This is a genomic window from Bacillus sp. T17B1 (assembly GCF_026796395.1).
Classification (GTDB): domain Bacteria; phylum Bacillota; class Bacilli; order Bacillales; family Bacillaceae; genus Bacillus; species Bacillus spizizenii_A.
In genome coordinates, this window is record NZ_JALAYA010000031.1 from 1 (window position 1) to 57,079 (window position 57,079).

General features: G+C 42.4%; 65 protein-coding genes, 1 pseudogene and 2 riboswitches (1 of these 68 cut by a window edge). Of the genes and pseudogenes, 60 read left to right on the top strand and 6 right to left on the bottom strand.

The features are described from left to right. Window positions 1-137 precede the first annotated feature (137 nt). Window positions 138-1,010, bottom strand: coding sequence for a DUF1002 domain-containing protein (locus MOF34_RS14590; protein ID WP_268400633.1), 873 nt, complete (start codon window positions 1,008-1,010; stop codon window positions 138-140). Window positions 1,011-1,266: 256 nt separating this feature from the next. On the opposite strand from MOF34_RS14590, the gene MOF34_RS14595 reads away from it, so the two are divergent. Next, window positions 1,267-1,698: a peptidylprolyl isomerase gene (locus MOF34_RS14595; protein WP_003223931.1), complete on the top strand. Its 432-nt coding sequence runs from the start codon at window positions 1,267-1,269 to the stop codon at window positions 1,696-1,698. Window positions 1,699-1,875: 177 nt separating this feature from the next. Here the strand turns inward: MOF34_RS14595 and MOF34_RS21040 are convergent. Continuing rightward, window positions 1,876-1,948 (bottom strand): annotated as a pseudogene (locus MOF34_RS21040) (spore germination protein); the annotation flags it as partial. Window positions 1,949-2,247: 299 nt separating this feature from the next. On the opposite strand from MOF34_RS21040, the gene MOF34_RS14600 reads away from it, so the two are divergent. From MOF34_RS14600 to ribT, 8 genes are all read left to right on the top strand, one after another. Then, window positions 2,248-2,454, top strand: a complete 207-nt coding sequence (locus MOF34_RS14600; RefSeq protein WP_268400634.1) for a zinc ribbon domain-containing protein — start codon at window positions 2,248-2,250, stop codon at window positions 2,452-2,454. Between the two features lie 395 nt (window positions 2,455-2,849). Further along, window positions 2,850-3,404, top strand: a complete 555-nt coding sequence (sipS, locus tag MOF34_RS14605) for a signal peptidase I sipS (protein WP_268400635.1) — start codon at window positions 2,850-2,852, stop codon at window positions 3,402-3,404. Between the two features lie 236 nt (window positions 3,405-3,640). Further along, window positions 3,641-3,985, top strand: coding sequence for a hypothetical protein (locus MOF34_RS14610; RefSeq protein WP_019714830.1), 345 nt, complete (start codon window positions 3,641-3,643; stop codon window positions 3,983-3,985). Between the two features lie 120 nt (window positions 3,986-4,105). Then, window positions 4,106-4,250: riboswitch (FMN riboswitch) on the top strand. A 129-nt stretch (window positions 4,251-4,379) separates the two neighbouring features. Further along, window positions 4,380-5,465: a bifunctional diaminohydroxyphosphoribosylaminopyrimidine deaminase/5-amino-6-(5-phosphoribosylamino)uracil reductase RibD gene (gene ribD, locus MOF34_RS14615; protein ID WP_268400636.1), complete on the top strand. Its 1,086-nt coding sequence runs from the start codon at window positions 4,380-4,382 to the stop codon at window positions 5,463-5,465. 10 nt (window positions 5,466-5,475) lie between these two features. Then, window positions 5,476-6,123, top strand: coding sequence for a riboflavin synthase subunit alpha (gene ribE, locus MOF34_RS14620; protein ID WP_019714828.1), 648 nt, complete (start codon window positions 5,476-5,478; stop codon window positions 6,121-6,123). Window positions 6,124-6,137: 14 nt separating this feature from the next. Further along, the gene (locus tag MOF34_RS14625) at window positions 6,138-7,334 is read left to right on the top strand and encodes a bifunctional 3,4-dihydroxy-2-butanone-4-phosphate synthase/GTP cyclohydrolase II (protein ID WP_268400637.1); all 1,197 of its coding nucleotides are present in this window, start codon (window positions 6,138-6,140) and stop codon (window positions 7,332-7,334) included. 32 nt (window positions 7,335-7,366) lie between these two features. Beyond that, a complete protein-coding gene (gene ribH / locus MOF34_RS14630) occupies window positions 7,367-7,831 on the top strand; it encodes a 6,7-dimethyl-8-ribityllumazine synthase (protein ID WP_019714826.1) in 465 nt (154 codons plus the stop codon). 112 nt (window positions 7,832-7,943) lie between these two features. Then, the gene (gene ribT / locus MOF34_RS14635; protein WP_019714825.1) at window positions 7,944-8,318 is read left to right on the top strand and encodes a GNAT family N-acetyltransferase RibT; all 375 of its coding nucleotides are present in this window, start codon (window positions 7,944-7,946) and stop codon (window positions 8,316-8,318) included. A 13-nt stretch (window positions 8,319-8,331) separates the two neighbouring features. Here ribT and MOF34_RS14640 read toward each other — a convergent pair whose 3' ends face one another. Beyond that, window positions 8,332-8,856 carry a DUF309 domain-containing protein gene (locus MOF34_RS14640; protein WP_268400638.1) on the bottom strand — a complete coding sequence of 175 codons (525 nt, stop codon included), beginning with the start codon at window positions 8,854-8,856 and terminating at the stop codon, window positions 8,332-8,334. Window positions 8,857-9,134: 278 nt separating this feature from the next. Between MOF34_RS14640 and scpA the strand changes: the two genes are divergently transcribed. The 15 genes from scpA to aroD all read left to right on the top strand — a co-directional run bounded on the left by scpA (window position 9,135) and on the right by aroD (window position 23,015). After that, window positions 9,135-9,890, top strand: coding sequence for a segregation/condensation protein A (gene scpA / locus MOF34_RS14645; protein WP_268400639.1), 756 nt, complete (start codon window positions 9,135-9,137; stop codon window positions 9,888-9,890). Continuing rightward, window positions 9,880-10,473, top strand: coding sequence for an SMC-Scp complex subunit ScpB (gene scpB / locus MOF34_RS14650; protein ID WP_019714822.1), 594 nt, complete (start codon window positions 9,880-9,882; stop codon window positions 10,471-10,473). Before scpA ends, scpB begins: the two co-directional genes overlap by 11 nt. A gap of 54 nt (window positions 10,474-10,527) precedes the next feature. Continuing rightward, window positions 10,528-11,067 carry a YpuI family protein gene (locus MOF34_RS14655; RefSeq protein WP_019714821.1) on the top strand — a complete coding sequence of 180 codons (540 nt, stop codon included), beginning with the start codon at window positions 10,528-10,530 and terminating at the stop codon, window positions 11,065-11,067. Window positions 11,068-11,191: 124 nt separating this feature from the next. Beyond that, on the top strand, window positions 11,192-12,340 hold the full coding sequence (dacB, locus tag MOF34_RS14660; protein WP_268400640.1) for a D-alanyl-D-alanine carboxypeptidase DacB: 1,149 nt from the start codon (window positions 11,192-11,194) through the stop codon (window positions 12,338-12,340). Next, entirely contained in the window at window positions 12,328-12,918 is a 591-nt protein-coding gene (gene spmA, locus MOF34_RS14665; RefSeq protein WP_014114249.1) for a spore maturation protein SpmA, read from the top strand. Before dacB ends, spmA begins: the two co-directional genes overlap by 13 nt. A 4-nt stretch (window positions 12,919-12,922) precedes the next feature. Then, window positions 12,923-13,459 (top strand): spore maturation protein SpmB, encoded by a 537-nt coding sequence (gene spmB / locus MOF34_RS14670; RefSeq protein ID WP_003223896.1) that lies wholly within the window; start codon window positions 12,923-12,925, stop codon window positions 13,457-13,459. A 91-nt stretch (window positions 13,460-13,550) separates the two neighbouring features. Further along, the gene (rluB, locus tag MOF34_RS14675; protein ID WP_019714819.1) at window positions 13,551-14,285 is read left to right on the top strand and encodes a 23S rRNA pseudouridine(2605) synthase RluB; all 735 of its coding nucleotides are present in this window, start codon (window positions 13,551-13,553) and stop codon (window positions 14,283-14,285) included. Window positions 14,286-14,378: 93 nt separating this feature from the next. After that, window positions 14,379-14,918 (top strand): thiol-disulfide oxidoreductase ResA, encoded by a 540-nt coding sequence (gene resA / locus MOF34_RS14680; protein ID WP_268400641.1) that lies wholly within the window; start codon window positions 14,379-14,381, stop codon window positions 14,916-14,918. Further along, complete coding sequence (resB, locus tag MOF34_RS14685) at window positions 14,915-16,543, top strand: cytochrome c biogenesis protein ResB (protein ID WP_268400642.1); 1,629 nt, start codon at window positions 14,915-14,917, stop codon at window positions 16,541-16,543. The genes resA and resB overlap by 4 nt, the downstream gene beginning before the upstream one ends. 19 nt (window positions 16,544-16,562) lie before the next feature. Next, complete coding sequence (gene resC, locus MOF34_RS14690) at window positions 16,563-17,738, top strand: cytochrome c biogenesis protein ResC (protein ID WP_019714816.1); 1,176 nt, start codon at window positions 16,563-16,565, stop codon at window positions 17,736-17,738. 81 nt (window positions 17,739-17,819) lie between these two features. Next, complete coding sequence (gene resD, locus MOF34_RS14695; protein WP_019714815.1) at window positions 17,820-18,542, top strand: DNA-binding response regulator ResD; 723 nt, start codon at window positions 17,820-17,822, stop codon at window positions 18,540-18,542. Then, window positions 18,539-20,308, top strand: coding sequence for a sensor histidine kinase ResE (gene resE / locus MOF34_RS14700; protein WP_019714814.1), 1,770 nt, complete (start codon window positions 18,539-18,541; stop codon window positions 20,306-20,308). The genes resD and resE overlap by 4 nt, the downstream gene beginning before the upstream one ends. 203 nt (window positions 20,309-20,511) lie before the next feature. Continuing rightward, window positions 20,512-21,096 (top strand): RNA polymerase sigma factor SigX, encoded by a 585-nt coding sequence (gene sigX / locus MOF34_RS14705; RefSeq protein WP_019714813.1) that lies wholly within the window; start codon window positions 20,512-20,514, stop codon window positions 21,094-21,096. After that, the gene (locus MOF34_RS14710; RefSeq protein ID WP_268400643.1) at window positions 21,032-22,135 is read left to right on the top strand and encodes a sigma-X negative effector; all 1,104 of its coding nucleotides are present in this window, start codon (window positions 21,032-21,034) and stop codon (window positions 22,133-22,135) included. The genes sigX and MOF34_RS14710 overlap by 65 nt, the downstream gene beginning before the upstream one ends. Before the next feature lie 112 nt (window positions 22,136-22,247). Continuing rightward, window positions 22,248-23,015 carry a type I 3-dehydroquinate dehydratase gene (aroD, locus tag MOF34_RS14715; RefSeq protein ID WP_019714811.1) on the top strand — a complete coding sequence of 256 codons (768 nt, stop codon included), beginning with the start codon at window positions 22,248-22,250 and terminating at the stop codon, window positions 23,013-23,015. Window positions 23,016-23,057: 42 nt separating this feature from the next. Here aroD and serA read toward each other — a convergent pair whose 3' ends face one another. After that, on the bottom strand, window positions 23,058-24,635 hold the full coding sequence (gene serA / locus MOF34_RS14720) for a phosphoglycerate dehydrogenase (protein ID WP_019714810.1): 1,578 nt from the start codon (window positions 24,633-24,635) through the stop codon (window positions 23,058-23,060). A 206-nt stretch (window positions 24,636-24,841) separates the two neighbouring features. Further along, window positions 24,842-24,976: riboswitch (FMN riboswitch) on the top strand. Window positions 24,977-25,128: 152 nt separating this feature from the next. Between serA and fmnP the strand changes: the two genes are divergently transcribed. Further along, a complete protein-coding gene (gene fmnP, locus MOF34_RS14725; protein ID WP_019714808.1) occupies window positions 25,129-25,698 on the top strand; it encodes a riboflavin transporter FmnP in 570 nt (189 codons plus the stop codon). A gap of 38 nt (window positions 25,699-25,736) precedes the next feature. Here the strand turns inward: fmnP and MOF34_RS14730 are convergent, their stop codons facing one another. Beyond that, window positions 25,737-25,985, bottom strand: a complete 249-nt coding sequence (locus MOF34_RS14730) for a ferredoxin (protein ID WP_003225461.1) — start codon at window positions 25,983-25,985, stop codon at window positions 25,737-25,739. A 265-nt stretch (window positions 25,986-26,250) separates the two neighbouring features. On the opposite strand from MOF34_RS14730, the gene MOF34_RS14735 reads away from it, so the two are divergent. The 17 genes from MOF34_RS14735 to fni all read left to right on the top strand — a co-directional run bounded on the left by MOF34_RS14735 (window position 26,251) and on the right by fni (window position 42,157). Then, window positions 26,251-27,309: a helix-turn-helix domain-containing protein gene (locus tag MOF34_RS14735; RefSeq protein ID WP_268400806.1), complete on the top strand. Its 1,059-nt coding sequence runs from the start codon at window positions 26,251-26,253 to the stop codon at window positions 27,307-27,309. After that, entirely contained in the window at window positions 27,302-28,792 is a 1,491-nt protein-coding gene (locus MOF34_RS14740) for a RecQ family ATP-dependent DNA helicase (RefSeq protein WP_019714806.1), read from the top strand. The genes MOF34_RS14735 and MOF34_RS14740 overlap by 8 nt, the downstream gene beginning before the upstream one ends. A gap of 41 nt (window positions 28,793-28,833) precedes the next feature. After that, window positions 28,834-29,421, top strand: a complete 588-nt coding sequence (locus tag MOF34_RS14745; RefSeq protein ID WP_284440075.1) for a CPBP family intramembrane metalloprotease — start codon at window positions 28,834-28,836, stop codon at window positions 29,419-29,421. After that, window positions 29,372-30,124 carry a LysM peptidoglycan-binding domain-containing protein gene (locus tag MOF34_RS14750; protein WP_268400644.1) on the top strand — a complete coding sequence of 251 codons (753 nt, stop codon included), beginning with the start codon at window positions 29,372-29,374 and terminating at the stop codon, window positions 30,122-30,124. The genes MOF34_RS14745 and MOF34_RS14750 overlap by 50 nt, the downstream gene beginning before the upstream one ends. 62 nt (window positions 30,125-30,186) lie before the next feature. Beyond that, window positions 30,187-30,639: a YpbF family protein gene (locus MOF34_RS14755; protein ID WP_268400645.1), complete on the top strand. Its 453-nt coding sequence runs from the start codon at window positions 30,187-30,189 to the stop codon at window positions 30,637-30,639. Between the two features lie 83 nt (window positions 30,640-30,722). Next, window positions 30,723-31,502, top strand: a complete 780-nt coding sequence (locus MOF34_RS14760; RefSeq protein WP_268400646.1) for a metallophosphoesterase — start codon at window positions 30,723-30,725, stop codon at window positions 31,500-31,502. A 159-nt stretch (window positions 31,503-31,661) separates the two neighbouring features. Continuing rightward, window positions 31,662-32,246 carry a genetic competence negative regulator gene (locus MOF34_RS14765; protein ID WP_268400647.1) on the top strand — a complete coding sequence of 195 codons (585 nt, stop codon included), beginning with the start codon at window positions 31,662-31,664 and terminating at the stop codon, window positions 32,244-32,246. A 156-nt stretch (window positions 32,247-32,402) separates the two neighbouring features. After that, window positions 32,403-33,677 (top strand): NAD-specific glutamate dehydrogenase, encoded by a 1,275-nt coding sequence (gene gudB, locus MOF34_RS14770; RefSeq protein ID WP_019714801.1) that lies wholly within the window; start codon window positions 32,403-32,405, stop codon window positions 33,675-33,677. 110 nt (window positions 33,678-33,787) lie between these two features. Further along, window positions 33,788-34,762 (top strand): YpdA family putative bacillithiol disulfide reductase, encoded by a 975-nt coding sequence (locus MOF34_RS14775; RefSeq protein ID WP_268400648.1) that lies wholly within the window; start codon window positions 33,788-33,790, stop codon window positions 34,760-34,762. A 118-nt stretch (window positions 34,763-34,880) separates the two neighbouring features. Further along, window positions 34,881-35,537 carry a glutamic-type intramembrane protease PrsW gene (gene prsW / locus MOF34_RS14780; RefSeq protein WP_019714799.1) on the top strand — a complete coding sequence of 219 codons (657 nt, stop codon included), beginning with the start codon at window positions 34,881-34,883 and terminating at the stop codon, window positions 35,535-35,537. A gap of 152 nt (window positions 35,538-35,689) precedes the next feature. Continuing rightward, window positions 35,690-36,601 carry a spore cortex-lytic enzyme gene (gene sleB / locus MOF34_RS14785; RefSeq protein WP_019714798.1) on the top strand — a complete coding sequence of 304 codons (912 nt, stop codon included), beginning with the start codon at window positions 35,690-35,692 and terminating at the stop codon, window positions 36,599-36,601. 34 nt (window positions 36,602-36,635) lie between these two features. Next, window positions 36,636-37,988, top strand: coding sequence for a germination protein YpeB (gene ypeB, locus MOF34_RS14790; RefSeq protein ID WP_268400649.1), 1,353 nt, complete (start codon window positions 36,636-36,638; stop codon window positions 37,986-37,988). Window positions 37,989-38,080: 92 nt separating this feature from the next. Beyond that, window positions 38,081-38,737, top strand: coding sequence for a flagellar brake domain-containing protein (locus tag MOF34_RS14795; RefSeq protein ID WP_268400650.1), 657 nt, complete (start codon window positions 38,081-38,083; stop codon window positions 38,735-38,737). 45 nt (window positions 38,738-38,782) lie between these two features. Continuing rightward, on the top strand, window positions 38,783-38,959 hold the full coding sequence (locus tag MOF34_RS14800) for a YpfB family protein (RefSeq protein WP_003225491.1): 177 nt from the start codon (window positions 38,783-38,785) through the stop codon (window positions 38,957-38,959). A 78-nt stretch (window positions 38,960-39,037) separates the two neighbouring features. Next, the gene (gene cmk / locus MOF34_RS14805; RefSeq protein ID WP_268400651.1) at window positions 39,038-39,712 is read left to right on the top strand and encodes a (d)CMP kinase; all 675 of its coding nucleotides are present in this window, start codon (window positions 39,038-39,040) and stop codon (window positions 39,710-39,712) included. 234 nt (window positions 39,713-39,946) lie between these two features. Next, window positions 39,947-41,095 (top strand): 30S ribosomal protein S1, encoded by a 1,149-nt coding sequence (gene rpsA, locus MOF34_RS14810; protein WP_268400652.1) that lies wholly within the window; start codon window positions 39,947-39,949, stop codon window positions 41,093-41,095. 12 nt (window positions 41,096-41,107) lie between these two features. Next, window positions 41,108-42,157 carry a type 2 isopentenyl-diphosphate Delta-isomerase gene (gene fni, locus MOF34_RS14815; protein WP_268400653.1) on the top strand — a complete coding sequence of 350 codons (1,050 nt, stop codon included), beginning with the start codon at window positions 41,108-41,110 and terminating at the stop codon, window positions 42,155-42,157. A gap of 42 nt (window positions 42,158-42,199) precedes the next feature. Here fni and MOF34_RS14820 read toward each other — a convergent pair whose 3' ends face one another. After that, window positions 42,200-42,331 (bottom strand): YpzI family protein, encoded by a 132-nt coding sequence (locus MOF34_RS14820; protein WP_268400654.1) that lies wholly within the window; start codon window positions 42,329-42,331, stop codon window positions 42,200-42,202. 77 nt (window positions 42,332-42,408) lie between these two features. Between MOF34_RS14820 and MOF34_RS14825 the strand changes: the two genes are divergently transcribed. The 18 genes from MOF34_RS14825 to aroB form a co-directional block, all read left to right on the top strand. Next, on the top strand, window positions 42,409-43,008 hold the full coding sequence (locus MOF34_RS14825; protein WP_268400655.1) for a hypothetical protein: 600 nt from the start codon (window positions 42,409-42,411) through the stop codon (window positions 43,006-43,008). Beyond that, window positions 43,005-43,898: a YIEGIA family protein gene (locus MOF34_RS14830; RefSeq protein WP_268400656.1), complete on the top strand. Its 894-nt coding sequence runs from the start codon at window positions 43,005-43,007 to the stop codon at window positions 43,896-43,898. Before MOF34_RS14825 ends, MOF34_RS14830 begins: the two co-directional genes overlap by 4 nt. After that, complete coding sequence (locus MOF34_RS14835; protein ID WP_004398137.1) at window positions 43,895-44,089, top strand: capping complex subunit for YIEGIA; 195 nt, start codon at window positions 43,895-43,897, stop codon at window positions 44,087-44,089. The genes MOF34_RS14830 and MOF34_RS14835 overlap by 4 nt, the downstream gene beginning before the upstream one ends. A 153-nt stretch (window positions 44,090-44,242) precedes the next feature. After that, on the top strand, window positions 44,243-45,553 hold the full coding sequence (gene der, locus MOF34_RS14840; protein WP_003225506.1) for a ribosome biogenesis GTPase Der: 1,311 nt from the start codon (window positions 44,243-44,245) through the stop codon (window positions 45,551-45,553). A gap of 17 nt (window positions 45,554-45,570) precedes the next feature. Further along, on the top strand, window positions 45,571-46,608 hold the full coding sequence (locus MOF34_RS14845) for an NAD(P)H-dependent glycerol-3-phosphate dehydrogenase (protein ID WP_019714789.1): 1,038 nt from the start codon (window positions 45,571-45,573) through the stop codon (window positions 46,606-46,608). Window positions 46,609-46,947: 339 nt separating this feature from the next. Beyond that, a complete protein-coding gene (locus MOF34_RS14850; RefSeq protein WP_003225508.1) occupies window positions 46,948-47,151 on the top strand; it encodes a DUF2768 domain-containing protein in 204 nt (67 codons plus the stop codon). Between the two features lie 21 nt (window positions 47,152-47,172). Further along, on the top strand, window positions 47,173-47,901 hold the full coding sequence (locus MOF34_RS14855) for a hypothetical protein (protein WP_268400657.1): 729 nt from the start codon (window positions 47,173-47,175) through the stop codon (window positions 47,899-47,901). A 188-nt stretch (window positions 47,902-48,089) separates the two neighbouring features. Continuing rightward, window positions 48,090-49,568 carry a stage IV sporulation protein A gene (gene spoIVA, locus MOF34_RS14860; RefSeq protein ID WP_019714787.1) on the top strand — a complete coding sequence of 493 codons (1,479 nt, stop codon included), beginning with the start codon at window positions 48,090-48,092 and terminating at the stop codon, window positions 49,566-49,568. Window positions 49,569-49,940: 372 nt separating this feature from the next. Next, a complete protein-coding gene (gene hbs, locus MOF34_RS14865; RefSeq protein WP_003153447.1) occupies window positions 49,941-50,219 on the top strand; it encodes a non-specific DNA-binding protein Hbs in 279 nt (92 codons plus the stop codon). Window positions 50,220-50,406: 187 nt separating this feature from the next. Then, window positions 50,407-50,979 (top strand): GTP cyclohydrolase I FolE, encoded by a 573-nt coding sequence (gene folE / locus MOF34_RS14870; RefSeq protein ID WP_019714786.1) that lies wholly within the window; start codon window positions 50,407-50,409, stop codon window positions 50,977-50,979. 21 nt (window positions 50,980-51,000) lie between these two features. After that, the gene (gene mtrB, locus MOF34_RS14875; RefSeq protein WP_003225517.1) at window positions 51,001-51,228 is read left to right on the top strand and encodes a trp RNA-binding attenuation protein MtrB; all 228 of its coding nucleotides are present in this window, start codon (window positions 51,001-51,003) and stop codon (window positions 51,226-51,228) included. Window positions 51,229-51,390: 162 nt separating this feature from the next. Beyond that, window positions 51,391-52,146 carry a heptaprenyl diphosphate synthase component 1 gene (gene hepS / locus MOF34_RS14880; RefSeq protein ID WP_268400658.1) on the top strand — a complete coding sequence of 252 codons (756 nt, stop codon included), beginning with the start codon at window positions 51,391-51,393 and terminating at the stop codon, window positions 52,144-52,146. Window positions 52,147-52,152: 6 nt separating this feature from the next. Further along, the gene (menG, locus tag MOF34_RS14885; RefSeq protein ID WP_268400659.1) at window positions 52,153-52,854 is read left to right on the top strand and encodes a demethylmenaquinone methyltransferase; all 702 of its coding nucleotides are present in this window, start codon (window positions 52,153-52,155) and stop codon (window positions 52,852-52,854) included. 25 nt (window positions 52,855-52,879) lie between these two features. Then, the gene (gene hepT, locus MOF34_RS14890; RefSeq protein WP_268400809.1) at window positions 52,880-53,842 is read left to right on the top strand and encodes a heptaprenyl diphosphate synthase component II; all 963 of its coding nucleotides are present in this window, start codon (window positions 52,880-52,882) and stop codon (window positions 53,840-53,842) included. 115 nt (window positions 53,843-53,957) lie between these two features. Then, window positions 53,958-54,407, top strand: a complete 450-nt coding sequence (ndk, locus tag MOF34_RS14895; protein ID WP_079287909.1) for a nucleoside-diphosphate kinase — start codon at window positions 53,958-53,960, stop codon at window positions 54,405-54,407. A 236-nt stretch (window positions 54,408-54,643) separates the two neighbouring features. Continuing rightward, window positions 54,644-55,414 carry a protein-glutamate O-methyltransferase CheR gene (gene cheR, locus MOF34_RS14900; RefSeq protein WP_029317061.1) on the top strand — a complete coding sequence of 257 codons (771 nt, stop codon included), beginning with the start codon at window positions 54,644-54,646 and terminating at the stop codon, window positions 55,412-55,414. A 74-nt stretch (window positions 55,415-55,488) separates the two neighbouring features. After that, a complete protein-coding gene (aroC, locus tag MOF34_RS14905) occupies window positions 55,489-56,661 on the top strand; it encodes a chorismate synthase (protein ID WP_019714781.1) in 1,173 nt (390 codons plus the stop codon). Then, window positions 56,661-57,079, top strand: the 5' end (the start) of a protein-coding gene (gene aroB / locus MOF34_RS14910; RefSeq protein WP_268400660.1) for a 3-dehydroquinate synthase. 670 nt of this gene lie beyond the right edge of the window; the window shows 419 of its 1,089 coding nt (coding positions 1-419); the start codon lies at window positions 56,661-56,663; its stop codon lies beyond the right edge, outside the window. Before aroC ends, aroB begins: the two co-directional genes overlap by 1 nt.

The window sequence follows — 57,079 nt, forward strand, 5'->3', positions numbered from 1 at the left end:
ACTCTCGTTGCCTTTTATATAGCGTAAGACCGCGTTGATTTTTTCTTCGTTTTTAAATTTAGCCAAAAGAAAAAGCACCTCCAAATTTTAGACTGTGTCTAAAATTTGGGGTGCACTTCATTTCTCGGCGCTTTTTATTATTTGAATATAGAAACAATCGCATTCCAGATAGATACGAAGAAATCAATGACTTTCCGGATGAAGTTTTTGCCCTCATCTGATTCTATGAATTTCGTAATCTTATCTTTCGCTTTATCAAGCTGGTCACCGACCTGTCCCCAGTCGATGTCAACATTTTTCATTTTATTGAATAGGGAGACAAGCTGATCCTTTTGGCTTTCTGTAAGTGTAACATTTAAATCAGAAGCTGCATTATCCACTTGTTTCTCAATGTCAGCTTTATTGTCAGGCACACCATTTTTAGCAAACTCTTCTTTGATTTTTGCAATGAGCGCAGCCGCATTTTCGTTACCGATTTTGTCTCCAAGCTCTGATGTCGTAACAAGCTCTTGGTTGGCTACTTGCTTAACATCCTCCGAAATCGCTTCATCAGAGGAAACTTCATACGCCTTAATCAATCCAGTTAAAGCCGCAGTCCCTGATACTTCAAACGGTGCTGTAACATACACCTTCGCATCTTTCACACCGGCTGTCATCAGGGCATTTAAATACATTTCATCTGTAATGCCGCTGATATTATGTGTTTCAACATTCAGACCAGAGCCTTTTTTGGCAATGGTTATCGATGATGAAGAAATCGCTCTTGATCCGATTTGAGCGCTTGATATATATTTACCTAAATATTCATGTTCTTCCTTATTGGTCACAGTTACCGTTGTGGCATTATCAGGGACATTCATTTCATCAAGCACTTTTTGTTTGTCTGATTCTGACAAATCAGCACCAAGTGTTACAATGACATCTCCAACTGCGGCATCCGCGAGACTGACCTTCGGAACCATCAGCAGCAAAACGGCCGCTGCCAGCATTCCAATCCATATTTTTTTCAAAGCAGTTTGACCTCCTTCAATTTCACAAGCAGCTGAATAGAGCTGCTTTGCGAGGACCTGAATCATGATGAAAATACAGTTCCGTTAGGTTAGACGGAGATAAAGAGATATAGGTTTCATTTTTATTTTTTGTAAAGCCGAGAGATTCGTTTTCCCCCGAAAGGTGTGGTATAATAGCCGCGACAAGGAGAGACAGGCTATAACCTATCATACATAATCTCCTTTGAAAATTAAAATAAAGAAAGTAGGCATACAATTGAAAACAGGTTACTTTTTATTAGAAGATGGTAACAAAATTGAATTTGAACTTTATCCTGAAGCAGCACCGGGTACTGTCGCAAACTTTGAAAAGCTTGCGAACGAGGGCTTTTATGACGGGCTTACATTCCACCGAGTGATTCCAGGCTTCGTGAGCCAAGGCGGCTGCCCTCACGGAACTGGCACAGGCGGTCCGGGATACACAATCAAATGTGAAACAGAAGGAAATCCGCATACACATGAAGCGGGCGCACTTTCTATGGCACACGCCGGAAAAGACACTGGAGGCAGCCAATTTTTCATCGTTCATGAGCCGCAGCCTCATTTGAACGGTGTTCACACTGTATTCGGAAAAGTAACAAGCGGACTAGAATTCGCGAAAAACATGTCTAACGGCGACGTCATGAAAGAAGTTCGTGTAGAAGGCTAATAGGCAGACGAAAAGCTTCCTCGTATCGGGGGAGCTTTTTTATTTTAAAAAATATACCCATAAAAACCCCCCTAGTGCTGAAGGCGGTTAATAAACAGGCATGTATTAGATTAAAGTGAGACTTTGTGGCGGGTGTTTCCTCGTCTTTTCGCTTGATGATAAAATGAGATGAAGATGTCCCGTATTCAAGCCGCCGGAACCAAACCACAGACACAGTTAATGGCCTGATCATAAAACTGCCCCCTGCACTGTGCTGTTATAGGATAATCAATCACACCATGCATATTATTCTATTTTTTTATATATAGTGTCAGAGTCGATAAGCACGCAAACTGATTTGTAAAAACATTTATCTTTGATTCTTTAAGCTTTGCATTTTTTAGCCAGTCATGGGGTATTCGTTCAAATTCAAACTGGAAAAATCAGCTTATTATGTCGATTTCATATGTAAAATTAAGAAAACTTTAAAGTTAAATGGTTCATTGAAAATGGGATTTTGTAGTAAAATAATCAAAACAAATGTGATGTTATGAAAAGGAGCTCGGCGTTATGAACAATAAAGGCTGTATAAAATGCGGAAGTACTGAAGCGGGACAAAAAGAAATCGCCACAACCGGCACGGGATTATCGAAATTGTTTGACGTGCAGCATAATCGTTTTCTCGTGGTGTACTGTAAGAATTGCGGATATTCAGAGTTGTATAACAAAGAATCCTCAACAGCCGGCAACATATTGGATTTGTTTTTTGGAGGCTAATGGCTTCAATGATTTTAAAAATATGATGGAGGAAAACGGGATGCCAGATTTGCACATTGGAATTGGCTGCCGCCAACATTCCAGTAACTTCAGCAGGCTGCCCGTAAACCTCATGATAGATATATGATCTAAAGATTTAGCATACGAATACTCTCTTTCTTCTAAACCTATCGCTTCTGAATTATGCAATACTTTTCGGACTCCCCTGTGTACCAATTTCCCTAGCGGCATTTGATGCAGGACTGGTTGTGGTTGACAAGAAAAAGATAGGCATGCTTTGGGTAGAAGATGAAGATTAATAGAGAGTGTAAAAATCATGTCAATGATCCTGATGGGATTTCTTTTTGATTCGTGATAACATAAATGGAAGATCGTTGATTATTGGAGGAAATCAGTTGAAATCAGAAAATGTTTCAAAGAAAAAAACAATATTAGAATGGGCAAAAGCAATTGTAATTGCTGTCGTTCTCGCTTTGCTCATTCGCCATTTTATTTTTGCGCCGTATGTCGTTGATGGAGACTCTATGTATCCTACACTTCATGACCGTGAAAGGGTTTTTGTCAATATGACAGTCAAATACATCGGCGAGTTTGATAGAGGAGACATCGTTGTATTAAACGGGGAGGATGTCCACTATGTCAAACGGATTATCGGCCTGCCTGGAGATAGGGTTGAAATGAAGAACGACCAGCTTTATATTAACGGGAAAAAGGTGGCCGAGCCTTATTTGGCACCCAATAAAAAGAGGGCGAAGCAGGACGGTTATGACCATTTGACCGATGATTTCGGCCCGGTTAAAGTGCCTGATGACAAGTATTTTGTGATGGGTGACAACCGGCGGAACTCAATGGACAGCCGAAACGGGCTAGGCCTCTTCACGAAAAAACAAATTGCGGGCAAGTCTAAGTTTGTTTTCTACCCGTTTAATGAAATGCGCAAAACAAATTAGGATCTAGCAGTTTCCTGAACAGGAGGCTGCTTTTTTTATTCCTTTTTTCGTTCATCCCCCAAAACCAGAACATAAATTCGTATAACTATAGAAAAGAATTTTTTGCAGAAATGTGAAACATATTCCCGTTATGCATCGTTATATTGATAATTTACGAGAATTTACGGTTTTTTATTCATGAAAAAAAGGAATAACTCATATGAATGAATAGATTCATATTGGCTGGAGGTTTAAAAATGGGAAGAATAAAAACCAAGATTACCATTCTGTTAGTGCTTTTGCTTTTACTTGCAGGCGGTTATATGTACATAAAAGATGTTGAACTGAAGGATGTTCCGACAGCAATTGGACAAACCTTGTCCTCGGAAGAAGAGGAATACACCATCCAGGAATATAAAGTGACGGAAATTGACGGCTCAGAGTATCATGGAGAAGCAGAAAACGGCACAAAAATCATCTTCAACGGAAAAAAATTAAATCAGGATTTGTCTGATATAAAAGAAGGCGACAAGATAAAGGCATACTTCAGCAAATCAAAGCGGATCGATGGTTTAATCAAGGTTGCCAAAGTAAATGATTAACAAAACATCACCTTTCGGATTGAAGGGTGACGTTTTGTTTTTCTGAAATTGTAAGTTTATTTCATTGCGTACTTTAAGAAGGATCGCTATAATAGCCAATAAGGACAAATGAATAAAGATTGTATCCTTCGGGGCAGGGTGGAAATCCCGACCGGCGGTAGTAAAGCGAATTCGCTTTAGAGCCCGTGACCCGTGTGCATAAGCGTGCGGTGGATTCAGTTTAAGCTGAAGCCGACAGTGAAAGTCTGGATGGGAGAAGGATGATGTGCCGCTATGCAATTGTATCAAAAATGCATAGTGTTATTTCCTATTGCGTAAAATACCTAAAGCCCCGGATTTTTAAAAATTCGGGGCCTTTTTTGACGGTAAATAACAAAAGAGGGGAGGGAAACAAATGGAAGAGTATTATATGAAGCTGGCATTAGATTTTGCGCAGCAGGGCGAAGGACAGACCGAATCTAATCCGCTCGTCGGCGCTGTTGTGGTTAAAGACGGACAAATTGTCGGAATGGGCGCCCATTTAAAATATGGCGAAGCACATGCAGAAGTTCATGCCATTCATATGGCCGGATCCCATGCAAAAGGTGCGGATATTTACGTTACACTCGAACCGTGCAGCCATTACGGAAAAACACCGCCATGTGCAGAACTGATTATCAACTCTGGCATCAAAAGAGTGTTCGTGGCGATGAGAGATCCTAACCCGCTTGTGGCTGGAAGAGGGATCAGCATGATTGAAAAAGCCGGTATTGAAGTAAAGGTAGGTATCCTAGCTGACCAGGCGGAGAAGCTGAATGAAAAATTTCTGCACTTCATGAGGACAGGCCTCCCTTACGTCACACTAAAGGCTGCCGCGAGCCTTGACGGAAAGACAGCTACCAGCACGGGCGACAGCAAATGGATCACGTCAGAGGCTGCCAGACAGGATGCTCAGCAATACAGGAAAACACACCAAAGCATTTTAGTCGGAGTTGGCACTGTAATAGCTGACAATCCGAGTTTAACTTGCAGGCTGCCGGGTGTGACAAAACAGCCGGTTCGGGTGATACTTGATACCGCACTCTCGATTCCTGAGGACACTCAAGTGATTTGCGATCAAGCAGCGCCGACATGGATTTTTACAACAGCGCGTGCAGACGAAGAAAAGAAAAAACGGCTTTCAGCTCTCGGTGTGAACATATTTACACTTGAAACTGAGCGCATTCAAGTTTCCGATGTTTTGAAAATCCTTGCGGAAGAAGGCATTATGTCGGTGTACGTGGAAGGCGGTTCAGCTGTTCACGGAAGCTTTGTCAAAGAAGGCTGTTTTCAAGAAATCATCTTCTATTTTGCCCCTAAACTAATCGGAGGAACGCATTCTCCCAGCTTAATCTCCGGTGAAGGTTTTCAATCTATGAAAGATGTCCCCTTATTACAATTCACTGATATAACCCAAATTGGCCGTGATATCAAACTAACGGCAAAACCGATAAACGAGTAGGATGGTGACCATGTTTACAGGAATTATTGAAGAAACAGGCACAATCGAATCCATGAAAAAAGCAGGGCATTCAATGGCCTTAACAATCAAATGCTCAAAGATTTTAGAGGATGTTCATCTGGGAGATAGCATTGCAGTGAACGGCATTTGTCTGACTGTCACTGATTTTACAAACAATCAATTCACAGTGGATGTTATGCCCGAAACAGTCAAAGCTACGTCACTAAATGAATTATCAAAAGGGAGCAAAGTAAATCTGGAAAGAGCGATGGCGGCAAACGGCCGTTTCGGAGGCCATTTCGTCTCAGGCCATGTCGACGGAACTGCTGAAATCACCCGAATTGAAGAGAAAAGCAACGCTGTTTACTATGATGTAAAGATGGACCCGTCTTTAACAAAAACACTGGTCTTAAAGGGATCAATTACCGTGGACGGCGTGAGCTTAACCATATTCGGGCTGACAGAAGACACAGTGACAATTTCTTTAATACCGCATACGATCAGCGAAACGACTTTTTCAGAAAAAACGATTGGCTCTAAAGTGAATATCGAATGCGATATGATCGGAAAATATATGTATCGATTTTTGCATAAAGCCAATGAAAATAAGACCCAACAATCCATAACAAAAGCCTTCTTAAGTGAAAACGGCTTTTAGAGAGGAAGATATGCATGTTTCATCCGATAGAAGAAGCACTAGACGCTTTAAAAAAAGGCGAAGTCATCATAGTTGTAGATGATGAAGACAGAGAAAATGAAGGAGACTTCGTGGCTCTTGCCGAGCATGCAACTCCAGAAGTGATTAACTTTATGGCGACACACGGAAGAGGGCTGATCTGCACGCCGCTCAGTGAGGAAATCGCAGACAAGCTTGATCTTCACCCTATGGTTGAGCATAATACAGATTCTCACCATACTGCATTTACGGTAAGCATTGACCACCGTAAAACGAAAACAGGCATCAGCGCTCAAGAAAGATCCTTTACCGTTCAAGCATTGCTGGACAGCAAATCTGTGCCGTCTGATTTTCAGCGTCCCGGACACATTTTTCCGCTGATTGCGAAAAAAGGAGGTGTCCTGAAAAGAGCGGGTCATACAGAAGCTGCTGTTGATCTTGCCGAAGCCTGTGGATCTCAAGGAGCGGGCGTCATTTGTGAAATTATGAATGAAGACGGAACGATGGCAAGAGTGCCTGAGCTCATTGAAATTGCGAAAAAGCATCAATTAAAAATGATCACCATTAAAGATTTGATTCAATACCGTTACAATCTAACAACACTTGTCGAGCGTGAAGTCGACATTACGCTGCCTACTGATTTTGGCACATTCAAGGTTTACGGATATACAAATGAGGTAGACGGAAAAGAGCATGTCGCATTTGTGATGGGAGATGTGCCGTTCGGTGAAGAACCGGTGTTGGTCCGGGTGCATTCAGAATGTCTCACAGGTGACGTGTTTGGATCTCATCGCTGTGACTGCGGCCCGCAGCTGCACGCCGCGCTGACGCAAATTGCCGAAGAAGGCCGGGGAGTGCTCTTGTATTTGCGCCAAGAAGGCCGAGGCATCGGTTTAATCAATAAATTAAAAGCTTATAAGCTTCAGGAACAAGGCTATGACACCGTAGAAGCCAATGAGGAGCTTGGATTCTTGCCTGACCTTCGCAACTATGGCATCGGTGCACAAATGTTACGCGACCTCGGTGTGCAGAATATGAAGCTTTTGACGAATAACCCTCGAAAAATTGCCGGCCTTGAAGGTTATGGCCTCAGCATTTCAGAAAGAGTGCCTCTTCAAATGGAGGCAAAAGAGCACAATAAAAAATATTTGCAAACCAAAATGAACAAGCTGGGTCATTTACTTCATTTCTAATCACAAATATCACAAAAAAGGATGGGAATCATATGAATATCATACAAGGAAATTTAGTTGGTACAGGTCTTAAAATTGGAATCGTAGTAGGAAGATTTAATGATTTTATTACAAGCAAGCTGCTGAGCGGTGCGGAAGATGCGTTGCTCAGACACGGCGTAGACACAAATGATATCGATGTGGCTTGGGTGCCAGGCGCATTTGAAATACCGTTTGCAGCGAAAAAAATGGCGGAATCAAAAAAATATGACGCTATTATCACACTGGGTACTGTCATCAGAGGCGCGACGACACATTACGATTATGTCTGCAATGAAGCTGCAAAGGGCATCGCGCAAGCAGCAAACACTACGGGTGTACCTGTCATCTTTGGAATTGTGACAACTGAAAACATCGAACAGGCGATCGAGCGTGCCGGCACAAAAGCGGGCAATAAAGGTGTAGATTGTGCTGTTTCTGCCATAGAAATGGCAAATTTAAACCGTTCATTTGAATAATTTGCTGAAAACAGTTTAAAAATATGGCGAAAATGATATAATGTGAGAAAACGGATCACCTATTCGTATCCGTTAATAGCAGACTGGACATTTTGGATATAGAGGGGTTTTTATGTTAATTCGTTATAAAAAATCGTTTGAAAAGATTGCGATGGGACTTCTTTCGTTCATGCCGAATGAAAAAGATCTTAAGCAGCTTCAGCAGACAATTAAGGACTACGAAACGGATACAGACCGCCAGCTCTTTCTTTGGAAAGAGGACGAGGATATTGTCGGAGCAATCGGAGTTGAAAAAAAGGATTCTAAGGTAGAGATCCGGCATATCAGTGTGAATCCTTCTCATCGCCATCAAGGAATCGGAAAACAGATGATGGATGCTTTAAAGCATTTATTTAAAACGCAGGTACTGGTTCCAAATGAATTAACGCAGAGCTTTTTCGAACGTTGTCAAGGTCAGCAGGATCAAGACATTTCATACAATAATTAAGCAGAGGCTGAAATCAGCCTCTGCTTTTTTTTCTCCGTTCTATTTCTTTTTCACGTTCAAGGATGACGTCAGTCCGATCCCGCAAACGGTGCTTGTCGATAAGAAACGTATCGGTGAGTGTGCTGGGCTGCCCCCATGTGTACTCTTTTTTCTTGCATTCAGTTCGGCATGCTTCCTCCAGCTTCTCATCTTTGATCGGCAGCATAATGCTTTTATAGGAAGCGCCTGTTTCGATTTGTTCGTAAACCGACTGCATAAGTTCGAGTAAGCGGCTATGATCAAGCCCCAAGCCTTCGACCGCTTGTTTTTCCGCTCGAAGAATCCGGATGCTGTTCGCCATCAGTCTTTTTGCCCCGGCTGTATTCTGCCTTCTGTGATGATACAAAGCAACCGCGAGCTGTATAAAACCGACCCAATAAACTTTTCGATTATTTGGCGGATCTTCCTTCCAATATTCTTCTAATATTTCATGGCATTCAAAGTAATCCCGTGTCGCGTGAAATTCAACGAGATAATCGATATAAGCTTTTGGATACAAGATGCTTCCTCCTTTAATCTGCCTTTAGTGTAACACAGGAAGGAGCAAAGGAAAAAAGAACGCTTAGTCCGGTTTTGAAAGGGGAACTGCCGCTAAGACTTTTTTCTCCCGCCTCCTTTGTTATAGTCAGAGCGAACTCTTTTTTTATTTTGAATATTCTGTACAAATGCTTTAAAACAGGAAATGAAATAGTATTGGACGAGAGCTTTTTGGTGGCTTATACTAAAGGGTAGCCAGTTTATCCGGCAATGAGAGTGATACTTGAAAATGGTGAGATGATGGAAGAATATCAAGTAAAAATTGATACGTTTGAGGGCCCATTGGACCTGCTGCTTCATTTAATCAATCGTCTTGAAATTGACATATATGATATACCTGTGGCGAAGATCACTGAACAATATTTATTATATGTACATACGATGCGTGTGCTTGAGCTCGATATTGCTAGCGAGTATTTGGTCATGGCTGCCACGCTGCTCAGCATTAAAAGCAGAATGCTGCTCCCGAAGCAAGAGGAGGAGCTTTTTGAAGATGAATTACTTGAAGAAGAAGATCCACGGGAAGAATTGATTGAAAAGCTGATCGAGTATAGAAAATATAAAGATGCGGCGAAGGATTTAAAAGAACGGGAAGAAGAAAGACAAAAATCGTTCACAAAACCGCCGAGTGATTTGAGCGAATATGCAAAAGAAGTAAAACAGTCTGAGCAAAAGCTCTCTGTCACGGTCTATGATATGATCGGGGCTTTTCAAAAAGTGCTGAAGCGCCAAAAAATAACTAGGCCGATAGCAACAACAATTACCAGACAAGAAATACCAATTGAAGACAGAATGAACGAAATCGTGCACAGCCTGAAATCAAGAGGAACGAGAATTAACTTTATGGACCTGTTTCCGTATGAGCAAAAAGACCATTTAGTTGTGACTTTTCTAGCTGTTCTCGAGCTGATGAAAAATCAGCTGGTGCTCATTGAACAGGAGCATAATTTTTCAGATATTTACATTATGGGGAGTGAATCCATTCATGGGGCTTGATATCGTGAATTGGAAAGCTATAGTGGAGGCCCTTCTTTATGCGGCTGGCGATGAAGGGCTCACAAAAAAGCAGCTGTTAACAGTGCTTGAAATCGAAGAGCCAGAACTGAATACCATCATGGCGGATGTAGCGGACGAATACCGCGGGGATACAAGAGGCATTGAACTTATTGAATATGCAGATACGTACATGCTCTCTACCAAAAAAGATTTTGCGCCATACTTGAAAAAACTGATTGAAGTGCCATCAAAGGGCCTGTCTCAAGCATCTTTGGAAGTGTTGGCTATTGTTTCATATAAACAGCCGATTACGAGAGCAGAAATTGAAGAAATCAGAGGTGTAAAATCAGAGCGTATTTTACACAGCCTTGTCGCGAAGGCGCTATTGTGTGAGGTCGGACGGGCTGACGGCCCGGGACGGGCTATTTTATACGGCACAACGCCGACTTTTCTTGAACAATTTGGTCTGAAAACGCTGGACGAGCTTCCGCCGCTGCCTGAAAATGCGGAAGAAGACGTTCCTCAAGAAGAAGCAGATTTATTTTTTGAAAACTTTAACCAAACCTTCGAAGATATAAAATAGAAGTTTAATGAATCGCGCTTTTTCATCATCATAAGATATAAGGAAGAAGCTATCATGAAAGAAGCAAAATGTGAGAGACAAAGACATGAGGGGAAGATACCAAACGAAATGGGACATTCGATTGTGCGAGCGCAGACTCAAAAAACAGGCGAATTCTTATCAATGGTTGTCAATACCGTTAACGATTACCTAAATCAAACGACGCTGGAGTCCTTACAGGCTGAATTGCCTACTGAGAAAGGGTATTGCTGTGATGTGCTGAGCACTCTGAGAAGAATGACAGTATTTTGTGAAGGAGGCGCAGAAGCGTGCCGCCGTCTCCTGACGCAGGAGCCTTTTCAGGAAGCCAGGGCGGAAAAAACACTTTATAATGTATATCACCAATGCATTGAAGAGTTCTTTATGCCGAAAAAAGACACGTGGTGTGAAAATAGCCGGGCATCTTATACCGGGGTCAGCGCAATTGAGTTTTACCATGCTGTTCCTGCATCCCTTGAGCAATTATTATTGCCGCTGAGCGCAGCCTTTCTGAAGATGAGGGAAGAGCTGGCTCATTACGAGGCGTCCGGATCAAGCATGGCGCCAATCAGATAATTTTTACTCTCCCTTTTTCAGGGAGAGTTTTTTTATGTTTGCCTGCAGATCCATATTTGTTATTCATAACTGGTGGACATGCGCATAAACTTGTACAAACCACCACAAGGACGTGAGAGCAAACATGCGCATTTTCAAAAAAACAGTATTTATGGTCATGATTTTATTTCTGATTGCAAATGTAAATGTGAACACAGCACATGCTGCTATAGATGTCAGTGCAAAAAGCGCGATCGTTATTGACGGAGCGTCAGGCAGAGTGTTATTTGCCAAAGATGAGCATCAGAAAAGGCGGATTGCAAGCATCACAAAAATCATGACGGCCGTTCTCGCCATCGAATCCGGCAAAATGGATGAAACGGTGACGGTTTCGTCAAATGCTGTCAGAACAGAAGGCTCTGCCATTTATTTAACAGAAGGTCAAAAAGTGAAATTAAAAGATCTTGTGTATGGCCTCATGCTGAGATCAGGAAACGACGCCGCTGTCGCAATTGCTGAACATGTCGGTGGAAGCCTCGATGGATTTGTTTATATGATGAATCAAAAAGCCGAGCAGCTTGGCATGGAGAATACCCGTTTTCAAAATCCGCATGGATTGGACGACCATGAAAATCATTACTCAACAGCTTATGACATGGCCATATTAACCAAATACGCTATGAAGCTGAAAGACTATCAAAAGATTTCCGGCACGAAAATATACAAAGCAGAATCGATGGAAAGCGTCTGGAAAAACAAAAATAAACTGCTGACTATGCTTTATCGATACAGTACAGGAGGAAAAACAGGCTATACAAAACTTGCAAAACGGACACTGGTCTCAACGGCTTCAAAGGACGGCATAGATCTGATAGCCGTCACCATAAATGACCCTAACGATTGGGATGATCATATGAAGATGTTTAACTATGTATTTGATCATTATCAAACCTATTTAATTGCGAAAAAAGGGGACATTCCAAAGCTGAAAGGCACATTTTATGAATCGAAGGCATTTATCAAACGTGACATCACCTATTTGCTAACCGAAGAGGAAAAAGAAGATGTTAACATTCAAACCACGCTCCTTAAGCCGAAGAAAACATGGGAAAAAGACGCCTCAAAAATTCCCGACATCGTAGGGCATATGAAGATCATGTTCAACGATGAAACCATCGCAAAAGTGCCGATCTATTATGAAAATGACCGACATCAAAAACCGAAGAAACGATTTTTTGAAACGTTTAAATCAATCTTTTTGAATGCGGCTGGCGGGGCAAAATGGTCAATATAATTTGGGTCAGCTTAACTGTGATCGGACTTGTTTTTGCGATGTGCAACGGAACTCTGCAAGATGTAAATGAAGCCGTATTTAAGGGTGCAAAGGAAGCCGTTACAATTTCATTCGGACTGATGAGCGTACTTGTTTTCTGGCTTGGTTTAATGAAAATAGCCGAGCAATCAGGGCTTTTGGATATTTTCAGCCGGATGTGCAGGCCCTTTATATCTAAACTGTTCCCTGATATACCGCCGGATCACCCGGCAATGGGCTACATTTTATCTAATCTCATGGCGAACTTCTTCGGTCTCGGGAATGCAGCAACTCCGCTTGGCATTAAAGCAATGGAGCAAATGAAAAAGCTAAATGGGAACCGAACGGAAGCAAGCCGGTCGATGATTACTTTTTTAGCGGTGAATACGTCCTGCATCACCCTCATTCCGACAACCGTAATCGCTGTTCGAATGGCTTATTCCTCCAAAACGCCGACGGATATCGTCGGACCTAGTATTTTAGCGACACTTATTTCCGGAATCGGCGCCATTATCATTGACCGGTATTTTTATTACCGCCGCAAAAAGAAGGGAAGGTGAGCGGATGGAAATCATCAACTGGCTGTCTTTAGCCATGATTCCGATCATAATTGCCGGAATTCTTCTTTATGGAACTATTAAAAAGGTTCCCACATATGAATCGTTCGTCGAAGGCGGAAAAGAAGGGATAGAAATCGCTTTTTCCATTATCCCCTACTTAGTCGGAATGCTTGTCGCCATAACTGTTTTCAGATCATCAGGCGCGCTTGATTTTATAATGGACCTTTTAAAACCAGTTTTCTCTGCTATCGGCATCCCCGCTGAGGTAGTGCCGCTTGCGCTGATCCGTCCGATCTCCGGTACGGCTGCACTTGGCATGACGACAGACTTAATTGCAGTATACGGACCTGATTCCTTTATCGGCAGGCTGGCTTCGGTCATGCAGGGATCAACAGATACAACGCTTTACGTACTGACTGTGTATTTCGGAGCGGTCGGCATTAAAAAAATGGGTGATGCATTAAAGGTGGGACTTCTTGCAGATTTAATCGGCGTAGTTGCATCTATCATCATCGTTACGTTATTATTTGGGAGCGCCTGAAAACGGCGTTTTTTTTAGATTTGGCATAGGAATTTGAAAAAGCTTGTTTGTTAGGGTTGAAAAAAGTAAGATAATACTTGAGGTGAAAGACATGGAAAGACTGCAAAAAGTGATTGCTCATGCCGGAGTTGCATCGCGCAGAAAGGCAGAAGAGCTGATTAAAGAAGGAAAAGTAAAGGTGAATGGCAAAGTAGTAACAGAGCTTGGTGTAAAAGTTACCGGTTCTGATCAGATTGAGGTAAACGGGTTAAAGGTTGAACGTGAAGAGCCGGTTTACTTTCTCTTATATAAACCAAGAGGCGTTATTTCTGCAGCCCAAGATGACAAAGGGCGCAAAGTCGTGACGGACTTTTTTAAAGAAGTCCCGCAGCGCATTTACCCGATTGGGCGTCTGGATTATGATACGAGCGGTCTTTTGCTTTTAACCAATGACGGCGAGTTTGCCAATAAGCTGATGCACCCTAAGTATGAAATCAACAAAACATACGTGGCGAAGGTGAAAGGGATCCCGCCTAAAGAGCTGCTCAGAAAGCTGGAGCGCGGCATCAGGCTTGAAGAAGGCAAAACGGCGCCTGCGAAAGCGAAGCTGCTGTCTTTGGATAAGAAGAAGCAAACAAGCATTATTCAGCTGACGATTCATGAAGGACGCAACAGACAGGTGCGCCGGATGTTCGAAGCGATCGGGCATGAGGTAATCAAGCTGAAGCGTGAAGAATACGCGTTTTTAAACCTGCGAGGCTTGCACACGGGAGATGCCAGAGAGCTAACACCGCATGAAGTCAAAAGGCTCAGAGCGCTGGCGGATCATGGTAAAAACGCTTTCTAAATTTCACATAACCTTCAAAAAGTAAGAAATGTGAAATGAACGTGCAATGATATAATTGAATGGATCTGCAATAGGGGAAGGGGGCAGTGGACAATGAAGAAAAAAAGGCGTTTATTCATTCGGACCGGCATCCTTCTCGTTTTAATCTGTGCACTTGGCTATACCATTTACAACGCTGTATTTGCCGGTAAAGAGAGTATATCCGAAGGGTCCGATGCACCTATTTTTGTCCTTGAAGATACGAATGGGGAACGTATCAAGCTGAGTGACTTAAAAGGAAAAGGTGTTTTTTTGAACTTCTGGGGTACATGGTGTGAACCGTGCAAAAAAGAATTCCCTTATATGGCGAACCAATATAAGCATTTTAAAGACCAAGGTGTCGAAATTGTCGCGGTAAATGTTGGGGAGTCAAAGATAGCAGTACATAATTTTATGAAATCCTACGGAGTCAATTTCCCGGTTGTTCTGGATACAGATCGCCAAGTGCTTGATGCCTATGACGTATCTCCGCTTCCGACAACCTTTTTAATCAATCCGGAAGGAAAAGTTGTCAAGGTGGTGACCGGCACTATGACAGAAAGCATGATACATGACTATATGAATCTAATAAAACCCGGAGAGACTTCGGGATGAAACAAGTCAAATGTGAATGCGGACATGTAAACCCGGTCGGAACCGTTCTATGTGAATCGTGCGGCAGAGCTCTCCAAGAAACTCAGCCTCCGCTTGCTGATATGAGATATGACGGAAGTGCAAGACGTTCACAAACCTATAACAAAACGATCATCGATAAAATTTGGAATTTCTTTTCTTCGGTTAAGGTGGGAATTTGGCTTATCGTCATAACCCTTGCCGCATCAGCGTTCGGCACCATTTTTCCCCAAGAAGATTATTTGCCTCCGGGCGCACAGGCTGATACTTATTACAAAGAGCAGTACGGTACGTTCGGCCAGCTTTATTATTTGCTCGGGTTTCACCATTTATATGGATCTTGGTGGTATTTGCTGCTCATTGCATCGATCGGCATTTCACTTGTGATTTGCAGCCTCGACCGGGTCATTCCATTGTATAGAGCGTTAAAAAACCAAGGTGTCAGAAGGAGTCCTGCTTTTTTAAGAAGGCAGCGCTTGTTCAGTGAAACGGATACTGTACTGGACGGGGAAGCAAAAGAAAAGATTGCTGCTCTCTTAAAGAAAAAGCATTATAGGATCAGAGAAAAAGAGGGCAGTCTTCTTGCCGAAAAAGGGCGTTTTTCACGCTGGGGCCCGTATGTCAACCACATTGGATTGATTATCTTTCTGATAGGTGCGATGCTGAGATTTGTTCCTGGCATGTACGTCGATGAAACGCTTTGGGTCAGAGAAGGCGAAACTGCAGCAATTCCGGGAACAGAAGGAAAATATTATTTGAAAAACAATCAATTCAGCGTAGAGACCTATAACAGCAAAACAGAAAAAAAGGTATTCGCAGATGCCATTGACAGAGTCGGGGACGGCAGAGTTGCAAAGAACTTCCAAACAGATGCCGTACTCTACAAGAGAGAAGGAAAAATTGTTTATGGCGAGAAACCAAAGCTGAAAAAAGTAACAGAAAAGGACATTCGTGTCAATCAGCCACTGCGTTTTGATTCCTTTTCCGTTTACCAGGTGGATTATAAAGAGAATCAGCTTGATCAGATGGTGTTCCAACTAATAGATAAAAAAACCAAAAAATCCTTTGGGAGCTTGAAGATCAACCTTCTGGATCCAGATTCGGTTTATGATCTTGGTAACGGTTACAAAGTTGAAGTTGCCAGCTATCTGCCAGATTTCTATTTTAATCAGGATGGAGAGCCGAGTACAAAAACAAAAATCCCTAACAACCCGGCTTTTGTTTTTAATATCATAACGCCGGACAAACCGAAGGGTGAAAAAAGCTTTGTTGCCATCCAAGAAACAATCGAAGGCTCAGGCAGCAATAAATACAAGCTGAAATTTGACCATGTCGAGACGAAAAACATTACTGGACTCACAGTCAGAAAGGATTTGACGCTCTGGGTGCTTGCCGTCGGCGGAGCCATTTTTATGATCGGTGTCATTCAAGGTATGTACTGGCAGCACCGAAGAATCTGGCTGCACTCGCAGGATGGCACAGTCATGGTGGCGGGGCATACGAATAAAAACTGGTATGGCCTGAAGAAGGATTTAGCCTTTGTATTGGCTGATTCCGGATTGACTGAACCGGAGGACCAAAAAGAATTAATCAAAACACAGAAATAGGCGAAAAGGGAGTGATGTCATGGCAGAGCTGAGCGGAAATTTTCTTTATGCGGCCTTTCTTGTGTATTTAATCGCTGTCCCGATTTTCGGCGGGGCCATACGCGGAAATAAAGATAAAAAGGGCAAGCCAAACCGATGGGCCAACATAGGAATGACCCTTTCTATTATTGGTTTTCTCTGCCACTTGGGATATTTCATCACAAGGTGGGCTGCCAGCGGCCATGCGCCTGTCAGCAATATGTTTGAATTCACCACTGCCTTTGGCATGATGCTTGTTTTGGCGTTTATTATTTTATATTTTATCTATAGATTGCCTTCGTTGGGCCTGTTTACGCTGTCAATCGCTTTATTGCTGATCGCTTATGCAAGCATGTTTCCGACGGATATCTCACCCTTAATTCCGTCACTGCAGAGCAATTGGCTGTATATTCACGTAACAACAGCCGCGCTTGGGCAAGCTATACTTGCCATCAGCTTCGTCGCAGGTGTCATCTTTCTATTGAAGCACGTAGACCAGACAAAACCAAGCAAAAAAACGTTCTGGCTTGAAGCGATTATGTTTATCCTGGTCACAACTGTCGCCTTTATTGCGATCACATCAGCTTTTCGTATCGCAGGCTATGAAGCGGAGTTTAACTGGGTGGATAAAAATAAAGAAAAAAGCGTGATGGTGTACGAAATGCCTGCGCTTGTCGGCCCGCATCAGGGGGAGCTTTTGACCGAGGGGAGAATGGAGCCGCTTGCTGAGCTTCCTGCCCTTTTCTCAGGGAGAAAGGTGAACACAGTGATTTGGTCATTTGGAGCAGGGCTTGTTTTGTATGGCGCGCTTCGTCTGATCATCAGAAAAAGAATTAGCGCTCTGTTACATCCGCTTGTAAAAAACGTCAATCTTGATCTGGTGGATGAGGTTGGGTACAGGGCCGTTTCCATCGGGTTTCCAATCTTTACGCTCGGCGCGCTGATCTTTGCGATGATTTGGGCTCAGCTCGCGTGGACCAGATTTTGGGGCTGGGACCCGAAGGAAGTATGGGCGCTGATCACGTTTTTGTTCTATGCCGCTTACTTGCACTTAAGACTGTCAAGAGGCTGGCACGGTGAGAAGTCAGCATGGCTGGCCGTAATCGGTTTTGCTATTATTATGTTTAATTTAATATTCGTAAATCTAGTGCTTGCCGGACTTCATTCTTATGCATAGTCCTTAGAAAGCGACACAGTTCTCAAACTTTCTCATGATTTGATAAAATGAAAGTAACAGAAGGAAAGCAGGGGGAAAACGATGGACCAAACGAACGAAACCAAAATATTAGTAGTTGATGACGAAGCCAGAATTCGCCGCCTTTTAAGAATGTACCTTGAACGTGAAAATTATGTCATAGACGAAGCGGAAAATGGTGATGAAGCCATTGCCAAAGGGCTTGAAGCCAATTATGACTTAATTTTGCTTGATCTGATGATGCCGGGGACTGACGGAATTGAAGTGTGCCGGCAAGTTCGGGAGAAAAAAGCGACACCAATCATCATGCTGACTGCAAAAGGAGAAGAAGCAAACCGGGTGCAGGGATTTGAAGCGGGAACAGATGATTATATTGTCAAGCCGTTCAGCCCGAGAGAAGTCGTGCTGCGGGTAAAAGCCCTTTTGAGAAGAGCATCCCAAACCTCTTATTTGAATGCCAATACACCGACGAAAAATGTACTCGTGTTTTCACATCTGTCCATTGACCATGATGCCCATCGCGTAATGGCTGATGGAACAGAAGTAAGCCTGACGCCGAAAGAGTATGAACTTTTATACTTCTTAGCGAAAACACCTGACAAAGTGTATGATCGGGAAAAGCTTCTGAAAGAAGTGTGGCAATATGAGTTTTTTGGTGATCTGCGGACAGTAGACACTCACGTCAAACGCCTGAGAGAGAAGCTGAACAAGGTATCTCCGGAAGCTGCGAAAAAAATTGTCACCGTATGGGGTGTAGGCTATAAATTTGAGGTAGGCGCTGAATGAAATTTTGGAAAAGCGTAGTAGGCAAGCTGTGGTTTACGATCCTTTCGCTTGTGTTGATCGTATTGTTCATTTTAACGGTTCTTTTGCTGGAATTTATTGAGAATTATCATGTGGAAGAAGCCGAGAATGATTTAACACAGCTTGCGAATAAAGTTGCTGTCATCCTAGAAAATCACGAGGACCAGGCACTGGCAAGATCAATCACTTGGGAGCTCGCTGATAACTTAACAAGCATTGCCATTATTCAGGATGAGAAAAAGCACTGGTATTCCCCGAACGATAAAAATCGGCTGTCGTCCATTACGGTTGAGCAAATACAGCATGACAAAGACTTGAATAAAGCTCTCCAAGACCATAAAAAAGTAAGCAAACGAACGGGGCTGAGCAATACAGACACGGATAATGAACGTCTGATTGTAGGTGTCCCGTATGAAAAAGACGGAAAGAAAGGCATGGTCTTTTTATCTCAGTCTTTGCTTGCCGTTAAAGATACAACAAAGCACACGACCCGCTATATTTTCCTGGCCGCGGGAATTGCAATTATACTGACCACATTTTTTGCTTTCTTCTTATCAAGCAGGGTCACGTATCCGCTCCGAAAAATGAGAGAAGGCGCACAGGATTTGGCTAAGGGCAAGTTCGATACAAAAATCCCGATTTTAACTCAGGATGAAATCGGTGAACTGGCAACCGCTTTTAATCAAATGGGCCGGCAGCTTAACTTTCATATTAATGCGCTCAATCAAGAAAAAGAGCAGCTTTCTAACATCTTGAGCAGTATGGCTGACGGGGTCATTACCATTAATATCGACGGTACAATTCTTGTGACAAACCCTCCGGCCGAACGTTTTCTACAGGCTTGGTATTATGAGCAGAATATGAATATTAAAGAAGGCGATAACCTTCCGCCTGAAGCAAAAGAGCTGTTCCAAAATGCTGTCAGCACTGAAAAAGAGCAAATGGTTGAGATGACGCTGCAAGGCAGATCATGGGTGCTCTTGATGTCGCCGCTATATGCGGAATCGCATGTCAGAGGAGCAGTTGCCGTGCTGCGCGACATGACTGAAGAACGCCGTCTTGATAAGCTGCGGGAGGACTTTATCGCAAATGTCAGCCATGAGTTGAGAACACCGATCTCTATGCTTCAAGGGTACAGTGAAGCAATTGTTGATGACATTGCAAGCTCTGAAGAAGACCGGAAAGAAATAGCTCAAATCATATATGATGAATCGTTGCGAATGGGCCGTCTAGTCAATGATTTGCTTGATCTAGCCCGAATGGAATCAGGCCATACAGGTTTGCATTATGAAAAAATCAATGTCAATGAATTTTTAGAGAAAATCATTCGAAAATTTTCCGGTGTTGCTAAAGAAAAAAATATTACTTTACATCAAGACATTTCTCTCACTGAAGAAGAATTTATGTTTGATGAAGACAAGATGGAGCAGGTATTTACCAACTTGATTGATAACGCGCTGAGGCATACTTCATCGGGCGGCAGTGTTTTCATTGCAGCCCATTCTGTGAAAGATGGATTGAAAATTGATATCAAAGACTCTGGATCTGGCATTCCGGAAGAAGATCTGCCATTTATCTTTGAGCGGTTCTATAAAGCAGATAAAGCGCGGACAAGAGGCAGAGCAGGAACAGGTCTTGGGTTGGCTATCGTTAAAAATATCGTGGAAGCCCACAACGGATCGATTACGGTGCACAGCCGAATGGATAAAGGAACGACATTTACATTTTATATTCCGACAAAACCATAAAATTGGGTCTGAATTTGCCGAAGAATCTTGTTCCATAAGAAACACCCGCTAATCGAGCGGGTGTTTTTTTAAAGGCCAATATTAATAAAATTTAAGGATATGTTAATATAAATTCCCTTCCAAATTCCAGTTTCTCGTAATATAGTTGTAATGTAACTTTTCAAGCTATTAATACGACAAAAAAGTGAACGGAGGGGTTTCAAATGGAAGAAACCTTTCAATTATTATATGACACATATCATCAAGATTTGTACCAATTTTTATTTTATATGGTAAAGGATAAAAGCCAGGCAGAAGATCTTCTTCAGGAGGTTTATATCCGCGTATTACATTCTTATCATACGTTTGAAGGAAGAAGCAGTGAAAAGACATGGCTTTTGTCGATCGCACGCCATGTTGCGATAGACTGGTTCCGTAAACAGCAGACGATCAGACAGCGTATACTCGGCACATTTGATTGGGATACACAGGATGTCAGAGATCAGCAATTGCTTCCGGACGAACTTGCTGTTCAACATGAAAATGTCCGGGAAATTTATGCTGCGCTTGATCAATGCACGATCGATCAAAGAGCTGTGATCATCTTGCGGTTTATTCAGGGATATTCAATTCAGGAAACAGCCAATGCTCTGCGCTTCTCGGAAAGCAAAGTCAAAACGACCCAACACAGAGGGCTCAAAGTACTTCGGAAACATATGGAGCTTTTGAGGGAGGAGCTAATGGATGATGAAGTCAGAATGGAACGAAGAACAAATAAAGGAGTTGTTAAGTCAACTTCCGGCAGTTAAAGACCATCGTTCGCCTCAGGATATTTACAAGCGGCTGACGATGGCAAAAAGCAAAAAAAAGCCCGCTGTTAGGTGGATTGGCCCCGCGTGTGCCGCTACAATTGCGGTTTTTATCGCCTTCATTATTTCTCCTCATTTCTTTGACCAGGCACAGCTTCAACAAAAAGAAGCGTCCCAAGAGAACGCTGTAACGAAAACCGAGACAGCAGACAGCCCAAAAGCTGTATCATCCTTGGATCAGACATCGTTTGTTGTTCCTGAAAAGGAACAGAAAAACTACATCACTGTAGCGGTTGCTGATGCCGATACATCCGCCATCATACCCATCAGCATTAAAAAAACAAACGCAGACCAAACGATCCAGGACATGCTGTCTGTAAACAGTGAATTGGATATCCTTGATCATGCTATTACAATTCCGTCCTTCATAAATGAACTTGAGGTAATAGAAAAACCAAACCAGAAGGAATTAAGTATACGAGTCCATCAGCCTATTCAGGCTTTTTCTGTAAAGGATGATAAACTGTTAAAAAAATTGCTGAAAGAATCTTTAAAATGGAGTCCATATGAAAAAATTAAATTTTTATCATATCAAAACGAAAGTGGAGTCCGTATAGGCTCATATGGCACCTTTACAGAAATTACGATTCCCAAACAGTCAAAAAGAGCTTATTACTTGTATCAAAATGAACAAGGGAACTTTCTCGTACCGTCAGAAAAAACATTCGATACGGTAAAAGAAGCCATTAAGGATATGGAATCGAACAATGATGCAGATACAATTCCTCTAATTCAAACGGGGGCTGTCCAATCTGTAACGAAGAAACAAAAACACTTATATATTCACTTCTCAAAAGGCTCAGAAGTTGAGGATTCCCTTGCTGGTATCTTAATGATTGAGGGACTACTTTTAACAGCAAAAGAGTTTGGTTTTTCAGAAGTGACCTTTACGGAAACCAGAACAAAAAAAATCGGCAGATATGACGTATCAGAGGCAATTCCGGTACCAGCTGCTCCAAATCCGATTTCCTTAAATTAAAAAAGGGCCCTTGCAGGCTCTTTTTTAGTTGCAATTCATATAATAGAAATTTCAAAAAAATAGTTGGGCGTGTATAATAAAACAAGGTAACAATTGAAAGGATTTGAGACGAGTGAACGTGTTAACAATCAAAGGAGTTTCCATCGGGAAAGGGATGCCGAAAATCATCGTTCCGCTGATGGGAAAAACGGAAAAACAAATTTTGAATGAAGCAGAAGCTGTAAAATTACTCAATCCGGACATTGTGGAGTGGCGAGTCGACGTGTTTGAAAATGCAAAAGACAGAGAAGCAGTCACAAAAATGATTTCTAAACTTCGGAAGTCTTTAGCGGACAAGCTGTTTCTATTTACATTCAGAACCCATAAAGAAGGCGGGAGCATGGAAATGGATGAAAGCTCCTATATTGCTTTGCTGGAAGCGGCAGTCCAAACAAAAGACATCGATCTAATTGACATTGAATTATTTTCAGGAGATGAAATTGTCAAAGCGTTAGTATCGCTGGCAAAAGAGAACAATGTCTATGTGGTAATGTCAAATCATGATTTTGAGAAAACGCCCTCGAAAGATGAGATTCTTTCGAGACTTCGGAAAATGCATAATTTAGGAGCGCATATTCCAAAAATAGCTGTCATGCCGAAGGGTACAGGTGATCTCTTAACGCTGCTTGATGCGACGTATACAATGAAAACAGAATATGCAGACCGTCCGATTATTACAATGTCAATGGCTGAAACAGGGCTGATCAGCAGGCTGAGCGGTGAGGTTTTTGGATCAGCTTGCACTTTTGGTGCGGGAGAAGAGGCATCGGCACCTGGTCAAATACCTGTTTCTGAGCTGAGGAATGTCTTAGAAGTTTTGCACAAAAACATACAAAAATAGAACTATAAAAACTCAAGCTTATAAAGCTTGAGTTTTTTTGGATTATGGAAGATCAATGAGCTTCACTGACACAATATCAGTAACATCTGTTAGTTCTTTCACAATTTTATCTTCAAGGTGTCTGTCAAAGGAAAGCATCATGATGGCTTCTCCACCTTTTTCTTTACGGCCAACCTGCATGGTTGCAATATTAATATCGTTATCTCCGAGAATACGTCCGACTCGGCCGATGACACCTGTTGTATCCTGATGCTGGATATATACCAGGTGACCCGTCGGGTAAAAATCGATATTAAATCCGTTGATCTCGACGATACGTTCTCCGAAATGAGGAATATACGTAGCCGTTACAGTAAAGGTGCTGCGGTCTCCTGTCACTTTTACACTGATGCAGTTATCGTATCCTGATTCAGAAGAGGAAATTTTTTCACTAAAGCTGATGCCGCGTTCTTTTGCGACACCTCCGGCATTGACTTCGTTAACAGTTGAATCAACGCGCGGTTTTAAGAAGCCTGACAGAAGGCTTTTTGTAATGAACGATGTTTCAAGTTTGGCAATTGTTCCTTCGTATTGAATGGCAACATCCTGTACGGGCTCTTTCATGCATTGGGATACTAGGCTGCCAATTTTTCCTGCGATTTGATGGTAAGGCTTAATTTTAGCAAATTCATCTTTTGTCATGGCAGGGAGATTGATAGCTGACATGACAGGTAGACCTTTTGCGAACTGCAGAACTTCTTCTGACACTTGAGCCGCGACATTCAGCTGAGCTTCTTTCGTCGATGCGCCCAAGTGAGGAGTGGCAATGACTAATGGATGATCAACGAGTTTATTGTCTACTGGCGGTTCAACTTCAAAAACGTCCAGTGCTGCTCCGGCAACATGTCCGCTTTCCAAAGCTTCTAGAAGTGCTGCTTCATCGATAATACCGCCTCGCGCACAGTTAATTAAGCGAACACCTTTTTTCGTTTTTGCAATCGTTTCTTTATTCAATAAGCCTTTTGTTTCTTTTGTTAAAGGTGTGTGAACGGTAATAATATCCGCGCTTTCAAGCACTTCTTCAAATGAACGGCTGTTTACGCCGATCTTTTTCGCTCTTTCTTCAGTTAAGAAAGGATCAAAAACGTGAACGGTCATACCAAACGCTCTCGCACGCTGTGCTATTTCGCTTCCGATTCGGCCTAATCCTACAATCCCAAGCGTTTTTCCATAAAGCTCTGAACCGACGTAAGCTGTGCGGTTCCACTCTCTAGATTTTACTGAAATATTAGCCTGAGGAATGTGTCTCATTAAAGAAGAGATCATCGCAAATGTATGCTCAGCTGTCGAAATGGTGTTGCCGTTAGGAGCGTTAATCACGATGACCCCGTGTTTAGTCGCCTCGTCAATATCGATATTATCTACACCCACACCCGCTCTTCCGACAATTTTTAAAGAAGTCATTTTTTTGAAAAGGTCCTCTGTTACTTTTGTCGCACTTCGCACCAAAAGAGCATCAAAAGTATGTAATTCATCTTCTGCATCTGCTACGTTTTTTTGAACAATTTCAATAAAGTCTGATTCAATAAGTGGCTGTAAGCCGTCGTTGCTCATTTTGTCTGAGACCAATACTCGAAACATCGTTAGATTTCCTCCTAAATTGACAAACTAAATATCTGATAATTTAACATATTCTCAATAGAGTGTCAACGTGTATTGACGCAGTAAAGGATAAAAGGAAAGCTTAAAAATCAATGTTTTTATGGCTTTCAAGTATTATATATAATTTGAAGCAATTCTCTATACAGCCAACCAGTTATCGTTTATAATAGAGCTAAATTTATATGATCAATCTTCGGGGCAGGGTGAAATTCCCTACCGGCGGTGATGAGCCAATGGCTCTAAGCCCGCGAGCTGTTTTTACAGCAGGATTCGGTGAGATTCCGGAGCCGACAGTACAGTCTGGATGGGAGAAGATGGAGGTTCATAAGCGTTTTGAAATTGGATTTTCAAACGTTTCTTTGCCTAGCCTAATTTTTGAAACCCCGCTTTTATACATGAAGCGGTTTTTTTATTGGCTGGAAAAGAACCTTTCCGTTTTCGAGTAAGATGTGATCGAAAAGGAGAGAGTGAAGTGAAAGTAAAAAAATTAGTTGTGATCAGTATGCTGAGCAGCATTGCATTTGTTTTGATGCTGTTGAATTTCCCGTTTCCGGGTCTTCCGGATTATTTAAAAATTGATTTTAGCGACGTGCCCGCTATTATTGCCATTCTGATTTACGGACCTTTGGCGGGTATTGCCGTAGAAGCAATAAAAAACGTTCTTCAATATATCATTCAGGGCAGCATGGCCGGAGTTCCTGTCGGACAAATTGCGAATTTTATTGCAGGAACACTCTTTATATTGCCGACTGCTTTCTTATTTAAAAAGCTGAACTCAGCAAAGGGCTTGGCCTTCAGCCTGCTTCTAGGCACCGCGGCAATGACCATTTTGATGAGTATTTTAAATTATGTTCTGATTCTCCCTGCATACACGTGGTTTTTACATTCGCCGGCATTATCCGACAGCGCGCTGAAAACAGCTGTTGTCGCTGGTATTCTTCCTTTTAACATCATAAAAGGAATTGTGATTACGATCGTATTCTCACTTATTTTCTTAAAGCTCAAGCCATGGATTGAACAGCAGCGTGCACATATCCATTAAATAAAAAAGCTCCCCTGCGGGAGCTTTTTTTGTTTCTTCTATTCAAATTTAAGCGGGTCGCCTTCAAATGGCTCATCCGCCACTTTGATGGAATCAGTAGGACATCCTTCAAATGCATCAATCATATCTTCTTCCAGTACCTCAGGAACTTCGACAACGCCTTTGTTTTCATCAAGCGTTACGAACGCGATGCCTTCATCATCGTAATCGTAAATGTCTGGTGCAGCAGCTCCGCAAGCGCCGCATGCAATGCATGTATCTTTGTCTACAATTGTGTACTTTGCCATGAATAAAACCTCCCAGATTGTTCTTGGTGGAACAAATGGATCAATCTTTATATTTAATCAATTTAACACCTATTCCTCTTACTTATTGTAATGATGTTGATGCCACATTTCAACAGAAAAATGATTGAGAATGCTTATCACATAAGGGGTTATCTACATAACATCCCCCTTAATGATGACTTTAAACGTCGATTTCTGTTTAAAATCTGTTAAAATAAAGAGAGCAAATCAACGATTTTTGTCAGGAAGAATGTGGGTGGATAGGTTGTCATTAAATTACTTCGATACTATGGTTCTCGATTGCCTTTTTAAAATAAACGGAGAACGGTCGGGAAGCGCTGTTTTTCACCTATTCAAAGGCAAAAGATCGTCACAAACCATTCAAGATGCCGGCTTATTTCATACTGCAAAATACTTTGGAATGGCGGCGCAATGTTCGAGAAGCGATATTTCAGCGACACTCACCAAGCTTGCACAGCATTCATATCTCGAATCAATGTCTGAAACAGATACATACAAAGTGACAGCCAGCGGCGCAGCAGCATTAAGACACGCCCTTAGTGAGCGGCCTTGGCCAGTTTATTGCCACGGCGCTTATTATCAGCAGGCTGCCGGCGTGCTTTGGAAGAGGCTTTCGCTGCTTGTGCAGGTCTTATCTCATAAACTGCAAGGGAGCAGGCAGTATATCCCTGTCACAAAGGATTATAAGACACTTCATTGGGTCAAGAAATACCTGTCCCGGCATACGGATCATATAGAGATGGCAAGCAGTCTTTTTGCCATGCTGAAGGCGCATTTGCATAAGGTTGATGACAAAGCGGCGCAAATTTTTGTCTACTCCTTAACCTCGCACGATAGGATCGGTTATACGAGCAGGCAGCTTGCTGACACGCTGAAAGAAGATGAATGGTACGTTTATATCATGTTTTGGGCTTCGGTACATTATTTTATTCATTCTCTCCCGGAGTGTGAAGATACTTTGTTAAAGGATCTCCTCTTTGATGTGCATTTAGATAATGCCCTGACAGAGTCAACGAGGAAAACATGGCAGATGGTTAAACAAGGAATCCCCATACATCGAATTGCTGAAATCAGAAAGCTGAAAACAGCGACGATTGAAGACCATATTGTCGAGATTTCTCTTCACGAGCCTGCGTTTATGATTGATGACTATGTATCAGCGGAGGACCAGCTCCAAATTGCAGAGTTTGCCAAACGGATGCGGACGAACAAAATCAAACAAATTCGAGACGGGCTGGAGCAGCGGTTCAGCTACTTTCAAATCAGACTGGCATTGACAAAGCAGGTGCAGCAATATGACTAAATTACAGCAAACATTACATCAGTTTTTTGGTTTTACTTCCTTTAAAAAAGGACAGGAGGACATTATTAGAAGCATACTTAGCGGGAAGGATACCATTGCAATGCTTCCGACTGGGGGAGGAAAATCGCTTTGCTACCAGCTGCCTGGCTACATGCTTGACGGTATGGTATTAATCGTTTCTCCATTGCTTTCTTTAATGGAGGATCAGGTACAGCAGCTAAAAGCACGGGGTGAAAAACGTGCGGCCGCTTTGAATAGCTTGCTTAGCAGGCAGGAAAGACAATTCGTTTTGGAACATATTCACCGTTATAAATTTTTGTACTTGTCTCCTGAGGCTTTCCAGTCGCCATATGTATTGGAAAAATTGAAAAACGTCCCGATCAGCCTTTTCGTTATTGATGAAGCACATTGCATATCTGAATGGGGGCATGACTTTAGGCCTGACTATTCAAAGCTCGGACAGCTGAGAAAAGAACTTGGGCATCCTCCGATTCTGGCATTGACTGCTACAGCTACAAAGGATACGTTGCAAGATGTCACGAATCTGCTGGAGCTGCAGCATGCCGAACGGCATCTCAACTCAGTCAACCGCCCAAATATCGCATTCCGGGTGGAAAGTGCCGCGGATACTGCCGAAAAAATAGATAGGGTCATTCAGCTGGTTGAAAATCTGCAAGGACCTGGAATTGTTTATTGTCCGACAAGGAAATGGGCTGAAGAATTAGCGGGGGAAATTAAAAGCAAGACGAGCAGCAGAGCCGACTTTTACCATGGCGGTATGGAGTCTGGCGACAGGATTTTAATACAGCAGCAGTTTATCCATAATCAGCTCGATGTGATATGTTGTACGAATGCGTTTGGAATGGGTGTCGATAAACCTGATATCAGATATGTAATTCATTTCCACATCCCGCAGACGGCTGAAGCTTTTATGCAGGAAATCGGCAGAGCGGGTCGCGACGGAAAACCGAGTGTCAGCATTTTACTGCGGGCGCCAGGTGATTTTGAATTGCAGGAGCAGATTATCCAAATGGAGAGTGTCACAGCGGCAGAAATCGCCGATGTGATCCGTGTGCTTGAAAAGACGGATGAGCAGGATGAGAGAAAGTTGCGTGACGTATTAATGCAGTATGGTGTCGGAGAAACACAAGCCCGTATGATGATACATCTCTTTATGCAGGGGAAAACATCAATTGAACTGATGAAACAGGAAATTTCATATCGCATGGAGCTGAAGCTGGAAAAAATGCGCCGCGTATCTTTTCTGCTTCAGCGTGAAGGCTGTTTAAGGCAATCACTGTTAACCTATTTTGATGAATCATACGAGCCTGATGATGGACATCTGCCGTGTTGTTCACATTGCGGTTTTGATCTATCCTTGTATGAACAAAAAGGAGAACGAAGTAAAATGGCGCCATTAGACAGCTGGAGTTCGGAATTGCACCGAATATTCAGCTTGCAGACTGTAGGTGAGCTGAACTGAAACAGCAAAAGGATTTCATTCGGCATATCTCTGATCGTGACATGCTCAAGCAGTTATATCTGACGCAGCTTTTGATCATTATCACAGCAGCCTTAGCGGGATTATTCTTTTTTGAGGATGTAAAAGATCTACTAATGCTCTGGGATATTGGCGATATGCGAATCATATGGTATGGCGTTTCTATTTCGGTTATTGTTATTTTAGCCGATATGGCAGTGATGAAATGGTGTCCGCCTCATTTATATGATGACGGCGGAATCAATAAAAAAATATTCAGTAAGAGGTCAATCCCTCATATTATATTTTTAACGCTTCTGATTGCTTTCGCGGAAGAAATGTTATTCAGAGGAGTGCTGCAGACTCATATCGGTCTATGGGCGGCCAGCCTTATATTTGCCGTTCTACACATTCGGTATTTGTCAAAATGGCTGTTATTTATCATGGTAACAGCAATCAGCTTTTTACTCGGTCTGATGTATGAATGGACCGGTAACTTATTTGTGCCGGTGACGGCGCATTTTATCATTGATGCTGTGTTTGCCTGTCAGATTCGTTTTGAACATGTGAGGAGGGATAAACATGACGAACATGTCGAGAGTAGAGAGAAGAAAAGCCCAGAATCTTTATGAAGATCAAAACGCCGCATTGGCGGACGATTATTTCGATGATGATGGAGAAAGCCTTCCGACAAGACAATCTGTAAAAAATCAAAGAGAACAGAAAAAAAAGCAAGGCAAAACAAAAACGCCATTATTCACTGTACTCGCTGTATTATTTGTATTTGTGCCGGTTATCGTGTTAGTCAGCTTATTTTATCTAAAAAACCACCCGGATAATCATGACGATTATGAAGATGTTTTTATCGACAGCAGTCAAAGCAAATATGAGGTTGTGCTGAAATCAGAGGATAAAAATGACACCGCAGTTACCAAAGAGACCAAAGAAACGAATGAGACCGCATTGCAGCAAGAGTCAAAAAAAAAGTCTGAGGATACAAAGGCAAAAGACCCTGCAAAAACAACAACTGGTAAGAAACAGCCTGCTGTAGCAGAAAATGAAGACTCAGCAAATAAGGAGGAAGCAACCACCGCGGCTGCTTCCTCTTCTCAACAAGAAGCGGCACCGCAAGAGCAGCAGCCGGCTGAACCAGTTCTATCTGAGCCAAAACGCGTTGTCAAGCACACTGTCCAAAAGAAAGAAACGCTGTACCGCATTTCTATGAAGTATTATAAAAGCCGGTCGGGAGAAGAAAAAATCCGTGCCTATAATCATCTGAATGGAAATGATGTTTACACCGGACAAGTTTTGGACATCCCCTTAATGGATGAATAGGGCATTTTTTTTATTTTACGCTCATATATTGTAGCAATGAAAATGGACAAGGTGTGAAGCGTATGGAATCCTTATGGAATCAGATAGATCAGTTTACAGAGTTTACAGACGCGCCGACCAAACAGATGCTCCAAGCACTGGTGAAACGAAAACAAAAATTTGAAAATTATGCAACACAATGCCGCAGATGGCGATGGGCTTCACTCATTTGCTTAGGTCTATTATGTATTATGATCATGATCAAAAGCCCGGCGCCTCAGCTCGTTCTTCAAGAAATGCTTAGCCATACCTTTTATTTATTTTGGATGATGGCAACCGCTTTTGCATACTGCACTTCATATTATTTTAAGAAAAAGGAAGAAAAAGCGGAGGGCGATTTTCATAAACTGAGATGCGAAATTATTCAGAAAAGCACTGATCTTTGGCCTCAGCCGGATAAATGGAAGGCAAGAGAATCTGTTTTTCAAATGATGAAGCACAAATATGACATTAATCTATATTTTGAAAGTAAATAAAATCGGGCGTTTTCTCAAACGATAGAAACGTCTTTTTTTATTGTCCGTCTTATTGATAAGTTCTAAAAGAATGGAGAGTTTTTATGAAGCTATCAGTGAAAATTGCCGGTGTGCTAACTGTGGCGGCAGCGGCAATGACGGCAAAGATGTACTCAACAGCAAAAGGAAACCATTTGAAAACACATACGTTTCCTTTAGCAAAAATGAAGGGCAAGCCGCCTCTTACAATCTTTTTTATTTCGGACATTCACAAACGTCTCATCGATCAAGACCTTTTAGCAAAAGCGCGAAGTCATACCCCTCACCTGGTTATCATCGGCGGTGATTTAGCCGAGGGCGGGGTGCCTAGTACTAGAATCGAAGAAAACATTAAAAGGCTTGCGGCTTTCGGGGTCCCTGTCGTGTTTGTGTGGGGGAATAACGATTATGAAGTCAGGCAGCATAAGCTATATTCCATATTCAAAGCGCATGGTGTCATCACTCTGAGGAATGAGTCAGTTCCGTTTACGTACAACGGCCATACGATTGCGATTGCTGGAGTTGATGATATCAGGATGGAGATGGATCATTATGAGGAAGCCATTAAAGAACTCGACAAAAGCAAGCTGAATATTCTGATATGTCATAACCCTGAGATTCATGAACAAATCAATGAAGCTGACGGGATTGATGCGATATTCAGCGGACATACCCACGGCGGTCAGATTAGGTTTGGAAAATTCGGCCCGTATGAACTTGGGAAAACAGGCATTGTTAAAAATGCAGCGTATCTCATCAGCAACGGATATGGAACAACAAAAGTGCCTCTTCGTTTAGGTGCTGAACCGGAAACACACATTGTGACGCTTTGTGAGCCGGAATAACTTCTCAAAAGCAAAAAATCCATAAGGCAATAAAAACTGCATTGTGCTTGTCTTACTAGTGAACTCAGTGTAAACTGATAACAATTAAGAACCTATGACTCATCATCTCATATAATGTGTTATATGATTTGTGTGCAAGTAGAGGCAGGAGGGAACGTTATGCGGCTTGAGCGTCTGAATTATAATAAAATCAAAATCTTTTTGACCCTCGATGATTTGACAGACCGGGGATTGACAAAAGAAGACCTCTGGAAGGACTCGTTTAAAGTCCACCAGTTATTTAAAGATATGATGAATGAAGCTAATACAGAGCTCGGCTTTGAAGCGAATGGACCGATTGCAGTGGAAGTGTATTCTCTCCAAGCACAAGGGATGGTTGTGATCGTAACAAAGAACCAAGACGCCGATTCAGAAGACGATGAGTATGATGATGATTACATCGAAATGCAAGTCAAGCTTGATGAAAGTGCGGACATCATTTATCAATTCCATTCCTTTGAAGATATCATTCAGCTATCAGAAAGCTTACAGCGAATCGGTATCAATGGGGGAACTGTCTACCACTATAACGGACAGTACTTTTTAAGCCTTGAAGACCTAGGGTCACATACGGCTGAGGGGGTTGTGGCGGTTCTGGCGGAATACGGCAATCCGACAACTTTAACGATTTATCGCTTGCAAGAGTATGGTAAGCTCATAATGGACGGTAATGCCGTTGAGACGATACAGACTCATTTTTCATAAGAATGCAACGGAAAACTGCTGATTTCACAGCAGTTTTTTTCGTTAAAAAACATGGAAAAACATAACGTTTATTCTATGCACGGATCATATGAAGGTGTATACTATTCTCTGAAAGGGAGCATGTGAGAAACAGAAGATTCTAGGAGGTTAACTCAAATGGCAGCCGATCGATACACCGGTCATACAGAAGAGGACAAACTTGATGTATTAAAATCAACCCAAACCGTAATACATAAGGCTCTGGAAAAATTGGGATATCCCGAAGAAGTATACGAACTGTTAAAGGAGCCGATGAGGTTATTAACGGTAAAAATACCTGTTCGTATGGACGACGGTTCAGTAAAGATTTTTACAGGTTATCGTGCGCAGCACAATGACTCTGTCGGTCCTACGAAAGGCGGGATACGTTTTCACCCGAACGTAACAGAAAAAGAGGTGAAGGCGCTTTCTATTTGGATGAGTTTAAAATGCGGCATAATTGATCTTCCATATGGCGGTGGTAAAGGCGGAATTGTTTGTGATCCAAGGGATATGTCGTTTAGAGAGCTGGAGCGTCTGAGCAGAGGGTATGTCAGAGCAATCAGCCAAATTGTCGGCCCGACGAAAGACGTGCCGGCGCCGGATGTATTTACAAACTCACAAATCATGGCTTGGATGATGGATGAGTATTCAAGAATTGATGAATTTAATTCGCCTGGATTTATTACAGGCAAGCCGCTTGTGCTTGGCGGATCTCATGGGAGAGAATCTGCGACAGCAAAAGGTGTAACCATCTGTATTAAGGAAGCGGCTAAGAAAAAAGGCATCGATATTAAAGGTGCGCGTGTTGTTGTCCAAGGCTTCGGAAACGCGGGAAGCTATTTGGCGAAATTTATGCATGATGCAGGGGCAAAGGTTGTCGGCATTTCAGATGCGTATGGCGGACTTTATGATCCTGAAGGCCTCGATATCGATTACTTACTCGACCGCCGCGACAGCTTCGGTACCGTAACAAAGCTTTTCAACGATACCATTACGAACCAAGAACTGTTGGAGTTGGATTGTGATATCCTTGTTCCCGCTGCGATTGAAAATCAAATTACAGAAGAAAACGCCCATAATATCCAGGCTGAAATTGTGGTTGAAGCGGCAAACGGGCCAACAACGCTTGAAGGAACAAAAATTCTTTCAGACCGGGACATTCTGCTTGTACCGGACGTGCTGGCAAGTGCGGGGGGCGTAACAGTTTCTTATTTTGAATGGGTTCAGAATAATCAAGGCTTCTACTGGAGCGAAGAAGAGGTAGAAGAAAAATTAGAAAAAATGATGGTCAAATCATTTAACAATATTTATGAAATGGCTAAAAACCGAAGAATTGACATGAGACTCGCTGCTTATATGGTCGGCGTTCGCAAAATGGCTGAAGCTTCGCGTTTTAGAGGCTGGATATAAGTTCGTGATTTGCATAAAAATAAAAAATCTCCTATGATAAAATAGGAGATTTTTTTATTCGGAAATAGAAAAATTATGAAATGAATTGCCAATCGCAGGAGTTGACGGAAATGATTCAAGAAAAAGCAATAATTATAGGCGGAGGACCTTGTGGACTATCTGCTGCCATTCACCTAAAACAAATTGGCATTGATGCTCTCGTCATCGAAAAAGGAAATGTCGTTAACAGTATTTACAATTATCCGACGCATCAAACCTTTTTCAGCTCAAGTGAAAAACTTGAAATCGGAGACGTGGCATTTATTACGGAAAACAGAAAGCCTGTCAGAATTCAAGCTTTGTCGTATTACCGGGAGGTTGTCAAAAGGAAAAACATCCGTGTAAATGCGTTTGAGATGGTGCATAAAGTGACGAAAGCGGAAAACAATACATTCCTTATAGAGACATCAAAAGGGACTTATACGACCCCATATTGTATCATTGCAACAGGCTACTATGATCATCCAAACTATATGAATGTACCTGGTGAGGATTTGCCAAAAGTATTTCATTATTTTAAAGAAGGCCACCCATACTTTGATAAAGATGTTGTCGTCATCGGCGGGAAAAATTCAAGCGTAGACGCTGCCCTTGAACTCGTGAAATCTGGAGCGCGTGTCACAGTTTTATACAGGGGCAATGAGTATTCGCCAAGCATTAAGCCATGGATTCTGCCTGAATTTGAATCGCTTGTCAGAAACGGAACAATCCGTATGGAATTTGGCGCTAGTGTCGAAAAAATCACCGAGGGTGAAGTTGTATTCCGCTCCGGTGAAAAGGAACTTATCACCATTAAAAATGATTTCGTATTCGCTATGACAGGCTATCATCCTGACCATCAATTTCTTGAAAAAATGGGTGTTGAAATTGATAAAGAAACAGGACGCCCGTTTTTCAATGAAGAAACGATGGAGACGAACGTTAAGGGTATTTTTATTGCCGGGGTCATTGCTGCAGGGAACAATGCAAATGAAATATTTATTGAAAACGGCAGATTTCACGGAGGACATATCGCAGCGGAAATCGCAAAAAGAGAAAATCATTAAAGAAGGGGAGCATATGATGGTTCGTATGCTCTTTTTGTTTTTTTACGTTCAGACAGATGTAAAAAGATAAACAACATGGTAGGATAGACATAGGAATATAAAGGAAAGAGGTTGCCTGATGTTTGCAATCATCTCTGCAGGAATTGCTCCCGGCATCGCGCTGTTAAGTTATTTTTATTTAAAAGATCAGTATGATAATGAACCTGTACATATGGTGCTTCGGTCGTTTTTTCTAGGGGTTGTTCTTGTATTTCCCACAATGTTTATCCAGTACGTGCTTGAAAAAGAGAATGTAGGAGGCGGAAGCTTTTTCGTTTCTTTTTTATCTTCAGGGTTTTTGGAGGAATCATTAAAATGGTTTATTCTGATGGTCAGTGTTTACCCGCACGCCCAGTTTGATGAGCATTATGACGGGATTGTATACGGAGCAAGTGTATCGCTCGGTTTTGCAACCCTCGAAAATATTCTTTATTTAATTGGCCACGGTGTGGAGCATGCGTTCGTCAGGGCGCTCCTGCCTGTTTCATGCCATGCCTTAATAGGCGTTATTATGGGATTTTATCTTGGGAAAGCTCGTTTTTCCACTAATAAGGCGCGTGTGAAGTGGCTTATTCTTTCTTTAGCTCTCCCGTCACTTTTGCATGGATCGTATGATTTTATCCTGACAGCACTCAGTAATTGGATTTATTATATGTTTCCATTTATGTTATTTTTATGGTGGTTTGGTTTGCGAAAAGCGAAAAAAGCCCGTTCCGTCAATATGATGCAAGTATAGAAGCCGCACAGCTACCGTGCGGCTTTTTTGTGTGTCGATTTATCAATACAGGTTTTATGTTCTGAGGGATAACAAGGAAAGAGTGTATAAAAATAACCTTGTTACAGAAAATACGATTACACTTAAAAATTTGCTGTAGGAGGCTTGAAAAGATGAAGTCCAAAGGATCGATTATGGCATGTCTCATCCTTTTTTCCTTTACAATAACGACGTTTATCAATACTGAAACCATCTCTGCCTTTTCGAATCAGGTCATTCAAAGAGGCGCAACTGGGGACGATGTGGTCGAACTCCAGGCGCGCCTTCAGTACAACGGATACTACAACGGAAAAATTGACGGGGTTTATGGATGGGGTACGTACTGGGCAGTTCGAAACTTTCAGGATCAATTCGGGTTAAAAGAGGTTGACGGCCTTGTCGGAGCTAAAACAAAGCAAACCTTAGAATCTAAATCTAAATACTATCGTGAATATGTCATAGAACAGCTGAATAAAGGGAATACCTTCACGCATTACGGAAAAGTTCCGCTGAAATACCAGACGAAACCTTCAAAAGCAGCAACGCAAAAAGCAAGACAGCAAGCAGAGGCGCGGCAAAAACAGCCTGCTGAAAAAACTACACAGCAGCCTAAAGCGAATAAACAGCAAAACAATACACCTGCAAAAGCAAGAAAACAGGATGCGGTCGCAGCTAACATGCCTGGCGGATTTTCCAACAATGATATCAGGCTCCTTTCTCAGGCAGTTTACGGTGAAGCCCGGGGCGAGCCGTACGAGGGACAGGTTGCCATTGCAGCAGTTATTTTAAACCGGTTGAACAGCCCATTATTTCCGAATTCTGTAGCGGGGGTTGTTTTTGAGCCGCTAGCCTTCACAGCAGTAGCCGACGGGCAAATCTACATGCAGCCGAATGAAACGGCCAGAGAAGCAGTGCTGGATGCTATCAATGGGTGGGACCCATCAGAGGAAGCGCTGTACTATTTTAATCCGGATACAGCTACAAGTGCCTGGATTTGGGGACGTCCGCAGATTAAAAGAATCGGTAAACACATTTTCTGTGAATAGCAGACATGAGAAAGCATAAAAAGAGGTGTGATAAATGATCAGAGGAATTTTAATCGCCGTGCTCGGTATTGCAATAGTCGGTACAAGCTACTGGGGATACAAGGAGCACCAGGAAAAAGACGCCGTTCTTCTTCATGCTGAAAATAACTATCAGCGGGCGTTTCATGAACTGACCTATCAGATGGATCAGCTTCATGATAAAATCGGAACAACACTTGCCATGAACAGCCAAAAATCACTGTCACCTGCATTGATAGATGTGTGGAGGATTACATCTGAAGCTCATAACAGCGTCAGCCAGCTGCCGCTTACATTAATGCCGTTTAACAAAACAGAAGAGCTATTATCAAAAATCGGGGATTTCAGTTATAAAACGGCAGTCAGAGATTTAGATCAAAAGCCGCTTGATAAAAATGAGTATACATCACTGAATAAGCTATATCAGCAGTCCATAGATATACAAAATGAACTGCGTCATGTACAGCACCTTGTCATGAGCAAAAACCTTCGCTGGATGGACGTGGAGATGGCGCTGGCTTCTGACGAAAAACAAAGTGATAATACGATTATCAACAGCTTTAAAACTGTCGAGAAGAATGTTGGTGCATTCTCCACGGGAACAGATCTTGGCCCGAGTTTCACCAGCACAAAAAAAGAAGAGAAAGGCTTCGTCCATCTGAAGGGAAAACAAATTTCCGAACAGGAAGCAAAACAAATTGCTGAGCGATTTGCCCCGGATGACAATTATTCCATTAAAGTAGTAAAGAGCGGAAAAAAAACAAATCGCGACGTTTATAGCATCAGCATGAAAGACCCAGACCATAAAGCAGCGATTTATATGGATATTACGAAAAAAGGCGGGCATCCGGTATATTTGATTCAAAACAGAGAAGTGAAAGATCAGAAAATCAGTTTGAATGACGGATCGAACCGTGCACTCGCTTTTTTAAAGAAAAACGGATATGAGACAGATGATTTGGAAATTGATGAAAGTGCCCAATATGATAAAATCGGCGTATTCTCATATGTTCCTGTTGAAAATAAAGTCCGGATGTACCCGGAAGCAATTCGTATGAAAGTGGCCTTGGATGACGGTGAGGTTGTTGGGTTTTCAGCAAGAGACTTCCTAACAGCCCATAGAAAAAGAGATATACCCAAGCCGGCTATTAATGAAGCAGAGGCAAAATCTAAATTAAATAAAAATGTACAAGTGAGAGAAACAAGGCTCGCTTTGATTACAAATGAACTTGGCCAAGAAGTATTATGCTATGAAATGCTCGGAACAATAGAAAATGACACATTTAGAATGTATATTAATGCAAAGGACGGGTCAGAAGAAAAGGTTGAAAAACTAAAAAATGCAGAACCTATATATAAAGACCTATAAAAAAGGGAGGAAAGGACTAATTGTCTTTTCCTTTTTTTCATTACGTGATTTAATGTAAAAGCGAGTATATTGAATGCGAAAGAGTGAAGTCAATGATAGAGATTGGAGAAAATGTATTTTTAGAATATATGGAAGGAAATGAATTAAAAAAAGCAAAGAGCAAGGCAGTCAGCATCGAAAACAATGAGCTTTTGATTGCATATCCGGTTGATGTAGTTACAGGGCGAACTGTGATTTTACATATTGATATGGAAGTGACGATAGAGTTTGTGGGCAAAGATGAAGGTCCTTACCGTTTTACAAGCCGAATAAAAGGTGAAGTGAAGGAAAAACTTCAGATGATCTGTCTTGAAGTGCCTCCCAGTGAAAAAATGAAAAGTATCCAGCGCCGTCAGTTTGTAAGAACTGATGCGGTATTGGATGTGCAAATTCAGCCGACAAATAAAGAAGAGTTTCGCACACTTTCCTATAACATTAGCGGAGGCGGCATCGCCTTAATTTTAGCTGATGGCCGTTCTTTTCAATCCGGGGAATCACTGCGGCTTATCATCAGTCTTTCTGAAGAGGGGAACACACGTCAAATAGAAACAGAAGCCGTTGTCAGACGAATCTTTGACGACCTAAAATCAGGGAAACGTAAAATGACCCTTGAGTATACTGGAATCGCAGCAAGCGACCGGCAGTTTCTGCTTCAATATTGCATCCGGCGCCAGTTAAATAAGAGAAGAAGAAAGGCAAGGGTGGAATAAACATCGTCAAACACTTCCATACTATTTGTAATGGAGGTGCTCCGATTGAAAACATTTGAACGGCTGCTGATTAAATTATTGTTCATACAGGCCATCATTTTACTGGGTGTCCAGATTCTTTTTCACTATCAGCATATTGAACCATACGTATCAAAAGTGATTCAATATGAAGGGGTGGATAAAATGGAGGAGAACAATAGGATTGAAACCTTCAAACATTAATTATTCGTCAATTTTTCACCCTTTTTCATAAAGTTCGTGATACAATCCATAGAGGAGAAAAGAGCAAGGAGAGGAATTATGGAAAAGAAATTATCGATTGCAATTGATGGCCCGGCAGCTGCGGGGAAAAGCACCGTTGCCAAAATTGTGGCTGAGAAAAAATCGTACATATATATTGATACAGGAGCGATGTATCGGGCGATAACGTACGCGGCTTTACAAGAAAATGTTGATCTGACAAATGAAGAAAAATTGGCTGAGCTGCTAAAGCGGACAGATATTGAACTGATTACAGCAAAAGAAGGACAAAAAGTGCTTGTTAACGGCACCGATGTAACTGAGGCGATCAGAACAGACCAAGTCAGCAACCAGGTTTCAATTGCGGCCAAACACAGAAGTGTCAGAGAAGAAATGGTGAAACGCCAGCAGCAGCTTGGGGAAAAAGGCGGCGTCGTTATGGATGGGCGTGATATCGGAACTCACGTGCTGCCGAATGCAGAAGTGAAAATTTTTCTTTTGGCATCTGTTGAAGAGAGAGCGAAACGCCGTTATGAAGAAAATGTGAAAAAAGGGTACGATGTCAACTATGAAACATTGATAGAGGAAATTGCAAGAAGAGATAAGCTTGATTCAGAGCGCGAAGTATCTCCGTTGCGCAAAGCAGAAGACGCTCTAGAAATAGACACGACATCCCTTTCTATTCAAGAGGTAGCTGATAAAATCCTCGAGGTGGTGGAACAAAAGTCCCGCTGATTACGGCAAATGCCACTTTTTTTGAATTTTTCAACGAAGAAAGAATGTTATTGCTTGACAAACCTGTCCTTTTATTAGAAGTTAATACTAATAAAACTTTTTATTGATCATTCAAAAAACTTTTTTGGATGATTCTTTAATACATATTCGGCTAAAAAGCGGGCATGTTTATATGTTCAGCTTTCAAACCGTTTTAATTAAGCTGTGTAGGTTTGGACCAAGGAGGTTATTCAAATGACAGAGGAAATGAATCAAATTGATGTTCAAGTGCCAGAGGTTGGAGATGTAGTTAAAGGGATTGTGACAAAGGTAGAGGACAAACATGTGGATGTTGAAATTATCAATGTCAAACAGTCCGGTATTATTCCAATCAGTGAATTATCAAGTCTTCATGTAGAGAAAGCATCGGATGTTGTTAAAGTAGACGACGAGCTTGACCTGAAAGTAACAAAAGTGGAAGACGATGCTTTGATTTTATCTAAACGTGCTGTTGATGCAGACCGCGCTTGGGAAGACCTTGAGAGAAAATTTGAAACAAAAGAAGTGTTTGAAGCTGAAGTTAAAGATGTCGTGAAAGGCGGCCTGGTCGTTGATATCGGCGTTCGCGGTTTTATTCCGGCATCACTTGTTGAAGCGCATTTCGTTGAAGATTTCACTGACTATAAAGGGAAAACACTGTCTCTGCTCGTTGTAGAGCTTGACCGTGACAAAAACCGCGTCATCCTTTCACACCGTGCTGTTGTTGAAAGTGAACAAGCGAATAAAAAACAAGAACTTCTTCAGTCTCTTGAAGTTGGAAGTGTACTTGATGGCAAAGTGCAGCGCCTGACTGATTTTGGCGCATTTGTTGATATCGGCGGTATCGATGGGCTTGTACACATTTCACAGCTTTCCCACTCCCATGTAGAAAAACCGTCTGATGTTGTTGAAGAGGGACAGGAAGTAAAAGTGAAAGTATTATCCGTAGACCGTGATAATGAACGTATTTCCTTATCCATCAAAGATACACTGCCTGGACCATGGAGCCAAATCGGCGAAAAAGTGAAGCCTGGCGATGTGCTTGAAGGAACTGTGCAGCGTCTTGTCAGCTTCGGTGCTTTTGTTGAAATCCTTCCAGGTGTTGAAGGTCTTGTTCATATTTCTCAAATTTCCAATAAACACATCGGCACGCCGCATGAAGTCCTTGAAGAAGGACAGACTGTAAAAGTGAAGGTTCTTGATGTGAATGAAAATGAGGAACGCATTTCATTGAGCATGCGGGAACTTGAAGAAACACCTAAAGCCGATCAAGAGGATTACCGTCAATATCAGGCGAAGGAAGAAACAAGCTCTGGCTTCCAGCTTGGAGACTTGATCGGTGATAAGCTGAATAAACTAAAATAATTGGTGATAAACGTGACTCGAGCAGAACGGAAAAGACAACACATCAATCATGCCCTGTCCACTGGCCAAAAGCGAGAAACAGGTCTAGATGATATTACGTTTGTTCATGTCAGTCTGCCCGAACTTGCATTAGAACAAGTAGATATTTCCACAAAAATCGGCGAACTTTCAAGCAGTTCGCCGATTTTTATCAATGCAATGACTGGCGGCGGCGGACAACTTACATATGAAATTAATAAATCTCTTGCACGAGCAGCTCATCAAGCTGGGATACCTCTTGCTGTCGGATCGCAAATGTCAGCATTAAAAGATCCCTCAGAGCGTGTTTCGTATGAAATCGTTCGAAAGGTTAACCCAAACGGATTGATTTTTGCCAACCTGGGAAGCGAGGCGACAGCTGATCAGGCGAAGGAAGCAGTTGATATGATTGAAGCAGATGCCCTGCAGATTCACTTGAATGTGATTCAGGAAATTGTGATGCCTGAAGGGGATAGAAGTTTTAGCGGCGCCCTGGACCGCATAGAGCAAATGTGCAGTCAGGTCAGTGTACCAGTCATTGTGAAAGAAGTTGGCTTTGGTATGAGTAAAGAGTCAGCTGGGAAGCTGTATGAAGCTGGTGTGGCAGCTGTTGATATTAGCGGCTATGGAGGTACAAATTTTTCGAAAATCGAAAATCTCCGAAGACAGCGGCAAATCACCTTTTTTAACTCATGGGGCATTTCGACAGCTGCAAGTTTGGCGGAAATCCGCTCTGCGTTTCCCACAGGCACAATGATTGCCTCCGGCGGTCTGCAAGGTGCGCTTGACGTGGCAAAGGCAATTGCACTGGGGGCCTCTTGCACTGGAATGGCAGGACACTTTTTAAAAACGCTGACTGAGAGCGGTGAGGAAGGCCTGCTTGAGGAGATTCAGCTGATTCTTGAGGAATTAAAAATGATTATGACCGTGCTGGGCGCCAGAACGATTGCTGATTTGCAAAAGGCGACTCTTGTAATCAAAGGTGAAACCCATCACTGGCTTACAGAGAGAGGGATCGATACATCCAGCTATAGTATGAGATAATTGATAAAAGCCCAAAACTTAATGAGTTTTGGGCTTTTTGTATTATGATTTTCGCTTGTTAAACCTTCCGTTTTGTTCAAGGCTTGTCGCTCCGTCATAGTGAATGGACTGGTCGCGGTCTGATTCGACTCTGCCCGAAGCTTTGAGTTTTTTCTCCTGTCTGTCTTTTCCCATGATCATGCTCCTTAATGTGAGATGGATTGTTTAAAAAATGCGCTTGGGCTCCATACTGGAATTATGGAGGAAGCAAAATGGAACAATTTTATTACTATTGGTCAATGTGGTTTCTGTGGGTCCTGACAACCTTTATTTTTGAAAAGACGAAAAGGCGATTTGCCGTCTCTGTCTTTATTTTGACTAATATTATTTTAAGCATACATAACATCACGTTATATTTCCCCCTGAATGCTGCTTATATGATGTTTTTCGTCTGCGGGTGTGTCTATGCCGGGTATTTGGGAATGTATCGTTTTCGATATCTCATGGTCTATTTGACGCTTGTTGCCGGGTATGCGTTTGTTTATCTTTTTGCATTATATGATCCGGTTTGGTTCATCATAAAACCTGAGTGGGCTGCCGTTTTATTAATAGTGTTTTTGGCAGCTTCGGTTGAAAGGGATTTCAAGAAGCAGCTTGCCTTATTTGTCTTAGGGATGTGCCAAGGTGAACTAGTGTATTCATTTGTGATCCAAAAGTTAGCGGGGACTTTGGCTGTCGGCGGCTTTCAATGGCTGAATGCCTGTTCTGCGGGAATGATATTGCTGTTTGGCATATCTAAATACGAACAGCTCGCAAGCCAGATTGGTCAAAAAAGCAAAAGATCTAACAAAGGAGCTACCAAAATGTCATGAGTGATTACATCTATCCGATTATTGCGGGGGTTATTGCGGGAGTCGCGACAAGGCTTTATATGCTCAAAACAGATTACCGTCAGTATCCGACCTATGTTCATGGGAAAGTGATTCACATTGCATTAGGGCTGATAGCGGCTGGTTTAGGGGCAATCATTATGCCGGCGCTTTTGCAGGAAGAATTTACGGCCATCACATTTTTAACGTTGGCAGCGACGCAATTTAGAGATGTCCGAAACATGGAGCGGAACACGCTGACGCAAATGGATTCATATGAACTTGTCTCAAGGGGAAGCACATATATTGAGGGAATTGCCATTGCGTTTGAAAGCAGAAATTATATCGTAATCTTTACAGCGCTTTTAACAACCTCTGCGTATGTGTTTTTATCCATTTGGGCTGCAGTCATAGCGGCTGTTATTTGTTTTTTCCTGGCAATGAAATTTATGTCAGGCAGTGTGTTGAAGGATATTGTCGACATTGAGTACATAAAGCCTCACTTTGACGGTCCGGGATTATTTGTTGATAATATTTATATGATGAATATCGGGCTTCCGGAGAAACAAGATTTGATTTTAAAGCATGGTATGGGCTTTATTTTAACGCCGAAAAACTTTAATTCAGCAGCAACGATTGCCAACTTAGGGCAGCGCCAGGCGATTTTATTTGATGTTTCCAATGTGCTGGGGGTTTATCGGGATTCAGGCGAGCCGTCTCTGACACCCATTGCAAAACGTGATTTAAATGACGGGAGAGTGGCAGTCTTTGTTCTGCCGCAAATTAACCACCCTGAAACAGCTGTTCAGATCATCAGCAATGTTCCAACCTTGGAAAACGCGATTAGAATGCCGACAGAATTTATCAAGAACCAGGATAAGGTGATAGAATGAGCGAATCTCTCACGAAAGTGATTTTGTCTGTGATCACGACCAACCGAAACCGGGCTGCAGGGGGAGCGCCTGTCTTTTTTTGCAATGACCAAAAGGAGATGGAGCTTTTCGCTAAAAATCTAGAGGCGATTCTTGATGGAATAGCGCATAGAATTGGAGATGACGTGTATTTGATCGTGAAACATTTCTAAGAATAGTTGTGATCCCAGTAAAAACTGATATAATAAATGAGTTAAGCCCTTCCTCTGAAGGGTTTCTTTTCATAAAAGTGAATGAAATGATTTTAATAACCGGTTGAAAATTTATGTAAAAATGAAAGCGGCTGGATCGAAAGGAAGGGTACTATGGGTAAACCTGTCGTAGCCATTGTCGGGAGACCAAATGTAGGCAAATCCACAATCTTTAACCGGATTGCGGGAGAAAGAATTTCAATAGTAGAAGATACCCCTGGTGTGACAAGGGATCGGATATACAGCTCGGCTGAATGGCTGAATTATGATTTTAATCTGATTGATACTGGCGGTATTGATATCGGTGATGAGCCGTTCTTAGCTCAGATTCGTCAGCAGGCTGAAATCGCCATGGATGAAGCGGACGTCATTATTTTTATGGTGAACGGCCGTGAAGGTGTAACAGCTGCTGATGAAGAAGTAGCAAAAATTTTGTACCGCACGAAAAAACCTGTTGTTTTGGCAGTTAATAAACTGGATAACACAGAAATGAGAGCGAATATCTATGATTTTTATTCGCTTGGCTTTGGCGAGCCGTATCCAATTTCGGGAACACACGGACTCGGATTAGGAGATTTACTTGATGCCGTTGCAGAGCATTTTAAAAACATTCCTGAAACGAAATATGATGAAGAAGTTGTTCAATTTTGCTTGATCGGACGCCCGAATGTCGGAAAGTCCTCACTTGTGAATGCGATGCTCGGCGAAGAGCGCGTCATTGTCAGCAACGTGGCAGGAACGACAAGAGATGCTGTTGATACGGCATTTACGTACAACCAGCAGGAGTTTGTCATTGTCGATACTGCTGGTATGCGAAAAAAAGGGAAAGTATATGAAACAACCGAAAAGTACAGTGTGCTGCGCGCGCTGAAAGCAATCGACCGTTCAGAAGTCGTTGCGGTTGTGCTGGATGGCGAAGAAGGCATTATTGAGCAGGACAAGCGTATCGCCGGTTATGCACACGAAGCGGGTAAGGCCGTCGTGATCGTCGTAAACAAATGGGATGCTGTTGATAAAGATGAAAGCACGATGAAAGAATTTGAAGAAAATATCCGTGACCATTTTCAATTTCTTGATTATGCCCCAATCCTATTCATGTCAGCCTTAACGACAAAGCGGATCCATACGCTAATGCCTGCGATAATCAAAGCAAGCGAAAACCATTCACTTCGAGTTCAAACGAATGTCTTAAATGATGTCATCATGGATGCTGTGGCAATGAACCCGACGCCGACTCATAACGGTTCTCGCTTGAAGATTTATTACGCGACTCAAGTGTCGGTGAAGCCGCCTAGTTTCGTTGTATTTGTAAACGATCCGGAATTGATGCATTTTTCGTACGAACGCTTCTTAGAAAACCGAATCAGAGATGCTTTCGGTTTTGAGGGGACACCAATCAAAATATTTGCAAGAGCTAGAAAATAAAAAGGTGTGAAGCAAAAATGAAAAAAGTCACAATGCTTGGAGCAGGGAGTTGGGGAACGGCGCTAGCTTTAGTTCTAACTGATAACGGACATGAAGTGTGTGTGTGGGCTCACCGTTCAGACTTAATTCATCAAATTAATGAGTTGCATGAAAACAAAGATTATCTGCCGAATGTAAAGCTGCCTACAACCATTAAAGGAACAACAAATATGAATGAAGCTGTTTCAGATGCAGATTTCATTATCGTAGCGGTTCCGACAAAAGCAATTCGGGAAGTGCTGAGGCAGGCTGTGCCTTTTATAACAAAAAAGGCAGTCTTTGTTCATGTCAGTAAGGGCATAGAGCCGGATTCACTCCTGCGCATTTCTGAGATCATGGAAATTGAGCTCCCGAGCGATGTCAGAAGAGATATTGTTGTTCTTTCCGGTCCGAGCCATGCGGAAGAAGTGGGGCTGCGGCATCCAACGACCGTTACTTCAGCTTCAAAGAGCATGAGGGCAGCAGGAGAGGTGCAGGATTTATTTATTAATCACAATTTCCGGGTGTACACAAACCCTGACATTATCGGCGTTGAAATCGGCGGGGCTTTAAAAAATATCATTGCCCTTGCTGCAGGAATTACAGACGGTTTAGGGTATGGTGACAATGCCAAAGCTGCTTTGATTACACGCGGGCTTGCAGAAATCGCGAGACTCGGAACGAAAATGGGCGGGAATCCCCTGACGTTTTCCGGATTGACAGGAGTAGGCGATCTGATTGTGACGTGCACAAGTGTTCATTCCAGAAACTGGCGTGCCGGCAATTTACTTGGAAAAGGGTACAAGCTTGAAGACGTTCTTGAAGAGATGGGAATGGTAGTCGAAGGTGTCCGCACAACAAAAGCGGCTTACCAGCTTTCAAAGAAATATGATGTGAAAATGCCGATTACAGAAGCACTTCATGAAGTCCTATTTAACGGACAAAAAGTGGAGACTGCTGTTGAATCTTTAATGGCGAGAGGGAAAACCCACGAGATGGAGGATCTTGTCAATACGTTTGAAAATCAAGTAAAGTAAATGTATCAATCATATGGGTGATCGCATATCTTAATTGAACGAAAGCCCAAGAAACAGAAGGACACCCAAGTCTGGGGTCTCCTGAAACATTTTGCCGATTTAGGCAATAGAGGATGCATCTGTATGCCAAGTCGCATACTATAGCATCGAAGTCCAAGAGAGTGTTTCTTAAACGTGCAGGTGAATATAGTCAAGTTGACTGAAGCGAAGGTCCCCCTCTTTGCTTCAGTTTTTTTAGTTCTATCAAAGGATGGAAAATCTGGTTGATCTTTTCCGGGGCTGTATATTAAAATTAAAAATATAACGCTTACATCATACATATCGGGGAGGCGCAGGTCATTGAGTCTGGCATTGATGAAAATGTGGTTTGCACTAGGGTCCATGGGTCTGATGTTTCTGGCTGTAGCTTCCATCTATTTAAGCCGCTTTAAGTGTCAAAACCGTTTTTTGAAGATTGCGGTTTCGTCATTCGCTTTCATGTGTATGCTCATATCTGGAATTATTGTGTTTGTCGTCGTATTCAGCGGCCCTGTCAATGAATAAAGCTGTAAAAGGAAGTGCTGTATGGGTAAACTGAAGTGCGCTATGATTTTTGCGGCAGTCGTGTTTTTATCAGGCTGTTTATATCCAAATGAGCGGAAAAGCAGTGTACATGCCATTCCTTATCAGGACCAGTTAAAGCAGGTCCAATCTGCTGTTAATGAATTTCAAAAGGCAAATGGAGGGCTGCTTCCCATTCAAACAAAAGATATGTCGACACCGCTATATCAAAAGTATCCGATAGACTTTAACCGTTTAGCGCCGAGATATATGGCTGAACCCCCAAGCACGGCATATGAAAGCGGGGGAGACTATCAATATGTGCTTGTTGACGTAGAGAACGATCCGACTGTTAAATTGATTGATCTAAAGATGGCTGAAAAAATCCGCGACGTAAAATTGCGTGTTCAAATGTACCGCCAGGAGCATCAATATCCGCCCTATAAGGATGTGCTGTCACGTGATTTATTTACACTCGATGAGAAGAAGCTTGGAGATGAAAGCTCTCTTACAGTGACAAGCCCTATTTCAGGGAATTCCTTGGCACTTATGATTGATGGAGACGGAGAAATATATGCCGATTACCGGACTGAGCTGGCTTCTTTCCTCAAAAAAAGCAAAAAAACGTTTAAACCCGGGTCTGAAATTCAGGATATGATTTGGCAAGAAACCCCCTTTGTACCTGCGTTTTCTGTGAAATATACGGTAAATGACAAACAGGAACCTGTTTTTTTAGAAAATGATATGAAATAGGAATGAACCTTTCACCCGTGCATACAAATAGGGAGAAAGGTTTTTTTATACTTTAATAGATTGAGGATGAGAAATTTTCTAAAGATGTCATATTGAAATAGGACAACGTCATACACATATAGTGTCCTGTGTTTGAATGAAAGAGTTTAATAAAATTGATAAGGATAGGAAGTCCGGGAGGGGATCACTTGGAAAAGGTCGATATTTTCAAGGATATCGCTGAACGAACAGGAGGCGATATATACTTAGGAGTCGTAGGTGCTGTCCGTACAGGAAAATCCACGTTTATTAAAAAATTTATGGAGCTTGTGGTGCTCCCGAATATCAGTAACGAAGCAGACCGGGCCCGTGCGCAGGATGAACTGCCGCAGAGCGCAGCCGGCAAGACGATTATGACTACAGAGCCTAAATTTGTACCGAATCAGGCGATGTCTGTTCATGTGTCAGACGGACTCGATGTCAATATAAGATTAGTAGACTGTGTAGGTTACACAGTGCCCGGCGCAAAAGGATATGAAGATGAAAATGGGCCGCGGATGATCAACACGCCTTGGTACGAAGAACCGATCCCATTTCATGAGGCTGCTGAAATCGGCACACGAAAAGTCATTCAAGAACACTCGACCATCGGAGTTGTCATTACAACAGACGGCACCATTGGAGATATCGCCAGAAGTGACTATATAGAGGCTGAAGAAAGAGTCATTGAAGAGCTGAAAGAGGTAGGCAAACCTTTTATTATGGTCATCAATTCAGTCAGGCCGTATCACCCGGAAACAGAAGCCATGCGTCAGGATTTAAGCGAAAAATATGATATTCCGGTATTGGCAATGAGCGTGGAAAGCATGCGGGAATCAGATGTGCTGAGTGTGCTCAGAGAGGCTCTCTACGAGTTTCCGGTGCTTGAAGTGAATGTTAATCTCCCAAGCTGGGTAATGGTGCTGAAAGAAAACCATTGGCTGCGTGAAAGCTATCAGGAATCTGTAAAGGAAACGGTTAAGGATATTAAGCGTCTTCGGGACGTAGACAGGGTTGTCGGCCAATTCAGCGAGTTTGAGTTCATTGAAAGTGCCGGATTAGCCGGAATCGAGCTTGGCCAAGGGGTGGCTGAAATTGACTTATATGCGCCGGACCAATTATATGATCAAATCCTGAAAGAAGTGGTTGGCGTTGAAATCCGAGGAAGAGATCATCTGCTTGAGCTCATGCAGGACTTTGCTCATGCGAAAACAGAATATGATCAAGTATCCGATGCCTTAAAAATGGTCAAACAGACGGGATACGGCATTGCGGCGCCTGCTTTAACTGATATGAGTCTCGATGAGCCGGAAATTATACGGCAGGGCTCACGATTTGGTGTGAGGCTGAAGGCTGTCGCTCCGTCGATCCATATGATCAAAGTAGACGTCGAAAGCGAATTCGCGCCGATTATCGGAACGGAAAAACAAAGCGAAGAGCTTGTACGCTATTTAATGCAGGACTTTGAGGATGATCCGCTCTCCATCTGGAACTCCGATATCTTCGGAAGATCACTGAGCTCAATTGTGAGAGAAGGGATTCAGGCAAAGCTGTCATTAATGCCTGAAAACGCACGGTATAAACTAAAAGAAACGTTAGAAAGAATTATTAACGAAGGTTCAGGCGGCTTAATCGCCATCATCCTGTAATACCGAAAGACCTCTTTATAGAATGGGAGGTCTTTTTTCTTTGCTCTTAATAATGGAAAAGGATCAAGGAATAGGATGAAAAAAGGAAAAAAAGGAATATTTGTTCGATAAATCACGTTAAATCCTTGACGAGCAAGGGATTGACGCTTTAAAATGCTTGATATGGCTTTTTATATGTGTTACTCTACATACAGAAATTCTTCACTTTGTTGGACAAACATTCCTCAGAGTGCAGTTTTTCTTAAAAAGCCGTTTAATTGTCTTTCTTGCCTGCTCTGATTTTTTTCTGAGACAGGTTTAGAATCAGACTGAACTGTGAAGAAATGATAATAAACGAACTGAATCTATTCCTTTTGGGAGGAGGTGAAAGGCATGAACAAAACAGAACTTATCAATGCGGTTGCAGAAGCAAGCGAATTGTCTAAAAAAGACGCTACAAAAGCAGTTGACTCTGTTTTTGATACGATCTTAGATGCACTTAAAAACGGTGATAAAATTCAACTGATCGGTTTTGGTAACTTCGAGGTGCGTGAACGTTCTGCACGTAAAGGACGCAACCCTCAAACAGGTGAAGAAATCGAAATTCCAGCAAGCAAAGTACCTGCTTTCAAACCAGGTAAAGCGCTTAAAGACGCAGTTGCCGGAAAATAATTGTGAATATAGATCGTGTATGCATCTAGCTTACATACACTTTATTTCTTCACAGAAAAGCCCCTTTCTAAGGGGCTTTTCATATTTCAAGAGCAGGGGCTTCCTGACAGGGCATTCACTTTGCTTTTAGCGGGGCATGTGTGCTAGAATCGAAATTAAATGTATTCATTGGTGGAGGACACAGAACATGAAAGAAGTTAATAAAGAGCAAATCGAACAAGCTGTTCGTCAAATTTTAGAAGCGATCGGAGAAGACCCGAATAGAGAAGGGCTTCTTGATACTCCGAAAAGAGTCGCAAAGATGTACGCCGAAGTATTCTCCGGCTTGAATGAAGATCCTAAAGAACATTTCCAGACTATCTTCGGTGAAAACCATGAGGAGCTTGTTCTTGTAAAAGATATCGCGTTTCATTCTATGTGTGAGCATCACCTTGTTCCCTTTTATGGAAAAGCACACGTTGCATATATACCGCGAGGCGGAAAGGTCACAGGGCTCAGCAAGCTGGCACGTGCCGTTGAAGCCGTTGCAAAGCGACCGCAGCTTCAGGAACGCATCACTTCTACAATTGCCGAAAGCATCGTAGAAACGCTTGACCCGTATGGCGTAATGGTAGTGGTTGAAGCAGAACACATGTGCATGACGATGCGCGGTGTCAGAAAACCGGGTGCAAAAACTGTTACTTCAGCAGTCAGAGGCGTTTTTAAAGATGATGCCGCTGCCCGCGCTGAAGTATTGGAACATATTAAACGCCAGGACTAATAAAGATAGAGGGTGCTATAAATGAACGAAAAGCATTCAAGTGATTTTGTCGTTATTAAAGCGGTTGAGGACGGAGTGAATGTGATCGGCCTGACAAGAGGAACAGACACAAAGTTTCACCATTCCGAAAAACTCGACAAGGGAGAAGTAATCATCGCTCAGTTCACAGAGCATACTTCTGCCATTAAAGTTAGAGGAGAGGCACTCATTCAAACCGCATACGGAGAAATGAAAAGCGAAAAAAAATAAGCTGGCTGTCCCCGCTGTTAAAAGCAAATGTTCGCAAACAGCGGGAGAATACAGCCAATTTCTTTTTTTTATGCTATAATGATACCTGCGTAAGTGAATGAAAAGATAAGACTTATACATAGATTAAGAATAAATGTGAATTTGGGGACAAGGGTGATATTTTTGCAAGACATCTACGGAACTTTAGCCAATCTGAACACGAAATTAAAACAAAAGCTGTCTCATCCTTATTTAGCGAAGCATATTTCTGCGCCAAAAATTGATGAGGATAAGCTTCTTCTTTTTCATGCTTTATTTGAAGAAGCCGACAAAAAAAACAACGACAGAGAAAATTATATTGTAACAGCGATGCTTGTACAAAGCGCCCTTGATACCCATGATGAAGTGACGACAGCCAGAGTCATAAAACGAGACGAAAACAAAAACCGCCAATTGACTGTTCTCGCAGGCGATTATTTCAGCGGGCTGTACTACTCTCTACTATCTGAAATGAAGGATATCTACATGATTCGGACGCTTGCTACAGCCATCAAAGAAATCAATGAGCATAAAATTCGTCTATATGACCGTTCTTTCAAGGACGAACAAGATTTTTTGGAAAGTGTCGGCATCGTTGAATCAGCTTTATTCCATCGGGTTGCAGAGCACTTCAACCTCCCGCGATGGAAAAAGCTGTCGAGCGATTTTTTTGTATGTAAGCGGCTTATGAACGGAAATGAAACATTTCTGGATGTGATCGGCAGTTTTATACAGCTGGGAAAAACAAAAGAAGAGATATTAGAAGATTGTTTTAAAAAAGCGAAAAACAGCATTGAGTCACTTTTGCCTCTAAATTCACCTGTTCAGCACATTTTATTAAACCGTCTAAAGACAATCAGCCAAGATCAAACCTATCATCAGAAAGTGGAAGAAGGGTAAACCATTATGCAGGAATCAAAAGAACAGCGCGTACATGGAGTATTTGAGAAAATATCAAAAAACTACGACCAAATGAACTCTGTCATCAGTTTTCAGCAGCATAAAAAATGGCGCGATAAGACGATGCGCATTATGGATGTGAAAGAAGGCGCCAAAGCGCTTGATGTCTGCTGCGGAACGGCTGACTGGACGATCGCTCTTGCAAAAGCAGCCGGAAAAAGCGGCGTGATTAAGGGCTTGGATTTCAGTGAAAATATGCTGAGCGTCGGACAGCAGAAAGTAAAAAACGGCGGATTCAGCCAAATTGAACTGCTGCATGGAAATGCGATGGAGCTTCCTTTTGAAGATGATACGTTTGATCATGTCACGATTGGCTTCGGACTCCGCAATGTCCCTGATTACTTGACTGTACTGAAAGAGATGAGACGTGTGGTGAAGCCGGGCGGGCAGGTGGTTTGCCTTGAAACCTCCCAGCCGGAAATGTTCGGATTCAGACAGGCCTACTTTATGTACTTTAAGTATATTATGCCGTTTTTCGGGAAGCTGTTTGCAAAAAGCTATAAAGAATATTCATGGCTTCAAGAATCAGCCAGAGAGTTCCCTGGAATGAAGGAACTGGCAGGCCTGTTTGAAGAGGCGGGCTTGAAAAATGTTCAATATCATTCGTTTACTGGCGGAGTCGCTGCCACGCATATCGGATGGAAATGAAAACACAGATGTTTGGGTGAATGATATGAAATTTAAAATGGCCTACTCTTTTTTAAATAACGATATAGATGTGATCGAAAGAGAACTTGAACAAACCGTACGTTCCGATTATCCGCTTTTAAGCGAGGCAGGTCTTCACCTGCTGCAGGCAGGTGGAAAGCGTATTCGGCCTGTCTTCGTGCTGCTTTCCGGCATGTTTGGCGATTACGATATTAATAAGATTAAATATGTCGCCGTCACTTTGGAAATGATTCACATGGCATCTTTGGTTCATGATGATGTCATTGATGATGCGGAGCTTCGGAGAGGGAAGCCGACAATCAAGGCAAAGTGGGATAATCGCATTGCGATGTACACAGGAGATTACATGCTTGCGGGATCTCTTGAAATGATGACAAGAATTAACGAACCGAAAGCCCATAGGATTTTGTCACAGACCATTGTTGAAGTTTGTCTAGGGGAAATCGAGCAGATCAAAGACAAATACAACATGGAACAAAATCTCAGAACATATCTCCGCCGTATCAAAAGAAAAACGGCGCTCCTGATCGCGGTCAGCTGCCAGCTTGGGGCCATTGCGTCCGGAGCTGATGAAAAGATTCATAAGGCGCTGTACTGGTTTGGGTATTACGTTGGCATGTCTTATCAAATCATTGATGATATCCTTGACTTTACTTCGACTGAGGAAGAGCTGGGCAAACCCGTTGGAGGAGATTTGCTTCAAGGAAATGTCACATTGCCAGTGCTGTATGCTCTGAAAAATCCAGCATTAAAGAATCAGCTTAAATTGATTAACAGCGAGACAACGCAGGAACAGCTTGAACCAATCATTGAGGAAATTAAAAAAACGGATGCGATTGAAGCATCTATGGCAGTAAGCGAAATGTATTTGCAAAAAGCTTTCCAGAAGTTAAATACGCTACCGAGAGGGCGTGCACGTTCGTCTCTTGCGGCCATCGCAAAATATATCGGTAAAAGAAAATTTTAATTTTTGTAGATATTAAGAAATTTCTCCACCCCGGATTGATTAATTATCAGAAAGATGTTACGATTTCGGTGTGCAGTGTGAAAGCCTATACATACATAATGATGGGGTGGAGAATGTGATGGAAAAGACTTTTATCATGGTGAAACCAGACGGTGTCCAACGTCAGCTCATTGGGGATATTTTATCCAGATTTGAACGTAAGGGCTTACAGTTAGCTGGTGCCAAGTTAATGAGAGTGACTGAACCAATGGCTGAGAAACACTACGCCGAACATCAAGGGAAGCCTTTCTTCGGAGAGCTCGTTGAGTTTATAACTTCAGGACCTGTATTCGCAATGGTTTGGGAAGGCGAAAATGTCATTGAAGTGACGAGACAGCTGATCGGAAAGACAAATCCTAAAGAAGCTTTGCCTGGTACGATTCGGGGAGATTATGGCATGTTTGTCGGAAAAAACATCATCCACGGCTCTGATTCTCTCGAAAGTGCAGAACGCGAGATTAACATTTTCTTTAAGAATGAAGAATTAGTATCATATCAACAGCTTATGGCAGGCTGGATCTATTAATCATTATGAAAATAAGTAACAGAGCCGGCACCATGTCATACCGCCGGTTTTCGATTTATTTTGTAAAGGTTTACATTAAAGTGAATAAAGGGTTTAATGGCAGGGTGTATCAGACTCCTGCCTTTTCTAACGATCTAAAATCAGCTGTAAAGCTGATTTTTTTATTGAAAGAATACAATTTCCTGATAAAACAAGCTATACTAGGACGAAAAGACCGCGAGACTGGGAGAGTAGAGATGGATACATACAGCGTATTTACAACGAAGTGGAAACAATTGACTGGAGTCGATTTGACATTATATAAAGAAGCACAAATGAAGAGAAGGCTGACGTCGCTTTATGAGAAAAAGGGGTTTCAAAGCTTTAAGGACTTTGCGGCGGCCTTGGAAAAGGATCATGCCCTCTTAAATGAAACATTGGACAGGATGACGATCAATGTTTCAGAATTTTATCGTAATTATAAAAGATGGGAAGTTCTTGAGACTGCTATTCTTCCGTTAATCAAGCACTCTAAGCCTTTAAAGATATGGAGTGCCGCATGTTCGACAGGAGAGGAGCCTTATACGCTTGCCATGCTTTTGGATCAGCAGAAAGATCTTCCCGGCTTTCATATTTTGGCGACTGATATTGATGAAAAAGCATTGGATAAAGCGAAAAAAGGCGTCTATCAAGAGCGGTCTTTACAGGAAGTGCCTTCATCTGTGAAAAATCGTTATTTTACTCAAAACGCAAATAGGAGTTATGAAGTAAAAGCGGAAGTCAAAAAGAATATTACATTCAAAAAGCACAATCTACTAGCTGATCGTTATGAACAAGACTTTGACTTAATTGTGTGCCGAAATGTATTTATTTATTTTACAGAAAGCGCGAAGGAAGAGCTTTATTTAAAAATGGCACATAGCTTAAAAAAGAATGGAGTCCTATTTGTCGGCAGCACCGAGCAAATCTTCAATCCGGAAAAATTTGGCCTGGCTCCAGCCGATACTTTCTTTTATCAAAAAAGATAGACTGACTTTTTGCTGAAAAATATGTTATAGTAGTTTTACTTAAAAGCGTTAATGTGATGAAGGGAGAAGAAGTCATGAGATATTTAACAGCCGGAGAATCACACGGCCCCCAACTGACAACCATTATTGAAGGAGTGCCTGCCGGGCTTTATATAACGGAGGAAGATATCAATTTTGAGCTTGCCAGACGCCAAAAAGGCCACGGCCGCGGCCGCCGCATGCAGATCGAAAAAGACCAGGCCAAAATTATGAGCGGGGTGCGTCATGCACGAACACTCGGTTCACCAATTGCTCTCGTCGTTGAAAATAATGATTGGAAGCATTGGACAAAAATCATGGGCGCGGCTCCAATTACAGAGGATGAAGAAAAGGAAATGAAGCGCCAAATTTCCAGACCGAGACCTGGACACGCTGACTTAAACGGTGCGATTAAATATAATCACCGTGATATGAGAAATGTGCTTGAGCGCTCTTCAGCGAGGGAAACAACTGTCCGAGTGGCGGCAGGAGCTGTCGCTAAAAAGATTCTTTCTGAGCTCGGCATTAAGGTGGCAGGTCACGTATTGCAAATTGGCGCAGTTAAAGCGGAAAAAACAGAATATACGTCAATTGATGACCTGCAGCGTGTAACAGAGGAGTCTCCGGTCAGATGCTACGATGAAGAAGCGGGCAAAAAAATGATGGCTGCCATTGATGAAGCGAAGGCCAACGGAGATTCCATCGGCGGAATTGTAGAAGTCATTGTCGAGGGAATGCCAGTAGGCGTGGGCAGCTACGTCCATTATGACCGCAAACTGGACAGCAAGCTTGCTGCTGCTGTTCTGTCAATTAACGCATTTAAAGGTGTGGAATTCGGCATCGGCTTTGATGCAGCCGGAAGGAATGGAAGCGAAGTCCATGACGAGATTATTTGGGACGAAGAAAAGGGTTATACCCGCGCTACAAACAGACTCGGTGGACTGGAAGGCGGCATGACGACAGGAATGCCGATTGTTGTCCGCGGAGTCATGAAGCCGATACCGACTTTGTACAAACCGCTGAAAAGCGTAGATATCGAAACGAAAGAACCGTTTTCTGCCAGCATTGAACGTTCAGACAGCTGTGCAGTGCCTGCGGCAAGTGTAGTAGCTGAAGCGGCTGTCGCATGGGAAATTGCGAACGCAGTCGTTGAACAATTCGGCTTAGATCAAATCGACCGCATTAGAGAAAATGTAGAGAATATGAGAAAATTGTCGAGGGAATTTTAATGAAAACACTGCATGTTCAAACCGCTTCCTCGTCGTATCCTGTTTTTATCGGACAAGGCATCAGAAAAGAGGTTTGCGAACTATTAAACTCTCTAAACAGGCCTTTAACACGGATTATGCTTGTCACAGATGAAGAGGTGGACCGCCTGTATGGTGATGAAATGCTTCATTTGCTGCAGGAAAAATGGCCCGTGAAAAAAGTGACGGTGCCGAGCGGAGAGCAGGCGAAATCCATGGACATGTACATAAAACTGCAGAGTGAAGCGATTCGTTTTCATATGGATCGCTCCTCGTGCGTCATCGCGTTCGGTGGCGGTGTTGTAGGAGATCTTGCCGGTTTTGTGGCTGCCACTTTTATGCGCGGCATTGATTTCATCCAAATACCTACAACGCTCTTGGCGCATGACAGTGCAGTTGG

Coding starts and splice junctions, on each gene's coding strand:
- MOF34_RS14745 (WP_284440075.1), top strand. CDS start 28,834: ATGCTCAAGCAGTTATATCTGACGCAGCTTTTGATCATTATCACAGCA.
- MOF34_RS14845 (WP_019714789.1), top strand. CDS start 45,571: ATGAAAAAAGTCACAATGCTTGGAGCAGGGAGTTGGGGAACGGCGCTA.
- scpB (WP_019714822.1), top strand. CDS start 9,880: ATGGGGCTTGATATCGTGAATTGGAAAGCTATAGTGGAGGCCCTTCTT.
- der (WP_003225506.1), top strand. CDS start 44,243: ATGGGTAAACCTGTCGTAGCCATTGTCGGGAGACCAAATGTAGGCAAA.
- ypeB (WP_268400649.1), top strand. CDS start 36,636: ATGATCAGAGGAATTTTAATCGCCGTGCTCGGTATTGCAATAGTCGGT.
- resB (WP_268400642.1), top strand. CDS start 14,915: ATGAAACAAGTCAAATGTGAATGCGGACATGTAAACCCGGTCGGAACC.
- sigX (WP_019714813.1), top strand. CDS start 20,512: ATGGAAGAAACCTTTCAATTATTATATGACACATATCATCAAGATTTG.
- ribE (WP_019714828.1), top strand. CDS start 5,476: ATGTTTACAGGAATTATTGAAGAAACAGGCACAATCGAATCCATGAAA.
- MOF34_RS14655 (WP_019714821.1), top strand. CDS start 10,528: ATGAAAGAAGCAAAATGTGAGAGACAAAGACATGAGGGGAAGATACCA.
- MOF34_RS14830 (WP_268400656.1), top strand. CDS start 43,005: ATGAGTGATTACATCTATCCGATTATTGCGGGGGTTATTGCGGGAGTC.
- MOF34_RS14760 (WP_268400646.1), top strand. CDS start 30,723: ATGAAGCTATCAGTGAAAATTGCCGGTGTGCTAACTGTGGCGGCAGCG.
- aroC (WP_019714781.1), top strand. CDS start 55,489: ATGAGATATTTAACAGCCGGAGAATCACACGGCCCCCAACTGACAACC.
- MOF34_RS14750 (WP_268400644.1), top strand. CDS start 29,372: ATGACGAACATGTCGAGAGTAGAGAGAAGAAAAGCCCAGAATCTTTAT.
- MOF34_RS14795 (WP_268400650.1), top strand. CDS start 38,081: ATGATAGAGATTGGAGAAAATGTATTTTTAGAATATATGGAAGGAAAT.
- serA (WP_019714810.1), bottom strand. CDS start 24,635: ATGTTTCGAGTATTGGTCTCAGACAAAATGAGCAACGACGGCTTACAG.
- spmB (WP_003223896.1), top strand. CDS start 12,923: ATGGAAATCATCAACTGGCTGTCTTTAGCCATGATTCCGATCATAATT.
- MOF34_RS14625 (WP_268400637.1), top strand. CDS start 6,138: ATGTTTCATCCGATAGAAGAAGCACTAGACGCTTTAAAAAAAGGCGAA.
- sleB (WP_019714798.1), top strand. CDS start 35,690: ATGAAGTCCAAAGGATCGATTATGGCATGTCTCATCCTTTTTTCCTTT.
- scpA (WP_268400639.1), top strand. CDS start 9,135: ATGGAAGAATATCAAGTAAAAATTGATACGTTTGAGGGCCCATTGGAC.
- ribD (WP_268400636.1), top strand. CDS start 4,380: ATGGAAGAGTATTATATGAAGCTGGCATTAGATTTTGCGCAGCAGGGC.
- resE (WP_019714814.1), top strand. CDS start 18,539: ATGAAATTTTGGAAAAGCGTAGTAGGCAAGCTGTGGTTTACGATCCTT.
- MOF34_RS14775 (WP_268400648.1), top strand. CDS start 33,788: ATGATTCAAGAAAAAGCAATAATTATAGGCGGAGGACCTTGTGGACTA.
- MOF34_RS14730 (WP_003225461.1), bottom strand. CDS start 25,985: ATGGCAAAGTACACAATTGTAGACAAAGATACATGCATTGCATGCGGC.
- MOF34_RS14855 (WP_268400657.1), top strand. CDS start 47,173: ATGGGTAAACTGAAGTGCGCTATGATTTTTGCGGCAGTCGTGTTTTTA.
- ribH (WP_019714826.1), top strand. CDS start 7,367: ATGAATATCATACAAGGAAATTTAGTTGGTACAGGTCTTAAAATTGGA.
- MOF34_RS14825 (WP_268400655.1), top strand. CDS start 42,409: ATGGAACAATTTTATTACTATTGGTCAATGTGGTTTCTGTGGGTCCTG.
- MOF34_RS14835 (WP_004398137.1), top strand. CDS start 43,895: ATGAGCGAATCTCTCACGAAAGTGATTTTGTCTGTGATCACGACCAAC.
- resC (WP_019714816.1), top strand. CDS start 16,563: ATGGCAGAGCTGAGCGGAAATTTTCTTTATGCGGCCTTTCTTGTGTAT.
- MOF34_RS14820 (WP_268400654.1), bottom strand. CDS start 42,331: ATGGGAAAAGACAGACAGGAGAAAAAACTCAAAGCTTCGGGCAGAGTC.
- ribT (WP_019714825.1), top strand. CDS start 7,944: ATGTTAATTCGTTATAAAAAATCGTTTGAAAAGATTGCGATGGGACTT.
- resA (WP_268400641.1), top strand. CDS start 14,379: ATGAAGAAAAAAAGGCGTTTATTCATTCGGACCGGCATCCTTCTCGTT.
- rluB (WP_019714819.1), top strand. CDS start 13,551: ATGGAAAGACTGCAAAAAGTGATTGCTCATGCCGGAGTTGCATCGCGC.
- resD (WP_019714815.1), top strand. CDS start 17,820: ATGGACCAAACGAACGAAACCAAAATATTAGTAGTTGATGACGAAGCC.
- spmA (WP_014114249.1), top strand. CDS start 12,328: ATGGTCAATATAATTTGGGTCAGCTTAACTGTGATCGGACTTGTTTTT.
- MOF34_RS14610 (WP_019714830.1), top strand. CDS start 3,641: ATGGGAAGAATAAAAACCAAGATTACCATTCTGTTAGTGCTTTTGCTT.
- mtrB (WP_003225517.1), top strand. CDS start 51,001: ATGAACGAAAAGCATTCAAGTGATTTTGTCGTTATTAAAGCGGTTGAG.
- MOF34_RS14755 (WP_268400645.1), top strand. CDS start 30,187: ATGGAATCCTTATGGAATCAGATAGATCAGTTTACAGAGTTTACAGAC.
- cmk (WP_268400651.1), top strand. CDS start 39,038: ATGGAAAAGAAATTATCGATTGCAATTGATGGCCCGGCAGCTGCGGGG.
- MOF34_RS14600 (WP_268400634.1), top strand. CDS start 2,248: ATGAACAATAAAGGCTGTATAAAATGCGGAAGTACTGAAGCGGGACAA.
- gudB (WP_019714801.1), top strand. CDS start 32,403: ATGGCAGCCGATCGATACACCGGTCATACAGAAGAGGACAAACTTGAT.
- folE (WP_019714786.1), top strand. CDS start 50,407: ATGAAAGAAGTTAATAAAGAGCAAATCGAACAAGCTGTTCGTCAAATT.
- MOF34_RS14710 (WP_268400643.1), top strand. CDS start 21,032: ATGATGAAGTCAGAATGGAACGAAGAACAAATAAAGGAGTTGTTAAGT.
- MOF34_RS14765 (WP_268400647.1), top strand. CDS start 31,662: ATGCGGCTTGAGCGTCTGAATTATAATAAAATCAAAATCTTTTTGACC.
- hepT (WP_268400809.1), top strand. CDS start 52,880: ATGAAATTTAAAATGGCCTACTCTTTTTTAAATAACGATATAGATGTG.
- prsW (WP_019714799.1), top strand. CDS start 34,881: ATGTTTGCAATCATCTCTGCAGGAATTGCTCCCGGCATCGCGCTGTTA.
- rpsA (WP_268400652.1), top strand. CDS start 39,947: ATGACAGAGGAAATGAATCAAATTGATGTTCAAGTGCCAGAGGTTGGA.
- MOF34_RS14740 (WP_019714806.1), top strand. CDS start 27,302: ATGACTAAATTACAGCAAACATTACATCAGTTTTTTGGTTTTACTTCC.
- cheR (WP_029317061.1), top strand. CDS start 54,644: ATGGATACATACAGCGTATTTACAACGAAGTGGAAACAATTGACTGGA.
- menG (WP_268400659.1), top strand. CDS start 52,153: ATGCAGGAATCAAAAGAACAGCGCGTACATGGAGTATTTGAGAAAATA.
- hbs (WP_003153447.1), top strand. CDS start 49,941: ATGAACAAAACAGAACTTATCAATGCGGTTGCAGAAGCAAGCGAATTG.
- dacB (WP_268400640.1), top strand. CDS start 11,192: ATGCGCATTTTCAAAAAAACAGTATTTATGGTCATGATTTTATTTCTG.